Genomic DNA, 57,671 nt, shown 5'->3' with positions numbered 1-57,671 from the left:
GTACTTTAATCCAGGTCTTCATCATTATTGCTATTTGAACCTAACTCTGTTGCAGGCATTTGTGTTGTATTGCTTTGTACATCCCAGTACTCTCTATTCTCCCACAGCGGTCTTATTTCCAGCTTCTTAGGGAAAACCACTACCCGTTCTGCACGCTCCAGCGTGTTTATATTGGCTAAATCCCAGAATCCATTTTCATTTTCATCAATTAAAATTCTTAGACTGTAAATTCCTGGACTTATATTCTCAAAACTAAATGTAGTACCGGGTTCTTTAATATTTGTCACCACTGCTTGTTTTTCATCGAGCAACTGCATCCAAAACGGCTTATCAGGTAGGTTAGCCAGCTGCACTACAAGTGTTCCGTAGTTTTCTTTCCTATCTACAGTGAAATTAAATTCATAGGCCTTGTCATTGTTGGTATAATACGAAAATACACTTTGCCTTGGAACACTAAGTGTGTATTTTTTATTCTGCTCAAACGGAGCTTCAATTTCAAATTTAAAAGGATTGCCTTCTAGTATTCTTGCGTTAAATTCCAGATTAAGCGTACTGTCCTGCTGTAATTTCCAATTTTGAGTTTGTAAGGACGTGACTGGAAAATTGCTTTCAAAGAGCATTTTAGAGGAAGGTCTTACTACTGCGCCGCTTACGTTGGACAGCGTCATATTTTCATCTGCTATCTTCCGATAAAAGACCGAAGCGTCGCCCGATTTGTCTTCAGCCACATACTTGAATTTAATATTTTCACTCTGCGTTATACCTATTCCTAGGGCGTCGGCATCAAAATATACTCTCGCAGTATCCGAGTGCTTTCTGTGCAGGATTTTAAAATCATTTACTTTGGAATTATCGGTCGTAATCTCAATTTGTTCGGGATTACCTTCAAAAATTAATTCGACTCCACCTGCTATGGTTTTTGTCTCTACATACCGTACAGGTTTAGAACTAGGGAATAGTTCAATGGGCAAAGACGAAATACTGCTGTCCAAATCAATGATATATTCCGGAAATCCCACACTTTCTTTACCAGGGTCCACCACAGAATTCTGGTTTTCATCATTAAAAGCCACAAGTCTGTACTGGCCGGGAGAAAGATAGTTTAGTTCAAAATATCCTTGCTCATCTGCCTTCGCAATATAATAAGGTTTCTTCCTGAAATCTAGACTATCCTCTGCCTTATAAAGACCTACTACGAAATTATTTTTGGAACCCTCAAGCAACTCTCTTTCTGTGGGTTTGGGCTTCATGCCATCAAAAATATCTCCGGTTATATACAGTTCATCCAATTTAGGACCTGTAGAAAAAGCAAATGTAAAATACGGCAGCACATTACCCTCATTTAAGTCCGCTATTGCATTTCCAAAATTAAAGTTATAGGTGGTGTTTTCCTGTAGGTCCCCTTCCCACTGAACTAGTACAGTTTTGCTTCCCAGCATAGTTGGAAGCACTTTTTTAAGCTTTATAGGTGGCGAAATAGTGAGGTTTCTAGAAACATCCTTTAAAGTTACATACTCATCAAAATCAAGTCTTAACTCCCCAATCGAGCGGCCTATGTTGGTGCGGGTAGTATCAATATTACTACCTGTAAATACGGGTGGTATTGTATCCTTTGCACCCCCGACAGGAGAACCAACCCGTGCACAGGAAAACAGAACAAACAGACACAGTACTAACCCAAGATAACCCTTCATTTACCTATTTTGTTCAAATTTACAGAATTTATCATTCCCCCGAAGGAATTTGCGCTATGTCCTGTCCACTGGAATCAATTGTTTTGTACAGTTTATCCACTTCATAGGGAAAGTTCTCAAAAAGAGCACTTAGAGCTAGCGATGAATAAATGCGTTGGGAGTATTTGTTACCAATCGCTATTATTGTAACCTTGGAGGATCGCAGATGAGCAAAGACAGAATTGCTTCCGTGCCACCAACCATTATGATAAGTAAGCTTGCTTTGGGGATCGTACACTTTCATTCGAAAGCCCAACCCATAGTTATTGATGCCTGGCCTTTCATTACTATAAGGCATAAATACCTGCTTCATCAGTGATGATTCCAAAAAATCAGGGGAATACATCGCCCTGGAGAAATTCAAAAGATTACGAGGTGTTGTGAAAATGTTTTTATCACCGTAGATCAGATCCAAACGGTCGTAAGGATATATCGAGGGACCTCGTGCGAAAAATGATTTGGCTGCCTTGTCCATCAAATGTTCTTCCAGAACATACGTATTATTCATACCGAGTGGAATAAATACCATTTGCTTCATAGCTTCCGGATAACTCTCTCCGGTCACTCTTTCTAATACCAAAGCCAAAAGGGCATAATTGGTATTACAATACATAAAGCCTGTATCTGGCTTACGCGGCATCTCGGGCTTATACCGGATCATTAGGGAAAGTATATCCTCATTGGTCAAGTACTTTTTATTAAGTTCTGGGGAAGCAGGATCAATTTTTTCTAGAAAGTACTCATACTTCGGCAATCCACTTCTTTGGTTAAGCAACTGTTTTATTGTTACTTGAGGATAGGGAAAGCCTTTTAAAATGCTATCTACGGTCTGATCAAGCTGTAATTTACCCGATTCAACCAATTTAAGGACGGCCATAGCTGTTAATGTCTTACTTACTGAAGCTACGTGCAACGCTGTCTCTGGACCTATTGGCCCAATCTCTTTATCCTGACTAAATCCCCTATAACTCTCATATAGGATGGCATCTCCCTTCGCAACTAAAAATCCTCCCCATAAATTGCCTTTCTCCCATACTTGCTGGTAGTAATTATCGATTACCGACACCACCTGATTCTTGCCTTTTATCCGGTTATCTTTATCAGTAAAAACTTCCTCCAGTTGCACATTGCCAAAATTCGGAAGGGAGGTATGTGCGCTTTCTGTAAGTGTGGCAGAGCTTTTATTACATGACAAAACACATAACCCCAAAAGTACCGAGGCTATAATTTTAGATTCCCATTTCATTCACTTTACACTAAAAATCCTTGCAATTTACAAGTTTATTCGTGTTGAGAGAATCTAAGAAATCATAATTGTTGTTAAGAAAAGGTTTTAAGAATTTTATCAACGATAATTTGCGCCAATCGTTCTTTGCTCTGTACAGACCAGCCAGCGATGTGCGGGGTAAGCAGCACATTTTCTGCATTTAGCAAGAATTCCATTTCACTGGGCATTTGGTCAAGTTGTTCGAAGGATGCGGTTTCATACTCAAGAACATCCAGGGATGCGCCTAGTATTTTGTTTGTTTTGAGGGCCGCCACCAATGCACCAGTATCTACATTCTTTCCCCGGGCGGTATTAACTAAATAAAAAGGATGATACATACAGCTAATGAACTTCTCATCCACCAGGTACAATGTGTCGGTAGTTAATGGCACGTGTAAAGACACAATGTGCGCATTCTGTTGCAGGGTAGCAAGATCCACCTGCGTCGCATAACTGTCCCCCACACCCTCTTTAATATCGTAACATAGCACCCGCAAACCTAGTCCAGCAAACCTTTTGGCTGTAGCCTTCCCCATATTCCCGTACCCGATGATACCTAAGGTCTTTCCAAGTAGTTCATCGCCTCTGTTTTCCTCCCGAAGCCATAACCCCTTTTTAATCTGTTGCGCTGAGGAGGCGAGTTTCTTGGTAATAGTCAAAAGACTTCCCAATACATGTTCAGCAACCGCATCTCTGTTTCCTTCGGGACTGTTTATTAACACTATTCCCTTTTTCTCTGCGTACGCAACATCGATATTTTCCATTCCAGCTCCGACCCTTGCTATGAATCTCAAATTAATTGCCGCATCTAATAAGGTTCTGTCTATAGGCACCCTGCTTCTTAGAATGAGGCCTTGGTAGCTTGCAATTTTGGAAAGTAAAGCCGTATGATCCGAAATAAAATCTTCTTCTACGTGATGTCCATGCGCTTCAAGCTGCTGTTTTATAAGTGAATGGTTCGTATCAATTTGAAGTATCCGCATTTTACTGGCAAAATAGTTTTTTTAATTCCACGGATTCCTGTGGTTTCATCCTACCGGAAAGAATAAGAGATAATTCTCTACGGCGAAAAGCCGCTTTAAACCGCTCAATTTCTAGGTCGCTCTCAGGTTCCATTTGAGGAATGGGCACAGGCTTATTGAATTCATCTACTGCCACGAATGTATAGATGCCTTCATTGGTGTGGATTTTTTTTCCTGCTATGGGATCATCCAGCCATACATCTACGTAGATTTCCATAGAAGTAGAAAAAGCGCGTGAAACTTTCGACTCCAAAACCACAATTCCGCCCTCAGGTATAGGATGATTAAAAGAAACGTGATTGACCGAAGCAGTCACTACCCGTCGTTCACAATGGCGGGCTGCTGAAATAGAGGCACAACGATCCATTTTTGCAAGCAATTCTCCCCCAAAAAGATTACGCAATGAATTTGTCTCGTTAGGTAATACGATATTGGTCATTATTGTCAGAGAGTCTGAAGCCGTTTTTATTTTCGCCATGATATAGTTTATTAATTGGTACTAGAAAATAGTGAACTGTCTGACCTTCCAGCTCGGTAGTTATTTAGTCAGATTGTTATCGAACACTGTGGCACTTCCCAATACCAGTTCTCTAAGTTCCGGAATAAAGAAGACCGCTAAAGAAAACAATAGCAAGATTAAAAGTCCCCACCAAAGGTAGGTGGGATAATAGGGTTTTTGCGAAGTTTTACCTCGTTTCAGCTTTTGAAGACTAATCTCCTGGAGTCCATAAAGATCGGACCGCAATGAATCCACCCGCACGCCTTTAAATACATGCGAATTTTCTTCTAAATATAAAGCTCCCAAGGGCGTCATATCAATGCGGGTTTCTCCTTCTTGTATTTGGTTTTTCCAAAACTGTGCAAGTTTATCAACCTCTAGGGCAACTTGCTGACGATGCTGGTGGTTTCTTGTTGCAATGTACGATATCAATTCCTCCTCCCAAACTGTATAATCAATCTCCAAATCTACCTTATACGAAGGGGGTAACAAGCTCTCTTCCTTCTTAAGTAGAACCGCCTCAGCGCGGGACAAGCGAAATAAACCAAAACCCGGGAGTGCAACTTTCTCAGAATGTTTGAGCAGTTCTAATATAGAGTCAGTAATTTTCATGCACTGCAAATTTAGAACATTAGTGGGAATAGTCCCCCAAACTTTCTAGACTCAAAGGTGTTTTTCTTTCCTACTTTATTTAAAATTAACTGCAACACCTAATAGGAAATTCCGTCCTGCTTGAGCAAAATAGTAGGGTTCTCCATCGTACACGTATCCGTTGTTCACATATTTTTGATCAAAAATATTATTTAGCAAAACGTTTATTTCAAGTCCAATTTTATTGAGTTCCACTTCATAACCCGCCATAAAATCATTTAAAAGATAGGCATCAGTCGTAAGCGCATCGTTCCCTGTATTATCTAGGTATTGTTTTCCAACATACTGATTAGAAAGTGAGAATCGAAACTGATGGTTGGGCTTATAGGTTACCTTTAGGTTAGCCATTGATTCGGGTGAAAATGCTATTGGTGTTCTTCCCAAGTCGGCTATTTCGGATTGTTCTTCCGATTTGAAATCGACATTGATATTACGACTAAATGTGGCATTGGCTAAAAACTCCCATTTTTCAGTTAAACTAAACCTGGAAGAAATCTCAAGACCTTGCCGGAAGGAACGTCCGGAATTTGTTCTTATAAATTCTCCAATATCATTAATAGCTCCGGATAAGACCAGTTGATCCTTATAGAACATATGAAATACGTTCGCCGCAAAAATTAGTGAGCTGTTCATTCTGCCCTCAATCCCTAATTCGAAGTCATGCAGTTTTTCAGCCCTAGTCGTGGGATCAGAGAGCAGGTCATCTCGGTTGGGTTCACGCATAGCCTTTGCATAAGATAAATACAACCTGCCTATGCCCAATTGGTAACTTACCCCAAATTTAGGATTAAAAAAAGTCCAATAACTATTGATATTTCCTCCCTCACCGTCTCCTTCTAAATCAATTCTTGTGGAATAGTCAATCGTTCGGACTTGCAAGTCTCCAAACCACGAGAATTTATCAGAATGGAAAATGGATTTCATATATCCTGAAACTTCATTTTTCAACGAGTAATTTCGGTAATACTCATATTCAGAAATTTCAGGCACAAAAACGTCGTTAACCCTACCGTAGTGCCAACCACTGTACTGGTTTGCCACCAAACCAAGCTGTAGTTCTACATTGGAAAATGAGGCATTGGCATTGGAAACTATACCGTAAAAATTATTGTCTAGCCATTTTTTACGAATGAAGTCTGAAGACCCTGCATAATCCGTTAAATTATACTTGGAATAATCTGCGTCCTGTTTGTAGTTTTCATAATACCCCTTTCCTCGGGTATGGTGAAGAGTTGTCTCAATGTTCCACTGGTCCGATAACAACTGTTTCCATGTAAGATGGGTGTGATTTTGCCTGTAATTATCTGTTTCATTAGAGTAGAAGTCCACAATGTTCTCCCACGCATCATCGTAAATAGCACCGGCACTGTTAAAACGAGGATTGTCCTCCCATGTTTGTCTATCTACCCCATTCCACGCTTGATACGTTTTTTCCTTTCCACCAAATACCATGAGTCGCACCAAGGTTTTGTTGTGCTTATACATGCTTGTGAGGTTATAAGAATTTAAATTAGAGGACGCCCGTTCTATATAACCGTCGGATTGAATCTTGCTGAATCGTCCCATTACAGAAAACCGCTTTTTAAAAAATGTGCCCGAGCCAATTTCTAATGCATACTTTTGGGTATTGAATGATCCCAAAGAGTTCTCACCACGCACATAGGGCGCAGGGGAAGGGTCTTTGGTGAGAATATTAACACTCGCTCCAAACGCAGCTACTCCATTGGTTGAGGTGCCGACTCCACGCTGAATTACTATCTGTCCCGCCGAGCTAGTTAAATCGGGCACATTCACGAAAAACGTTCCTTGAGATTCAGAGTCATTATACGGTACACCATTTAGCATCACATTTATGGAACCTGGTGAAACTCCCCTAATTCTAAGCGACGTGTATCCTATCCCGTTACCTGCATCTGAAGTGGCAACTACTGAAGTTTGGTTTTTTAGTAAAACCGGTAGGTCCTGGCCCAGGTTTTTATCCTGCAAATCTGCGGAAACATTAAGAACTTCTTTGGTTACTGGTAACCGACGGGTAAATTCAATGGCCTCAATTCGGCCTTCCCCCATTGAGATCGAATCCCCTGAAACTTGTGAAAAAACTAGCGGCCCAGCAATGAGCCCAGAAATAAAAAATCCTTTCATTCTTATAAATTGTTTTTAATTTAACGGAATAAAAGGGGTCAAAAAGATATACGGAAACTTAATTCCTGATTCCCTAAACAGCATTACCTGTTCGAGGTTCATCGGGTATAATCTCAGCCGCTTTACGCAGCACCCCTTTAATTTGATTACAAAAATAGGAAATTAATTTAGTATTTACGATTATGCACGTCTACAAAAAAATATTCTTTTGCATCAAGACTCACTTCGAATAGACCTCCTAATTTCCAAGCGTAATTGCGTTTAATGTCGTCATAGAGGAAAGGGATGACAATCTTGCCCTCTATAGTAATAACCCCAAATTTGTTATCCTTTACGGCTATAAGCATAGGATTATCTAAATCATCTCCTTCTAAAACATGTAGATATTGGAACTGGGGATAAATTACGTACTGACGGTAGTCTGTTTCATCAAAAAAAGTTGCCTTTTCTACGAGTCCGTAAAAGCCATTTCTAACAAAAGAAAAAAACCTTTGTTCCTTAAACACTAAGGGACATAATCCTAAATCCTCTTTGTTATATAAATAAAGCAGTGTTCCATTTTGGTCTATTCTATAATCTTTACCTTCAAAACGAACCGTAGCATACTTAGAGGTTCCGTACTTTCTTACTTCTGGATTTATTGAATGTAACAAAGTACAGTCTTCAGCAAAGAAACTAACATGGGAAAAGCGAGCCTTTATTGTTTTAACGCCATCTCTATGAACATAGCCGAATTTATTACCAATACGTTTAGGTATCCAATCGGCAACAGACCTAATTTTGACAGTGTCTGCTATGAAGTGACCCGGTGTAGGCCCGAGCTCTGTTTGAAAAGACGCTTTCAGCCCCTGCGAAGTCAGTGACACTATAGAAAACAAAAATAAGAATAGTTTGAACGTGTTCCTCATTTGCTGCTTGGTGTAGCAAATATACAGCCAATTTTTTCCAAATGACTGCTAGTGTATAGAAACGAACCATTTTATTTATACGAAATCTAAATAATTGGGATTCCACAAGGCCCCATTTTTTTTCGTAATTTTGAAGATTAAAATTTTTACGATAATTCAAATACTTATAGATATGACTTTTGACATTGATATGATCAAAAAAGTGTACGAGAAGTATCCTGAGCGAGTGGCGGCGGCTAGATCGGCAGTAGGAAAACCTCTTACACTATCAGAGAAAATCCTTTACACGCACCTTTGGCAAGGAAATGCCACTGAAGCTTATGAGAGAGGTAACTCTTATGTGGATTTTGCCCCGGATAGAGTAGCCATGCAGGATGCAACTGCGCAAATGGCTTTATTGCAATTTATGCAAGCTGGCAAAGCCAAAGTTGCGGTTCCTTCAACGGCTCATGCCGACCATTTAATTCAGGCAAAAGTTGGCGCTGAAAGGGATTTACAAGAATCTATCAATAAAAACTCTGAAGTATTTAATTTCTTAAGCTCTGTATGTGATAAATACGGAATTGGCTTCTGGAAGCCAGGAGCAGGTATTATCCACCAGGTAGTTCTTGAGAATTATGCATTTCCCGGCGGAATGATGATTGGTACGGATTCGCATACTGTAAATGCGGGTGGACTTGGAATGGTTGCCATTGGTGTCGGAGGAGCGGACGCAGTAGATGTGATGGCCGGAATGGCATGGGAACTAAAAATGCCAAAGTTGATTGGTGTAAAGTTAACAGGAAAACTCAACGGATGGACAAGTGCCAAAGATGTTATCCTCAAGGTAGCCGGAATTTTAACGGTGAAAGGAGGAACAGGGTGTATTGTCGAATATTTCGGTGAAGGCGCTACATCAATGAGCGCGACAGGTAAAGGTACGATATGTAATATGGGTGCAGAGATTGGGGCTACAACCTCAACCTTTGGTTACGACGATTCTATGCGAAGATATTTGGCTGCGACAGGCAGACAAGATGTAGTGGCTGCTGCCGACCAGATCGCTGAGCACCTTACAGCGGATCCTGAAGTGTACGCCAATCCAGAACTATACTTCGATCAGGTAATAGAAATTAATCTCTCTGAGCTTACCCCACATCTTAATGGTCCTTTTACTCCAGATTTAGCTACACCTGTAGCGGAATTTAAAGAAAAGGCTGAGCTTAACGGATGGCCTTTAGATGTAGAATGGGCGTTGATAGGATCTTGTACTAATTCTTCTTACGAGGATCTTTCCCGTGCTGCTTCCATAGTAGAAGACGCAGTTTCGAAAGGTGTGAAACCAAAAGCTATCTTGGGAATCAATCCAGGTTCGGAGCAAGTCAAATATACTGCCGAACGTGACGGACTTTTGGATTCGTTTAGAAAATTTGAAAATGCACGTATATTCACCAATGCTTGTGGACCATGTATTGGTCAGTGGGATAGAGAAGGCGCGGAAAAAGGAGAAAAAAATTCTATAATACATTCTTTTAACCGAAATTTTGCAAAAAGGGCAGACGGGAACCCAAATACGCATGCTTTTGTGGCATCACCAGAAATGGTTGCAGCGGTAGCCATATCCGGGCGCTTGGACTTTAACCCTATAACCGACAGTCTAACAAATGCCCAAGGCGAACAGGTACACCTAAATGAACCCAATGGTTTTGAGTTGCCTCCACGCGGTTTTGACGTTGGAGACAATGGATACCAAGCTCCTTCACAAGACGGCTCTTCCGTTCAAGTACTGGTGGATCCTAATTCAGACAGACTACAGTTACTCGAACCATTTTCAGCTTGGAATGGAGAAAACATTTCCGGCGCAAGACTATTAATAAAGGCATTTGGCAAATGTACCACAGACCATATTTCTATGGCTGGACCATGGTTAAAATACCGAGGCCACTTAGATAACATTTCTAACAATATGCTTATCGGAGCGGTCAATGCCTTCAATATGGAGACCAATAAAGTTAAAAATCAACTTACCGGTCAGTTTGATGAGGTGCCTAATGTAGCAAGAGCATACAAAGCCGCTGGCATACCATCCATTGTAGTAGGTGATGAGAATTACGGTGAGGGATCTTCAAGGGAACATGCAGCAATGGAACCAAGACATTTAGGGGTCAAGGCTGTGTTGGTTAAGTCTTTTGCAAGAATTCACGAAACCAATCTTAAAAAGCAGGGTATGCTAGGTCTTACTTTTGCAGATAAAGCCGACTACGATAAGATTAGAGAAGACGATATTTTTAATTTCTTAGATCTTGATCAATTTGCGCCGGGCCGTCCTCTTACACTAGAAATAGTACATTCGGACGGAACCAAAGATATCATTATAGCCAACCACACCTATAACGATCAGCAAATCGGATGGTTTAGAGCTGGTTCAGCACTTAACCTGATTGCAATGGAAGCAAATAAATAAAAGCAACTAGTTTCAGATATAGCTCAGTCAATTTTTATTGACTGAGCTTTTTTTGTGCTTTTACTACATTCCATAACACTTCATTGGGCAGTGCACCAGTAACGCTAATTGTAGTTTTGTTAACTGGGTGAGTAAACTCTAGAGCGCGCGCGTGAAGCGAAATACCTCCGTCAGGATTGGAACGTGAAGCACCGTATTTTAGATCTCCCTTTATGGGCACACCGGTTTTAGAAAGCTGCGCACGAATCTGATGATGGCGCCCAGTGAATAATTCTATTTCTAGGAGGCTATAGTTATCAAGATCCATCAGCTTAGTATAGTGTAGTCGCGCCTCCTTGGCTCCCGAAGTAGGCCGGGGAAAAACTACGCTCTTATTGGTTTTTTCATTTTTCTGCAAGTAATGAACAAGTGTAGCACTTGGTGCCAGGTCGGCTTTTTCCACTAGCGCCCAATACACTTTCTTTATCTCTCGGTCTTTGACCATCACGGTCAGTCGCGAAAGGGCTTTGGAGGTTTTTGCATAGATAACCAGTCCACTGGTGGGCCGGTCAATGCGATGAACCAAACCTAGAAAAACATTGCCTGACTTTTGATTCCGCGTCTTAATATAGGATTTGATGTGGTCAAGTAAGGACAAATCCCCTGTCTTATCCCCCTGCACAAGCTGACCCACCTTTTTATTAATTATAATTATGTGGTTGTCTTCGTATGCAATCTGCTCTGGATCAAAATTTTGGTGATTATTCGGGGCCATACTGCCGGTAAATTATGCTACGAACGTCTTTGAACGCGTGGCCTGTTAAAAAGAGAAATGATTACACCGGCAAAGAGACCAATAGTTTTAAGGATTGCCAAAGGACTATCTTCAGGAAAAAAAACCCCGACGATGCTAAGAACTGCTGCAGCATACATAGGATAAATAAATTTTTTATTGGTAAGGATTGGTGCCATAAGGGCGAAGCTTAGTCCAATCATTACATAAAACAGCTTGTGGTAAAGGAAATTGTTTATTTCCGGACTAAAAAATTGGAACCAACCTGCCAATAAGCATACTAACGCGCCCACTGAGACAATGGCTTGCAGTGTTTGAATATTTTTCATTTAATAACTTTCATTTTCATTTGGAAAATCTCCCGATTTTACATCGGAAACGTATTTGGATACGGCTCCACTAATCTCGTTATATAGATCCAGATACCGTCTAAGAAACTTAGGAGAAAATCCTTGATTCATTCCTACCATGTCGTGGTACACTAGAACTTGTCCGTCACAGCCAGCACCAGCGCCTATTCCTATTGTCGGGATGGATAGAGACTTTGAAACCTGAGTGGCCAAGTCTGCGGGTATTTTCTCCAATACTAAGGCAAAACATCCTAGCTCTTCTACTAGTTTTGCATCTTTGAGAAGTCTATCTGCCTCCTGCTGCTCTTTGGCCCGTACCTTATAGGTGCCAAATTGGTAAATGGACTGCGGCGTTAAACCCAAATGCGCCATTACGGGAATTCCTGCATTCACAATCTTTCTTATGCTGTCTGCAATTTCCTCTCCTCCTTCAATCTTTATAGCATGTGCTCCTCCCTCCTTCATCATACGTACCGCGGAATCCAATGCTTTATCTGGATTACTCTGATAGGTTCCAAAAGGCAGATCCGCCACCACCAGTGCACGTTCCACTCCACGCACCACACATTGTGTGTGGTAGATCATTTGGTCTAATGTAATGGGCAGTGTTGTTTCGTGCCCTGCCATCACATTTGCAGCAGAATCACCCACCAGTATGGAATCCACGCCTCCGGCATCGACCATTTTAGCAGTGGTATAATCGTAGGCAGTAAGCATCGTAATACGTTCTTTATCGAACTTCAGCTTACGCAAGGTCTCCGTTGTAACCTTTTTAATTTCAGAATGAACAGACATAATAACAGGTTATCTATCAGCGTTACATCACCACGTGACCTAACTTTATTAGTTTCTCGTGGTTGAGGATTTTAATATTTCGTCCCTCGGTTTCAATTAATTCGTCGTGTTTAAATTCCGAAATCAACCTAATGGCGCTTTCCGTAGCGGTTCCAATTAGATTGGCAATTTCCTCTCTGGTCAAGGATATTCTTATAAATCCTTCGGGATCTGTACCTAATTTTTGCTCTAAAAGCAAAAGAACTTCGGCCAATCGCTCTCGAACTGTCTTTTGAGCAAGATAAGTGATTGTATTGGACGATTCTCCAAGCTCATAAGCAAACTTCTGAAGCATTGCAAAGGAAAGCTTGGGATCCACCTCTAGCATGTGTAAAAAAACGTCGCCTGGCACAAAAACCGCTTGAATATCGGACATTGCTTCCGCCTTTGCCTGGAAGTTTTCCCCTATCAGGAGGGAACGGTAACCCACTAAATCTCCATCTTTAATAAATCGAAGAATTTGGTCTTTTCCGTATACACCAGACTTAGAGAGTTTAACCGTACCTTTTTCGATGAAATAAACTCCATTAGGATTTTCATCTTCTGCGAATACTAATTCTCCTTTACGGATATGAACCGTTTTCTTCGCATCCATATACTTCTTAAAATCCTCTTCTGATAACATTTCCTTAAAAGAAACTTCATTGAAAACACTCAAAAAATTTTTTTCTATAAGTTCCTGTTTTTCTGCTGACATACCTATGATATTTATCAGCAAAAATAGACTATTTTGCCCTGAAGGGCAAAGTTTTTTGTTATATTTTTGCAGGTCAAGTCCTTATAAGAACGTGAGTGAAAACTGCTATCATTGTGGCCAAGAAATTCAAAAGGAGCGCATCACCTTCCAAGAAAAGTTATTTTGTTGTGTTGGGTGCAAATCCGTGTTTGAAATTCTAAATTCCAATGACTTAAGCAAATTTTACGAGCTAAATAAAAAATCGGGTATCCGCCCCGAAACTTCTGGAGAAGATTTTAGCTACTTAGATACTGCGGAGATATTCTCAAAAGTTACCGATTTTAGCGAAGGCACCACCACTTTGGTGACATTTAAGATCCCGGTCATTCACTGCTCTTCCTGTATCTGGCTTTTAGAAAGTCTTCATGACTTAAGTCCACACATACACTATTCCCAAGTTCATTTTACGAAGAAAACACTACAGGTTTCTTTTGATTCGCAAAAATTCAAATTAAGTGAATTAGCCACTTTACTTTCTTCCCTTGGGTATAAGCCGGTAATAAACCTGGAAACGGCAGATAAGAAAGAAGTGGTACTGGACAAGACTTTACTTATTAAATTGGCTGTGGCAGGTTTTGCATTTGGAAACGGAATGTTTTTTAGTTTTCCGGAATATGCAGAAATTATACTGGGCACTTCCGACTATTGGATGGAGCAGTACAAACATCTATTTCGGTTTATAATGTTCCTTCTTGCAACCCCGGTCGTATTCTATTCCGCTTCGGATTACTTTAAATCCGCGCTTTACGGACTTAAGAATAGGGTGGTAAATATTGATGTCCCAATTGTTTTGGGAATCTTGGTACTGTACTTGCGAAGTATCTACGAAGTCCTTACTGATTATGGTCCTGGGTATTTTGATACTTTATGTGGACTTTTATTTTTCATGCTGCTTGGCAAGGTGTTTCAGAAAAGGACCTACAGTGCGCTTTCCTACGACCGTGATTATAAATCATTCTACCCGATCGCTGTAACTAAGCTTTTGGACGGAGGAGTTCAGAAAAACATACTGTTATCTGAACTACAATTAGGCGATCGCATTATGGTGCGGAACCAGGAAATCATTCCGGTGGATACCATATTGATCAGTGGCCAGGGAAACATAGACAATAGCTTCATTACCGGTGAAAGCTCCACTATTACCAAGAGCCCAGGAGATAAAATTTTTGCTGGAGGCAAGCAAGTGGGGTCTGTCCTTGAATTGGAAGTGATAAAAAATGTCGACCAAAGCTATTTAACACAGCTCTGGAATAAGGAAGCGTTCAAAAAGCACGAACATGGACTGGACAATTTAACCAATAAAATCAGCAAGTACTTTACATTTGTAATTCTTTTAATCACTTTGACCGCTGGGGTGTACTGGTATCGGATCGACCAAGAACAAATGTTTCAGGTAATTTCCGCGGTTCTCATTGTGGCCTGTCCGTGCGCACTCGCACTCTCTGCACCGTTTACTTTTGGCCATATTATGCGTATTCTTGGAAGAAACGAGTTTTACGTGAAAGACACGCTAACTATCGAAAAAATGGCTGAAATTGACACCATTGTATTTGATAAGACCGGTACTTTAACCGAAAACAAAAGATCGAAGATCCGGTACGAAGGGGAACCATTAACCAGTCAGGACTTGATCAATCTAAAGTCTTTACTAAAGAACAGCAACCATCCATTATCAAAAATGCTCTACAGTGAGATAGAGGAAACAGACCTCTATTTTGAAGTAGAAAACTTTAGTGATTATCCCGGCCAAGGATACGAGGGAACCGTCCGGGGACAGCATTACAAGATAGGCTCCGCACGATACAGTAGTCAGGACAAAATAAACCTGGAAACCGCTGTTTATATTTCTAAAAACGACAAATTTGTAGGGAAATATATATTCAAAAACGAATACAGGAAAAATTTGAATAAACTTTCTCAAGAACTTTCCTCCTACCAACTACATGTTTTAAGTGGGGACAATGAATCCGAAAAAAAGCAACTTCAGGAACTCTTCCCTAGCTTGGTTAATATGGCTTTTAATCAGGATCCTGAGAGCAAGTTGAATTATATACGAAAATTACAAAAGGAAGGCAAGAAAGTCATGATGCTCGGAGACGGGCTTAATGATGCTGGAGCACTTAAGCAAAGTGATTTGGGGGTTGCTGTTGCGGACGACAGTAATGCATTTACTCCTGCTTCGGACATAATTATGAGCGGGAAGAAAGTAACACATTTACACAAATACCTCCATTTAGGTCATGATTCTATTTCGATCGTAAGAATAACCTTTGCAATCAGCTTACTTTACAACGTTATTGGAATTTCGGTGGCGGTTATGGGTTACATGTCCCCTTTAGTTGCCGCTATCTTAATGCCGATAAGCTCGATTACAGTAGTTGCTTTTACTACTTTGGCAACCTGGGTTCGAAGTACAAAATATTTCAAGCTGTATCGATAGTAAACGCATCCTATTTAGAAGGGTTTTAAATTAACGTTTTTTAACGTGAAGTGACTTATATCATTATTTTTCCATAAATTTGAGAACTCGAAAATTTTAAATTTGCCATCCTATGGATATACTCTATTTAATGATAATTTGCAGTGTATCTTTAGCGGTCATTTTTTTAATAGTTTTTATTATTAATGCTCGCAAAGGCCAATTTGAGGACGATGAATCGCCGGCAGTACGAATATTATTTGACGACGGTGTAAAAGACGAGAAAACCGTACAAGCCACAGAAGAAACTCAGGAAACGCGAAGCCGGGACAAAGAAAACGAAAGAACAGAATAAAGTATTAGTTTATATGGAAACACAAAAGTTTAGTTATGACAATAGCATCGTGCGTGCATTCTTATATGCTACCGTTATTTTCGGTATCATAGGTTTTACGTTCGGTCTTACTGCTGCATTAATGCTTTTTTACCCGGAACTTCCTGAGTTTTTCTTAGGAACAGACGACCCGACTATTAAGAGTTTGGCGGCCGGAAATATTGAAGGATTAATAAACTCACAGGGAGCCTTCGGATTCGGTAGAATTCGTATGTTGCATACATCTGCAGTGGTATTTGCTTTTGTGGGTAACTGTATATTTGCTGGAGCTTACTACTCACTACAACGTCTACTAAAAGCCAGAATGTATAGTGATGCTATCTCATGGGCGCACTTCTGGACGTGGCAAATCATGATTGTAGCTGTAGTGATTACCTTCTTTATGGGTATAAACACTTCCAAAGAATACGCAGAACATGAGTGGCCAATCGATATCCTAATTACTATTTCATGGGTTCTTTTTGGTATCAACATGTTTGGAACTATTGCTAAGAGAAGAGTACGCCATTTATACGTTGCCATTTGGTTCTATATAGGAACGTGGATTGCCGTAGCAATGCTACATATTTTCAATAACCTGGAAGTTCCATTAACCATGTGGAAATCATACAGTGCGTATGCGGGAGTAAAGGATGCTTTAGTTCAGTGGTGGTATGGGCACAATGCAGTAGCATTTTTCCTTACTACACCTGTTCTTGGACTTATGTACTACTTTCTTCCTAAGGCTGCTGACAGACCTGTATTTTCCTATAAATTATCGATCATTCACTTTTGGTCATTAATATTTGTATATATCTGGGCAGGTCCGCACCATTTACAATATACGGCACTACCAGCATGGGCTCAGGCTCTTGGAACTGGTTTCTCAATCATGCTAATCGCTCCATCTTGGGGAGGTATGCTTAATGGACTTCTAACGCTAAGAGGTGCATGGGATAAGGTTCGCGAAGATCCAATCCTTAAGTTTTTTGTTGTGGCTATTACCTGCTACGGTATGGCAACATTCGAAGGGCCGCTCTTAGCGACAAAAACGTTAAATAAAATCGGCCATTATACGGACTGGGTAATTGGTCACGTTCATCTAGGTGCTTTAGGTTGGAATGGCTTTATAGCGTTTGGTATGATCTACTACATGCTACCAATAATGTGGAGAACCAAACTTTGGTCTACTAAATTAGCAAACTGGCATTTCTGGTTGGGCACGCTAGGTATCATCTTCTATGCGGTACCACTTTACATCGCTGGATTTACTCAAGGCCTAATGTGGAAACAGTTTAATCCGGACGGCACATTGGTTTGGAAGAACTGGCTGGACACAGTTACGGCCATTATCCCTTACTATATCATGCGTTTTGTTGGAGGTTCACTCTATATTACAGGGGCTATCCTTATGGCAATAAACGTGGTTGCGACTGTGAGAAAAGGATCATTCCAAAAAGACCTGCCTGCAGAAGCTCCTGCTCTAGCTAATATTAGTAATTCCAGAAAGGAAGGAGAGGGAACGCACTTGTGGTTAGAAAGAATGCCGGTTCTACTATCTATATTGGCATTCATTGCGGTGGCAATTGGAGGTGCCGTGCAAATCATTCCTACCTTAACGGTTAAGGAGAATGTACCTACTATCTCTGCAGTTAAACCATATACACCGCTCGAACTAGAAGGTAGAGATCTATACATTAGAGAAGGATGTAATTCCTGCCACTCACAAATGATCAGACCATTTCGTGACGAAGTTGTTCGCTTCAATGGAAAGAATGGACAATATTCTAAAGCCGGTGAATTTGTATACGACAGGCCATTCCTTTGGGGCTCTAAAAGAACTGGACCGGACCTTCACAGACAGGGAGGAAAAAACCCTTCGTCATGGCACTATAAGCACATGTACAACCCCCGTTCTACATCTGCTGGTTCCATCATGCCGCGGTATCCTTGGCTGATAGCAAATGATCTGGACCGCTCCCAAATGGCAAACAAGTTAACTTTAATGAAGGATGTATTTGATGTTCCTTATACACAGGCACAAATTGATACTGCGGATGTATGGGCAGACAACCAAGCCAAGTTTATTGTTAACCAGATATTCTCAGAAGCGGCGGATTTAAAACAAGCATATGCTACCAGACCTGAAGGAGAACTGGAGAAAAAAGAGATTATCGCATTGATAGCTTATTTGCAAAGATTAGGTACAGATATCAAAACAACTGAAGTACAAACAGCAAGTAACGACTAATTAGCAACAATATAAGCTTATGATTCCTCAGAATGTAAAAGATATCGTTTCCAATGAGCAGTTCACCGGTCTATTTCAGACTCTAGCGTTACTGATCTTTATGGTATTTTTTATCGCTGTCATCGTGTATGTTTTCAGCAGACCTAAAAAACATTACGATGAAGCGGCTAATGCACCACTCGAGGATGATGACCAACCATTAAACCCATAACAACATCATGAAAACAAGAACTCCTGTAATTGTTAACATACTGATTATTCTGACCATACTGTTTATCATGTACTACATGTTTGTACAGAATAATTCATTCTTCACCTCTCCGTATTTTTGGGGCACGGTCGCAATTAGTATTATCCTAGCAATGATTCACAATGCTATTGGCGATTTAATTGAGAATCACAAATTCAAGGCATTAAACGAGGAAGAAAAAGCGGCTTACCTACTGGAAAAGAAAAAACCTTTTCTAAAAGCTCTGTGGGACAGCGCTTTCAAGAAGCAGACTGCCAAAGAAGAGAAGGATATGCTTATTGACCATGGTTTTGATGGAATAATGGAATTAGACAACCAATTACCTAAGTGGTGGTTAGGATTATTCTACTTCGGTGTCATCTACTGTATCATTTATGTAGTATCCTACTCATTCACCAATTTCGCTGACCCTATTAAAGAGTACGACGAGGAATACAAGACCCAGCTTGCTGCAATCGACGAATATATGAAAACAGCTCCGCAGGCGACCTTGGAAAATGCAGTGTATTCTAGCGATATGGTAACAGAAGGTGAGGAAATCTTTAAAACAAACTGCGTATCCTGTCATATGGATGGTGGTAAAGGAGGCATTGGACCGAACCTAACCGATAATGCGTGGATTAATCAGCCTGAGTCCACTTTATTCAAAAGCGTTTTTCATGTCGTGTACAACGGCTCTCCAAACAACCCAACCATGGTCGCTTTTGGACAAAATGGGCAATTAACTGGTAACGATATTCAGAAAGTAGCATCTTACATATATCATATTAACCAAGAACAACAACCAATTACACCTGCACAAGGAGGTGCAGCGCCTCAGGGAACCGAAGCAAACTGGGAAAAATAAGTGATATTTTGTAACTTAACTGAAACATAATTCGTTATCATTAACTGATAATAACGAATTATGTTTTTTTAAATTTATAGCAAAATGGCATATCAAGATAAAGACGTCAATTTCCGCGGTGGTCAAGGCCAGGTGGTGGACCCTGAAACATTCCGAGATACTGTAAACACAATGGATCAGAGCGGCAAGCGAAAGTGGGTGTTTCCAAGAAAACCGAAAGGCCGCTATACCAACTACCGTCTCCTTGTTAGCATATTCTTGCTTGCAGTATTTTTTGCTATTCCTTTCTTAAAAATCAACGGCAACCCCTTCCTTCTCCTCAATGTTTTGGATCGGGAGTTTTTCATTTTCGGACAACCGTTTTACCCCCAAGATTTTTTCATCCTGGCTCTGGGTGCCATAGCCTCAATAATATTTATTATTGTTTTCACAGTAGTCTTCGGCCGGATATTTTGCGGGTGGATTTGCCCTCAGACAATTTTTATGGAGATGATCTTTAGAAAAATTGAGTACGCCATCGAGGGAGACAGAAACAGACAAATGCGACTGGACCAGCAGCCCTGGAATGCAGAAAAGATTTGGAAAAGATCGCTCAAGTGGAGTATTTACATAGTTATTTCCCTGATCATTACCCATGTAATGTTTATGTATATCGTGGGTTACGAAAGGGTTTTGGAAATTATGCAAGAAGGACCGTTTGCCCATCCTTCAAACTTTCTTGTAATGATTCTATTTACAGCCGCTTTCTATTTTGTCTTTGCTTGGTTTCGTGAACAGGTATGTACACTTGTCTGCCCCTATGGCAGATTGCAGGGTGTTCTTATTGACAAGCAGACCATTAACGTTTATTACGATTTCAAAAGAGGGGAAAACAGAGCCAAATGGAGAAAGGGAGAAGACAGGCGTGCAGCTGGAAAAGGCGATTGTATAGACTGTAATCAGTGCGTAGTGGTATGCCCTACTGGAATAGACATCCGTAACGGCCAGCAGCTGGAATGTATAAATTGTACCGCTTGTATCGATGCTTGTGATGAGGTTATGATAAAAACCGGTCTACCTCCTGGCTTAATTCGCTATGCAACGGAAGACGAAATTGAACAGGAACGACCGTTTACCTTTACGGGAAAAATGAAAGCCTACACGGTAGTTCTTCTCGTATTAACTGGTTTTCTAGCGTTTCTATTATACAGTAGAGGCGAACTGGAAGCCAAATTTATTAAACCTGCAGGCTCTACATTCTTCGTCAGAGATGGTCAAATTACCAACATATACAATTATACGTTCTTAAATAAAACCAATAAAGACCGCGTGGTGACCATCAAAGTTATCAACCCCGAAAACGGCAAGGTCACGTTCAGTAATACCGACAGAATTAAATTAAAGAAAGACCAGATTTCAAAAGGAACTGTAAATGTCAGTTTCCCGCAAGATGAAATTAAACTCTCCAAGCAAAATGTTACTATTGGTGTATTTGATGAAGACGGAGAAATGTTAGACTCCTTCGAAACCTATTTTGAAGGCCCTTTTAAATTACAATTTTAGATAGTTATGTTTAAGAACTTTACATGGGGACATGGTGTTGCAACGGCACTGGGTCTTTTCATCCTATTTATATTATCACTTATCTTCTTCTTTACAAGATCCTGGCAAAACGCTGAGCTAGTGTCTACAAATTACTACCAGGACGAATTGATGTATCAGGAGGTAATCGATGCAAAAAACAACGCGGATGCACTTAAGGAACAACCTTCGTACAACCAGACAGCGGAGGGTATCACCGTTGAGTTTCCTTCTACCATAGCTTTAGACCGCAATACCGTGGAATTTACCCTATTTAGAACGGACGATGCTAAATTGGATATAAACAAACAAGTAGCTCTCAAAAACAACCTCCTGCAAATACCTGCTGCCGTTCTAATCCCAGGCTCTTATACGCTTAAAGTACAGTGGAGTCAACAAGGGAAACCGTACCAAATTGACTACGATATTTTATGGAAAGTGCGCTAATATTTTCTGCTTTGAGCTTAGGTTTTGCAACCGGTTTTCACTGCATTGGTATGTGCGGGCCCATAGCACTCAGTATGGGACTCAGTAAAAAACAAGCAATCAATTTCCATCTCCAAAATACCACCTATAACTTAGGTCGGATTGTTACCTACACACTACTGGGCGGTATCCTTGGAATCCTAGGAGAGGGATTCAAACTAGCTGGACTTCAGCAATATCTTACGATCTTCGTGGGGATATCACTGATAGTTATGGCGTTCTTCACGTTTACAAAAGGCGATTTCGCCACGAAGATACCCATTGTAAACCGTGGACTGCTTCAAGTAAAAATGCGTTTAGGAAAATTACTTGCTCAAAAGGATCTGAAGTCTAGATTTCTAACAGGTATTCTAAACGGCTTACTTCCTTGTGGCATGGTGTACGTCGCGCTCACCGCATCTCTTGCCGCGGGCGGTATAGTCCAGGGAGCACTTTTCATGACACTGTTCGGACTAGGCACCTTTCCTTTCCTATTTTTAGTAGTCCTATTTGGTGGAATGCTCAATAGTGCACTTAGAATCAAAGTATTAAAAATAATGCCCTTTATAATGCTTATTATGGGCTCATTAATTATCGTCCGGGCTCTGGAGCTTGGGATTCCTTTCCTCTCCCCAGAAAAGCAAGCACTCGAAGTACAACACAATAATTCAAGGGAACACATGCAGGGCGATCACAGTACCTGCCATTAAAAAAAGGACAGTTTTATTTAAACTGTACTTTTACTATAATTCCTTTGAAAATCTAGTTTATTATCTCCATTCCTGCATACCGGGCAATCTTGTTTGGCAATACTATTCCCTCCGGGCTCTGATTGTTTTCCAGCAGAGCGGCCATAATCCTAGGAAGTGCCATAGCTGAACCGTTTAGCGTATGAACAAGCTGTGCCTTCTTTTCAGAACCTTTGTAGCGGCACTTAAGTCTATTAGCCTGATATGTCTCGAAATTGGAAACGGAACTAACTTCTAACCACCTCTCTTGCGCGGCGCTCCATACTTCAAAATCATAAGTCAATGCAGAAGTGAAGCCCATATCTCCTCCACAAAGGCGAAGCACTCTATAAGGGAGCTCAAGTTCGTTAAGAATCTCTTTTACATGCTCAACCATCTCGTCTAAGGCTTCATATGAATCTTCAGGCTTTTCGATACGAACAATCTCTACTTTCTCAAATTGATGCAGTCTATTGAGTCCCCGTACGTGTGCACCGTAACTGCCTGCTTCCCGACGGTAGCATTGAGAAAACGCCGTATTTTTTATCGGCAGTTGGTTTTCCTCTACAATTACATTACGATAGATATTTGTGACAGGTACCTCAGCAGTGGGTATAAGGTACAGATCATCCATACCTACGTGGTACATCTGTCCCTCTTTGTCTGGTAGTTGGCCCGTGCCGTAGCCTGACGCTTCATTTACCACATGGGGAGGATTAACTTCTTGGTATCCCGCATCCACGTTCTTATCTAAAAAATACTGTACTAAAGCCCGCTGCAACCTGGCGCCCTTGCCAAGATAGACGGGAAAACCTGCACCAGCAATTTTTACGCCTAGTTCAAAGTCAATTAGATTATATTTTTTCGCTAATTCCCAGTGCGGAAGAAGTCCCGTAGAATTAAGAGCGATTTCGTGGCTTTGGAAAACGATTTCATTCTCCTCTGCTCCGCCGCCTTCTTTAACAATCGGTGCCGGAATATTAGGAATAAGATAGAGTACCTGAAGCAGATTCTCTTCAATTTCTTCCAATTGTGACTTTAAGCTCTGTGTTGCATTCTTTAGGTCTGCAGTGCGCGATTTAGCCTGCTCTGCTAATTCCTTTTGAGCATTCTTCAATAGTGCGCCAATTTCTTTCGAAACACTATTAAGTTCCGCCAGTTTTTCATCCAGCTCAAACTGTAATCTCTTTCGCTGATCATCCAGCTGCAAAGCACTATCTACCAATTCTACTTCCTTAAATTTTCTCTTTTTAAGGCCTTCTAGCACTTTGTCTTTGTTTTCTCTTATAAAACTTACTTGCAACATTTGTCTTGTATTAACCGTACGCCCTTACTCTATGGCATACAAATTTACGGATTATTTAACCACAGTAACACTATTGCCCGCTCCGATAGGATCTATTGCTAGCAACTGCTGGTTATACTGAACTTTTGATATAAAAAACCGAGTTGGACTTAGCCTATATATGACTTGTAATGTATCGCTATGAACCTCAGCGAGCGAGTCTGTGGTATAATTAACCTGGATCTCTGTAGTAAACAATCTATCCATAGTTGAGGCATCAGACGTCTCTAGCCGGGTTGCTCCTGCCTGATATTCAATGTAGTTTATTCCCAAAGAGTCTTTCTTGGTTAAGAAATTTACATTCTCTCCAGCTCGGGCAGCCAATAGATCTTCCCAGCGTATTGGATCTGCGCCCGCATTCTGCCATATAGAAAGCAAATCCCTACCCTGCGTGTCTTTATAATAAATTTTTAGAGTCTGGTCAATTTGAACTTCCTGGGGGCCTTCAGAACGGGCGCACCCTATCAAATTGGAAATCAGCACTAATATAGTTAGGTAGTATTTCATGTTTTTGTGTCCTTAGCTACGATACGCTCACTAAAAAATAAAAGCCTGCAAATGTCAGGCTATTCTTAAATTGGTATTGGAGTTATTCAGTTGCTCACATAAATCCCTGCCCAGCTGCGGCGTAAAGGCAGTAAGAAATCGGACAAATAATTCACATACGTTGATTTCGAAAAGTCAAAAACCTGTGCGTCCTCACTAATTTCACCGCTACGCACTTCTTTACGAAATTCCGCAAGAGGTTTGGTAATAATGTTTTCTCCAATCATATAACTCGCTTTCATACGGTCAAACAGTCCTAGCGAATAGGTTGTGTCCAATTCGCGAAGTACTGAATTTAAGGCATCAATCGAGCAGCCAGAAGCCATTTCCTTATCTTCATCCACCACAACGATAATAAATTGATTATGCTCAATCTTAAAGGACGAGGACAATGGTTTACCATGGGCTCGCCAAGTGGAAAGATATTCAAATAATTTCTCCGCAATATCTTTACTCTCTTTTGCCGTGAAAGGCCGCGAGGCAGGATATATAATTACCCTGTAGTCATTTGTTTCAATTATTTCTGATTGTTCAATTTTCATTTCACTCTCTTAAAGGTCGTCAACTTCTGCTAGTAGCTCAGCAATATCTTTCACTTCCACTGTGCTATTGAAATGTTTTACTCCGTCGGTAATCATCGTCATGCAAAATGGGCACCCGGTAGCAATTACCTGAGGATTTTCTTCTAAAGCTTCTTTAGTGCGCTCAATATTTATATCGGTATAACCCTTTTCTGGCTCTTTGAACATCTGTCCCCCGCCTGCTCCGCAGCAAAGACCATTTTGTTTGCACCTCTTCATTTCGACAAGTTCCGCATCGAGCTTTTTGAGTAAATCCCGAGGCGCCTCATACTCATCGTTTGCACGGCCCAGATAACAAGGATCATGGAAGGTAATCTTCTTACCTTCGAACTTTCCGCCTTCAACTTTAAGCCTACCCTGTTGCATAAGATCCTTTAGCAACTGCGTATGATGTACCACTTCATAATTCCCACCCAGGCTTGGATACTCATTCTTCAACGTATTGAAACAGTGGGGACATGCCGTTACAATCTTGCGCACTTCGTAGGCATTTAGTATCTCAATATTGGTTAGAGCCATCATCTGAAATACAAATTCGTTACCTGCTCTCTTGGCAGGATCTCCGGTACATCCTTCCTCCTGACCCAGAACTGCGAATTCGACACCAATCTTATTTAGAATCTTACAAAAAGCTTTGGTTATCTTTTTTGCGCGGTCGTCAAAGCTACCGGCACATCCTACCCAAAAAAGAATCTCAGGAGCTTTACCTTCGGCGGCGTATTCTGCCATTGTCTTTATCTTCAGTTCCATATCTAAACTTCAATTATAAGAAATTATTCACTTGCCCAATTCAATCTATCCGCTTGATTGTATTGCCAAGGTGCTGCATTATTCTCAATATTGGACATCATAACGTTCCATTCCTGAGGAGCAGAAGATTCTTCCATAATCATGTACCTACGCAAATCTATAATGATAGATAGGGGATCAATTAATACGGGACAAGCCTCCACACATGCGTTACAGGTGGTACAGGCTCTGAGTTCTTCACGCGTAATATGATCGTCTAAGAGCTGGCGGCCATCGGGTTGGAAAGTGCCGTTGGCTTTAATATTTCGACCCACTTCTTCCAGACGGTCTCTGGTGTCCATCATTATTTTCCTCGGGGAGAGTTTTTTGCCTGTAAGATTGGCGGGACATACTGCTGTACACCGACCGCATTCCGTACAGGTATATGCATTTAAAAGCTGGACCTGGTTAAGGTCAAAAATATCGCTGGCTCCAAATTTATCATTGCTGTTCTGCTCTGTGGCCGCATAAGGATCTGCACTTGGATCCATCATTAACTTTATTTCTCTTGTAACCGACGCAAGATTATTCATTTCCCCTTTGGGTTCCAATTTTGAATACCAGGTATTGGGAAAAGCCAGAATAATGTGTAAATGCTTCGAATAGTAAAGGTAATTCATGAAAAATAAAATACCTATAAAGTGAAACCACCAAGCAGACCTTTCAGTGAATACCAGGGCCGTATCTGCGAAACTAAACCAATCTATTATAGGGACAAACAGAAGTTCGCTTACCGGAAAATTTCCAAGTGTTTGGTAGGCGCCTGAGCGTTGTAGCAAGACATCTGATGAATTCATCACGAAGAAAGCGGTCATCAGAGCGAATTCAATCACCAAAATCCAATTCGCATCGTTCTTGGGCCAACCAAAAAGCTCTTTCATAGTTAATCGCTTTACACCATAAAAATTGCGTCGTGCAAAAAACAGAACTACAGCAATAAGTACTAATAAAGCAAGGATTTCCAGAGTAGAAGTAAATAGCCCGTACAGTGTAGTACCCATCAAACCCGAAAGAACGCGGTGTGTTCCGAAAATACCATCAATAATAATTTCAATCAGTTCAATGTTGATTATAACGAATCCGACATATACCAAGAGATGTAGAAAACCTGCAACCGGGCGGGCGCCCATTTTACTTTGCCCCAATGCTACATAGGTCATCCGCATCCAGCGCTCTGAGGGACGGTCGGAACGGTTTATTGACTTCCCAAGTTTAATATTTTGGAATATAGAATTCAGACTACGGGCAAACAGGAAAATACCTGCAACCAGTAATACAACAAAAAGCACATTGTCAATATACTCCATGGTCAAAATTTAATTAGTTTGAGCTCTTACCAAATACCGAGATATTTAAGTAGCGCTTTGGATTGGCTTTCATATCCTCTACCAAAACATTTAGATTCTCTGCTGTTTTATTTAGATTATTGTAAAGTTGCTCATCTTTCGCTAATTTTCCAAGCGATCCTTCACCATTTTGTATTCCCGAAATAACACTATTCAATTTATCGGCAGTTACGCTCAGCTTTTCAATAGTATTGTTAAGCTTTTCAGTGTCGATACTTTCCGCAACAGTCCCATATTTGTCGATTGCATTTTTAGCGCTTACGGTTGCTAGATTTGCATTATCCAACATTCTCTGAATTCTTGGATCGTTGTTTGCAAGCAATTGATTTGTTTGTCGGCTGGTAGTTTCAAAAGCGGAAACCGTACGGTTCAAACTGGCAAGTAGCGCCCTGATTTCAGCTTGATTACGTGCATCGGTAATAGCATTTGCATTAAGCATCAAAGAATCCACCCGTTTCAAAACCGACTGCACCTGATCCTTAACGGGACCTACTTGCGATCCTATACTGTTGAGCATTGAATCTTTATACCCACCCGCTAAGGTATCACCATCTTTAGCCATCTCTCCACCATACGCTAGATTGATACGAACCTGCTTGCCGCTCATGAAACCTGGCTCGAAAATTTCGATGGTAGACTTCTTAGAGAATTCAAATTCGTCGTCTACAATTACTTTCAAAACAAAATGTATCTTACCCTTGGCGTCTGTAATAGGGGTAATGGCATCCACCTGACCCACTTTCAATCCATTGATTGAAACAGGGCTGGAAGCTTCTAATCCTTCTACATTATCATACTTGGCATAGAAAATATTGTCGGTAGTAAAAAGATTTTTTCCTTTCATGAACTGAAACATAAAGACAAATCCTAATATAGCAACTACCGCAATTAATCCGGCCTTAACTTCTTTCGATAAATTCACTTTTGTATTTTTTAGCACACAAATATATGATAATTTAAAGAAAAACACTGTAAACTACGTGCTTAGGGCAAAACATAAAAAAAGCGACGGAACTAAGAAATTCCGTCGCTTATCTTTAATTTAATTATTCTATTGTACTGGCTTATTCCAAACTTCTATTCGGTAGTCCTCAATGTCCGCGTTATCCTGTAAGCTCTTCATCAGCAATTGTCCAAACATTTGTGCATTTTGGCCGGCAATCGCTTCAGCAACTTGCTTCGCATCACCTGGTTGTTTATTTACTTTTTCGGATTTCTTAAGCACTACGTAGACGCCTGTCATTCCTTCCACAGGCTTAGACAACTTTCCTTTTCCAATTCCAAAAGCAGCACCAGCAACTTTAGGCTCCATCGCCATACCCACTGCTGGAGTAAGCAGATTCACATCAGCACTTGCTTTGGAAGTTCCAAAAAGCTTAGCAATTTGTTCTAATGACGTAGCTTTTGCACCATTTATTCTTTCTACTATTTTCTTTGCAGCAAGCTGATTCTTCACTACTGGCTCAATCTGCTCTCGCACAGATTCTGGATCCACTAGACCGGCATCCTGTTTTCCATTGTAGAAAGCTACGATTCGATCACCTGTGCCTTCCACTACAAAATATTCCGTTTCTCCTTTTTTCCTTTTCTTGTCGAACGCCCAAGCAATTATTTCTTCGTCTTTATCCGTTCCCAATCCTTGAATCTGACCTTCAAATCTTTTTAAAGTTTTAGGATTTACAAACTGGTAATTTGATTTTTTTGCCAAATTTGAGAAATCATTGAAAGACTTGCCTTGAACTTGCTGTATAAACCTTCTGGCATTCTTATCCACTGCGTTTTCTGTCTCATCTGAAGGTTTAACCGCCTTGACCAAATTAGCAATCTTGTACCCCATCGCTCCGGCTTTTTTATCCTGGATATTGATGATGTGGTAACCAAACTGTGTTTCCACTACGCCCGTCGCTCCTTTAGGATTAGCGTTTAGGAAGGCTAAGAATTCAGGAACAAAAGGCGTCTCTGGTGTTGTCCAACCCAAGCTTCCTCCTTGTGCAGCGGAGCTCGGATCATTAGAGACAGCTACAAACTCGGGGAATCTATCAATAGAGCTCTTAAGAATAGTCCCGATTGAATCTGCTAATTTTTTTGCTTCTTCTTTAGTACGCGTAACTCCCTGCCCGGCCGGACTGTCTTTATGTGCTATTAGAATATGACGCGATAAGGTAGAATCCGAAGTCTTTTTGTCTAGTAACTTGGAAACTACATAAAAATTCTGCTCTTTATACGGTCCGAATACCTGGCCAATAGGTGCATTAACAACATCGTCCGCAATTGTGGCAGGCAACTGTTCCTTAGTGAAATATGTAGGATTAAAAGGAAGATCAGAATTTAACATCACAAACATGGAATCGTTTGTAGTATTCTTGAAATTTTCGGTTCCTCCACTAGCATCCGTACCTTGAGCGAATAACTTATCGATTTCCGCTTTAGCCTTTTGATCGTCCTTGAGGCTAGGTGTTGCAGGGAAATAAACAAGACCTACATTTCTGGACGCCTCTGCTTTGTAGGTAAGTGGACGTTTTTTTATAAAATCTGCCAGATCCGCGGTAGTTACTTTAATGGGGTTTTTCTGCAAGAATGAGGCGTAATCCACTTTTACATAATCGATCTGAGCAGTCAAATCTCTTTGGCGAATCATCTCTTCGGCCTCCTTTTTACTTACTGTTATACCATTGCTGATGTTGGCGAAAAGTTGTCTGGCCATCATGCGGTATTCAATACTCTTTTTAAATTTCAACCATTGATTGTATTCTTGAATATTCCCACTTTCTTCCAGCCCTTCGTAGTATTTTTTTACTTCCTGAAGTTTAAAATTTCCTTTTTCATCGAAATAACTTGGATTTTGAGAAAACAATGGATCGTACTGCACTTGACTCCAAAAGAAATCGTCGTTCAAATTTAATCCGAGCTTTTCGAATTGCTGTTTAATGAGTTTAGACTGCACTAACATTTGCCAGGCCTGCTCTTCTAGACCTACTGCGGGAGCTCCCTGCTGTTGCGCCTGTTGCTGCAGAATAAATAATTGATCACTAAACTCATCTCTGGTGATTTCCTCGCCATTAACTTTACCTAAAATGTTAGGGTTTTTACCGAAAACCTGATCAAATGTATCGGGATTAACTAAAAATGCCAATAGCGCTACCGCTATCACACCTACCATTAACCATGATCTTTTTCTTATTTCACCTAAAACTGCCATTCGTTATTCATTTTTATCAGTGTGCGAAAATACACATTTTAAAGATATTAGAAAAAAAAGAACACATTTAATTTGACCGCACTAGTTTGAATAAATACCATAATTCGGCAAATCTGTCACAGCATATAAAAGTTGCCTGAGTGGCATAGGAATTGAGCCTTATTCATTTTGCACACATAATCCGAGTATTTAGCATATCTGTGCATTTTATTTTTACTGATCTCATACAAAAAATGACATTCTGTCAAGACAATTAACTTATGAACGAATTTGAAAACTTGGAATTTGACAATCTAATGGAAGGAGATTTTAATATTGTTGCGGATGAAGTAGAGTTTTCGGATGCAGACGATAAGAGAAATTCTAAGAATAAAGAAGAATTTGCCATTCTTCCGGTACGCAATATGGTTATGTTCCCAAAAGTGGTTATTCCCATCACGGCTGGCCGCGAGCAAAGCAAAAGATTACTTGAAGAAGCCCATCGTAACGGTGATATAATTGGAATTGTCACGCAAAAAAACGGCATGCTGGAAAGTCCTTCTGAGGGCGACCTCCACAGCATTGGAACACTGGCGCGCATTATAAAAATAATCACCTTACCCGAGGGTAATATAACTGCGATAACAAGGGGGGTACAACGTTTTAAAATTAAAGATTTTGTCTCTACCTCACCCTATTTTAAAGCGAAACTACAACTATTGAAAGACTCCTCCACACGCAATAAGGAGGAATTTGATGCATTATTGGAGAATATCAAAGAACTAGCACTTAAGATTATTCAGCTAGATCCAAACATACCAAACGCTGCGAATTTTGCGATTAACAATTTGAATGACCATGAAGATCTACTTAATTTCATTTGCACGAACGGTAATTTTGAAATAGAAGAGAAGCAACGGCTACTAGAAGAAAAAAGTTTAATGAAGCGGGCTCAGAACTGCTACGAACTAATGCACGAAGACTTCAGAAAGCTGGATCTTAGAAATCAGATTCACCAGAAAACTTCACGCGATCTGGATAAACAGCAACGTGAGTACTTTTTGAACCAACAGATAAAGACTATTCAGGAAGAACTAGGCGGAGGTGCAGAATCGGATGCGGAAGAGCTTCGCAATAAAGCCGCTCAGATCGTGTGGCCGTCTGATGTAGAGGAGCATTTTACTAAAGAACTAAGTAGACTTCAACGCCAACATCCCAACTCGCCGGACTACAATGTCCAGAGAAATTACCTGGATTTTTTCACCGAATTACCTTGGAATAAATATTCTCAGGACAGTTTTGATTTAAATAAGGCACAAAGAATGCTGGATCGGGAGCATTTCGGACTCGAGGATATTAAAAAACGTATTTTGGAGCACATGGCGGTGCTTAAATTGAAAAACGATATGAAGTCCCCGATACTTTGCTTAGTGGGGCCTCCAGGGGTAGGAAAAACATCCTTAGGAAAATCCGTGGCTGACGCTCTTGGCAGAAAATATGTACGCGTATCGCTTGGTGGGCTGCATGACGAAAGCGAAATCCGAGGGCACAGAAAGACCTATATAGGTGCTATGGCGGGGAGAATATTACAATCCATTAAAAAAGCCGGAACCTCCAATCCTGTTATTGTTTTGGACGAAATCGACAAGGTGGGACAAGGAATTCATGGCGATCCAAGCTCCGCGCTTCTGGAGGTATTAGATCCGGAACAGAACCATAGTTTTTATGACAATTACCTCGAATACGGGTACGACCTCTCAAAAGTCATGTTCATTGCCACCGCAAATTCGTTAAACACCATTCAAACGCCGCTTCTTGACCGGATGGAGATAGTTCAGCTGACCGGTTATACTTTAGAAGAAAAGGTTCAGATAGCGAAACGACATCTAATCAAAAAGTTACAGCAAGACAACGGACTTAGTAACAAATCTTTCAAGCTGGGCGATAAGGAACTTCAACATATTATTAATGCGCACACCTCTGAAAGTGGGGTGCGTACTTTGGAGAAACGTATTGCTGCAATAGCACGCTGGGTTGCATTGCAAATAGCCATGGAAAAAGAATATGATTCCAAGATTACAGTGGCCGTAATAGATCAAATCTTAGGGGTACCACGACCAAAAAGTCTTTCGGAGATCACTTCAGTACCTGGAGTGGTCACAGGTCTAGCCTGGACGAGCGTGGGCGGGGACATTCTGTTCATTGAAAGTATATTGAGTGAGGGGAAAGGAACTCTGAGCATGACAGGTAACTTAGGCAACGTGATGAAGGAATCGGCAACGATTGCCCTAGAATTCATAAAGGCAAAACACAGCGATTTAGGCATTTCCCACGAGCACATTAAGAACAAAAATATACATGTGCACGTGCCGGAAGGAGCAACTCCCAAGGATGGTCCTTCTGCAGGAATAGCGATGCTCACATCCATGGTGTCCAGCTTTAAGAATAAAAAAGTAAAGAGCCATCTGGCAATGACAGGGGAAATTACCTTGAGAGGAAAAGTCTTGGCAGTAGGAGGTATTAAAGAGAAACTTCTAGCCGCTGCCAGGGCAGGAGTTAAGGAAGTAATCTTAAGTAAGGACAACAAGAAAGACGTTGAGGAAATAAACAAAGACTACCTGAATAAATTACAAATACATTACGTTTCACGGATGAGTGAAGTGATAGACCTAGCACTTGTCGATTAAGCTAAGTAAAATCATAGTAATACCATTTCAATTATACCTCCATTTCCGTATGGAGGTATAATTTTTCCTAAATTTGCGTCGTTAAAATTCCTTATTCTAAAACATCAAAAAACAGCTCCATGCTTCCACGAATAAATCCACAAAAAACTACTGCTTGGTCAAAGTTAACCGCCCATTACCATCAAAACCAATGGGAGCTACGCAGTCTCTTTGCACAAGACCCACAACGCTTTTCTAAAATGTCTGTTCAGACGGATAATTTTTTGTTTGATTACTCAAAAAACCTCATTACCGATGAGACTTTAACTTTGCTTTTGGACCTGGCAAAGGAGTGCCATTTGGAAGATGCGATCGAACGCATGTTTAACGGGGATAAGATAAATGAAACGGAAAACAGGGCTGTACTGCATACCGCACTTCGCGATTTCTCTCAAGAACCGATCTTTGTCGATGGAAAGGATATAAAACCTCAAATCAAACGGGTTTTAGATCAGATGGATGCATTCAGCACGAAAGTTATTTCTGGTGAGCATCAAGGATATACAGGAAAGGCAATTACTGATGTTGTTAATATTGGCATCGGTGGATCCGATTTAGGTCCTGTTATGGTAAGCTCTGCGCTCAAACATTATCGTTCGCGTTTGAATGTCCATTTTGTATCAAACGTTGATGGCAATCATATCGCAGAAACAATCCGCACATTGGATCCTGAGAGCACTCTATTTATTATCGCTTCAAAAACTTTTACCACACAGGAAACCATGACCAATGCAGAATCTGCACGCCGCTGGTTTCTGCAGTCTGGAGCCAGTGAAAAAGATATTGCAAAACACTTTGTTGCACTTTCCACTAATACGCAAGCGGTAAGTTCCTTTGGGATTGCTCCTGAAAACATCTTTGAGTTTTGGGACTGGGTAGGCGGTCGTTATTCTTTATGGAGTGCGATTGGCCTTAGTATTTCGCTTTCCATTGGACATGCCAACTTTTTGAAACTACTTGAGGGGGCTAATGCAATCGATAAACATTTCAAAGAGACGCCCCTTGAAGCTAATATACCCGTCTTAATGGGACTGCTTGGCATCTGGTACCGCAATTTTTTTGATGCTTCTTCCTACGCAATTTTACCGTATTCGCAATATCTGGATCGCTTTGCTGCATATTTACAGCAGGCGGATATGGAGAGTAACGGCAAATGTGTAGACCGCTCCTCGGCATTTGTGGATTATCAGACGGGACCTGTGATTTGGGGCGAACCGGGAACAAATGGGCAGCATGCGTTTTACCAGCTCCTGCATCAGGGAACGGAATTAATTCCAGCCGATTTTATCGCTTATGTTAATTCATGCAATCCCCTTTCCGACCACCAACCTAAACTCCTGGCCAATTACATTGCACAAACTCAGGCCCTGGCCTTTGGAAAAACAGAAGAGGAGGCGCAGGACGAACTGTTGCAACAAGGTTTATCGCACCAGGATGCATCGCGAATGACTAACTTCAAGGTTTTCCCGGGCAATACCCCTACAAACTCATTATTCTTTGATGAACTAACGCCCTATTCTCTGGGACAGTTAATCGCGCTTTACGAGCATAAAATCTTTGTACAGGGTATCATCTGGAATATTTACAGTTTTGACCAGTACGGCGTGGAACTTGGAAAGGTGCTTGCTGGAAATATCCTTAGAAATTTAACTACCGACGAGGAATCCCACGAGAACGACAGCTCTACGCAGGGCCTTATCAATTACTTTAAAAACAAGAAAAACAATTAGGATATGGCAGTAATATTAGATGGCCTTAAGGTTTCCCAGGACATTAAAGAAGAAATAAAAAGAGAGGTTGATAAAATCGTTGAAAAAGGTTTGCGACCGCCCCATCTTGCTGCAATCCTTGTCGGCGAAAACGGAGCAAGTAAAGCATACGTCAGCAGTAAAGTTAAAGATTGCCAGGAGGTTGGATTTACCTCTACCTTAACCAAACTGCCCGATACGGTCAATGAGAAAGAACTTTTGGAACAAATTGAACTACTGAACCAGGACGATTCTATCGACGGCTTTATCGTACAACTACCCCTGCCCAAATCCATAGACCAAGAAACCGTAATTAATGCGATAGATCCCAAAAAAGACGTGGATGGGTTTCATCCGGAAAATTTTGGAAGAATGGCATTGGAAATGGATGCTTATTTACCGGCCACCCCTTATGGCATCATGACGCTCTTAGAGCGGTACAATATCGAAACAAAAGGCAAGCATTGCGTCGTTATTGGCCGCAGCAGAATTGTTGGCAGACCCATGAGTATCCTATTGAGCAGTAAAGGAAATCCAGGAGACTCCACAGTTACAGTGGTGCACAGCCATACACAAAATATTGAGCAGTTCACGCGCCAGGCAGACATCATTATTGTCGCGTTAGGTGCACCAAAATACTTAAAAGCAGACATGATCAAATCCGGTGCAGTAATCATTGATGTTGGAATTACGCGCGTAGAAGATGATGGAACCAAAGGCTACCACCTTGAAGGCGATGTGGACTTTGAATCGTGTAAAGAGGTAGCAGGATGGATCACACCAGTTCCAGGGGGAGTAGGACCAATGACACGTGCTATGCTCATGAAGAACACCCTTCTTGCATACAAGAAGCATGGCAAGTAACCAAGCTCTATTATTGGATGAATAAAGAAAATGAATTATTAGATCAAGGTGTAATGCTCCCGGTAATGGAGCATTTTTATACTATTCAAGGCGAGGGTGCTCATACAGGAAAAGCAGCTTATTTCATCCGTCTGGGTGGCTGTGACGTGGGATGCCATTGGTGCGACGTAAAGGAGAGTTGGAATCCACTGCTCCACCCTTTGCATAATGCGCGAGAAATTGCAGAGAAAGCTGCAAGTTTCTGCAAGACTGTGGTACTTACCGGCGGGGAGCCACTTATGTACAATTTGAATCCCTTAACGCAGCGCCTTAAAGAACTCGGATGTACCATTCATATTGAAACCTCGGGCGCGTACCCCTTGAGTGGTATTTTAGACTGGATAACCCTTTCCCCTAAAAAAACCATGCTGCCTTTGCCCCAAATTTATACGGTTGCCAGCGAATTGAAAGTAATCGTTTATAACAATCACGACTTCCAATTTGCATTGCAGGAGGCCGAGAAAGTTACTAGAAATTGTATGCTTTATCTGCAAAGTGAGTGGAGTAAAAGAGATACCATGTATCCCGCTATAACCGACTTCATCATGCAAAACCCCCAATGGAGAGCCTCCGTTCAAACGCATAAGTATCTGAATATTCCTTAACTCTTCCCGTATACATTAGGGAAAGGACCTTTTGCTCAAAAAATTAAAATAATAATATTACTTTCGTAGAATGATAAAAAAGTTCCTTTCGGCACTAGGTGAGTACTTTATCTTAATGGGTAAAGCCATCCGAACGCCGCAGAAAGCATCGGTGTTCTGGAAGCTTTTTATGCGTGAAATCAATGACCTTGGAGTAAATTCATGTGGGTTAGTGGTCTTTACCTCCGTCTTTGTAGGGGCGGTTGTTGCAATTCAGATGTTTAATAATTTCAGTGCTTCGTCGTTTCCTATTCCGGCTACCTTTGTGGGCTACGCTACCAAAGCGGTATTGGTTTTGGAATTTTCTCCAACAATCATTTCCTTAGTACTAGCCGGTAAAGTAGGGTCGTATATTGCCTCTAGTATAGGCACCATGCGTGTTTCTGAACAGATTGATGCTTTGGATATCATGGGAGTAAATTCTTCCAATTTTTTAATCCTGCCAAAAATATTAGCCTGTGTTATTTTTAACCCTCTTCTTATAGCACTTTCTATTGTGGTAGGAGTATACGGCGGTTATTTGGCAGGACAGATTACCGGAAACTGGACTTCAGCGGATTATATCAGCGGAATTCAAATGTATATGCCCAACTTATTTTACACCTACGCCTTTGTAAAAACAGTGGTGTTTGCGTTTATAATTGCTACGGTTCCGGCCTATTTTGGATATAATGTCAAAGGTGGATCCCTTGAAGTGGGAAGAGCCAGCACCCAAGCTGTCGTTTGGACGATGGTATTTATCATTCTTTCCGAATTAATTCTAACCCAAATGATTCTTAGCTAATGATTGAGGTAAAAAGTCTTAAAAAAGAATTTGACGGCACGGAAGTACTTAAAGGTATTACGACTACGTTTGAAACTGGTAAGGTTAATCTTATCATTGGGCAAAGTGGCTCAGGGAAGACTGTTTTTCTAAAATCCTTACTTAACGTTCATGAGCCCACCAGTGGAACCATTCTTTTTGACGGAAGAGATATCATGAAGATGGGGCGTGACGAGAAGCAGACACTACGCTCGGAGATCGGCACCGTATTTCAAGGCAGCGCATTATTCGACTCGCTCACTGTAGAAGAAAATATCACGTTCCCCTTGGATATGTTTACCAATTTAACGTTCAGGGAAAAAAAACGCAGGGCCTTTGAAGTAATGGGCAGGGTACATTTAGACAATGCACACCGAAAATTTCCGTCGGAAATCTCTGGAGGAATGCAGAAAAGGGTGGCGATAGCTAGGGCTATTGTCAATAATCCTAAGTATCTCTTTTGCGATGAACCGAACAGTGGTCTGGACCCGTATACCTCAAATGTAATTGACGATCTGATCCTGGAAATCACCAAAGAATACAATACCACTACTATTATCAACACCCACGATATGAATTCCGTGATGACAATTGGCGAGAAAATTGTATATCTCAAAAATGGAATATTGGAATGGGAAGGTGATAAAAATAAAGTGATAACTGCTGGGAACCGCAATTTGATAGATTTTGTGTATTCTTCAGAGCTATTTAAAGAACTTAGAGACTACTTTCTGCAAACCGATAAAACTTCAATTACAAACGTAACTACAAAAGTTAGAGAAAATGAAAAAAACAATTAGTCTAGCGTTAATAGCATTCTCAGCAACTGCTTTCGCTCAGGTTTCAGTATCGGGAAAAGCCAACATGCTCTTCCCAACCAGTAACCCGACTTGGGAAAATATATCGAATTCCGCAGTAGAAGCATACGAGTCTGAAGGTAAAAACAGTGTAGGATACAATTTCGGTCTATCAGTAAAAGTGGATTTACCAACTTCTCTGTTTATTCAACCCGAGTTGTATTATTCTACTTTTAAGAATGAGCTAACGGATCCTGTAACCAATACAACTATTGAAGCGAAAAGCAACCGAGTGGACCTTCCGGTTTTAGTAGGAACCAATGTATTGGGTCAAACGCTTGGCGTATTTGTTGGTCCTGTAGCAAGTTATAACCTTAGCACCGACAATCAGTATAATGACTTTCGTGAAAACGCCAAGGATAACTTTACAGTAGGCTATCAATTCGGTGCCCAAGCAAAAATCAGCAATTTTGTTCTCAACGCAAGATACGAAGGAGCATTCACCAACGACCAAAGAGAATTTATTAACAACAACGTATCGGGAGAAACCTATACCGTTAGATACGACAACCGTCCTAGTTTGCTAATTCTGGGGGTGGGTTACACCTTCTAATAAGAAATAGCACATAAATGGAATAGTGCCTGATAATCAGTAAAAATTATCAGGCATTTTTTTTGTGGCACTTTCCGTGTCCAATTCCGAAATCTTATTTTCCCTTGCTAACTCGGCGTTTCTTTTCTCCAGTAGCACTTTTTCCTTTTGCAGCTCACGGAGTTCCTTCATTTTCTGTTGGTGCTTAAGCGCTGTACCTTTCGATACATAGCCTACCATTCCGCCAATGATCAGGCCTATACCTACTCCACCCATTATACCCATCATGTGGGATAACTTAATCTGCTCAACCGAAAAATCAGTGGTCAGATAGAACAACAATGCAGAGAGGAGCAGTAAGACAATTCCAATTAAACTAATACTTTTCATAGGGCTAATAATTAACAAACCTTCCCAAATTTAGTGTAAATATTGGAAAGGTTTGAAATATATTACGTCTTTAGGTAGCTCTTAAATTTTACCACCCGCTGCTTTATAGTACTCAAGAGCTTTTGGTAGATTTCTCTCAATTTGGGTTCTTCGGTTATCAGGACTTGGGTGGCTTGATAGGAACTCAGGCGGACGGTTGGTAGAAGTACTCATTGTTTCCATCCGGTGCCAAAACGGTTGTGCTCCCCGCGGATCATAACCAGCCATTCCCATTAAATAAAGTCCCATTTCGTCTGCTTCAAGTTCTTGCTTACGACCGTATTTCAATAAAGCAACTTGAGCTCCGAGCGGGTATACTTGAGAAAAGACCTGAGCCCACTGGCCGCTGGAGATAGTGCTTCCCAATATTGCACCACCATACTGGGCAATCATCGCTTGAGAAATTCTCTCATTTCCATGACCTGCAAGCGCATGCGATATTTCGTGTCCAAGAACTACTGCTAGGCCATTTTCGTTCTGTGTTATAGGTAAAATACCTGTATACACCGCCACTTTACCGCCTGGCATACACCATGCATTGGCTGCTTTATCTTCCAGAAGATTGTATTCCCAGGCAAATTCTGAAAGATCTTCAGACCTTCCTATGGTTTTGTAATAATTAATGGCGGCATTCTGTAACCGAACACCTACTGTACGCACCTGATTTGCAGCAGTGGTACCTTTTACAACCTTGGATTGTGCTAATGCTTGATCATACTGCTGGTCCGCCATTGCTGCGATCTGTTGATCGTTTGCAATCTGTACAGAACGTCTACCTGTAATTGGATTCGTGGAACACGCCACCATTGTGGCAGCACCTATCCATATACCCAAAATTTTAATTATTTTCATAAGAATTATTTATTTAATGTTATGCAGCCATAAACAATTTTTATTCCATTTGTACTGCAGTAAATATTCTTGTAGATTTTAGCATAAATTTTGTAACTATATCGATAAATACTACAAGAATGAAAAACATCTATATTTTATCCGTCCTAGTGAGCTTTTTGCTTTTTGGTTGCACCACTCAAAATACGCTGGACAAAGCCACGGTAGAGCGATTAATTTCGGAGCAAGCATTCACGTTCCATGCGCGAAAAGCGCTACCTATGAATTACGATGTGGTAAATGCTGCAAATTCTCTTCCAGGAGGCTACGCACGACTTCTGGATTTAGATCCGGGTTATACGCTGCAAATCAGTAGAAAGAACCTGTCCGCACAACTACCCTATTTTGGCAGAAGTTATTCCGGGACTTTTAACCGGGACCAGCAAGGACATTATTTTGATTCGAAATCCTACTCCTACAATGTGAAAAACAGCAGTAAGAGCACTACAATTACGATGCAACCGAATGACATTTCCAATATTCAACGCATATTCCTCGATGTGTACCCTAACGGCAGAGCTTACTTATCTATTGATGCAGTGGACCGACAACCTATCTCCTATGAAGGCTATATAACAGCAGTAGAAAAATCACAGGTCCCTAAATAATTCCTCTACAAATCTCCGTGCCTGCGAACTTGGGTTAGTAAGCATAGAGGATGCCTTTGCACGCTGTTTATCGAAGTTTTCAGAAAGAGCATTGCTTTGTTTTGCTTTATCAATAATTAAATTATTGACCCAAAACTCAAAACGATCCTCTGCCTGTCTTTTTCTATGCTCATAAAAGAATCCCTCATCTTTTTTATGGGAAGAAAACTCTTCCACAGATTTCCAAACGTTTAAAACATCTTTCTCATTTAAGGCGGATCCAAGTAAAACAGGTACCTTCCAGGTGTTCTCTCTTCTTAAAAACTGCAGTGCATGAATGAGTTCTGCTCTTGCCTTTCTTGCAGCCTGCAGATTTGATTCTTGCACTTTATTAATAAAGATAATATCCACCATTTCCATTATCCCTTTTTTAATTCCCTGCAGCTCATCGCCCGCTCCTATCAAACTTATTAACAAAAACACGTCGCACATCTGTGATACCATCACTTCGCTTTGCCCAACGCCAACGGTTTCAATAAGTACTATGTCGTATCCTGCCGCTTCACAGAGAAGCATAGTTTCAAAAGTGGCATTGGCTACACCGCCCAGAAACCCAGAAGTAGGTGATGGCCTTATAAAGGCCTTTTCTTCTCTGCTTAGCAATTCCATCCTGGTCTTATCTCCAAGAAGGGAACCTTTGTTGATATTGGAACTGGGATCAACAGCCAGTACTGCAACCTTATGGCCCTTTTGGATTGCACTCATCCCAAACTGTTCAATAAAGGTACTTTTACCGGCGCCCGGTACCCCTGTTATCCCTATGCGCAAAGAATTACCAGCGCGGGGCGCTATTTTATCTAGTAGTTGATCTGCCAGAACGCGGTGCGTAGGGTGTACACTTTCTATTAGAGTTATGCCCCGTGCAAGCGAACGCCTATCCCCCTTTAAAATACCATGATATAACTGCTCAATTGAAAATTCCATACTATTCAAATTATAATAGTCCAATACCAAGCCCAGGCTTAGTGCTTATACTGATAAGCCCTTCCTGCACTGTGCTTCCATAGGCATAATCATTCGCAATAAGGTTTGCGCCATCCAGATCTGCATAATCACAAAGGGGCGCCAGGACTGCGGCCGCAGAGATTCCCACAGTGGATTCTGTCATACAGCCAATCATAACTTTAAGACCCAATTGCTTTGCTTGCTGAATTTTTAAAAGTGCAGGTGTGAGTCCGCCTACTTTCAGTAATTTAATATTAATGCCGTCGTACGATTCAGCGATCTGCTTTAAGTCACTGGCTTCTTGAAATGCTTCATCCGCTATAACGGGCAGGGTAGTTCTCTGCCTTCTTTTGGGGCGCTCGGTAGCAGGTACCGGCTGCTCTATATACTGCAATGCAGCGCACCAAGTACTATCCAGCAGTTCTGCATATTGTTTTCTATTAAGACTTCCATTAAAATCAATGGCAAACTTTTTTTGAATAAGCCCGCAGTCCCTTAAGAGATTTTCATACTCCCTGTCGCACTTGAATTTGATAAAATTCCATGCACTTTGGTTTGCCTGCTGTAGTTGGGTTTTAGAGTCTGTCACACCAATGGTAAAGCTCGATTGAAGCGGTGTGGACCGGGGTATATTATTTAATTCAGAAAACAATTTACCCATGCTTTTACCGTAATAGTCCCAACAGGCGCAGTCCACAGCGGAGCGGACAAAACTATGAATAGGTAAAGAGCACAAATACGCATAGATTTCCATGGGATGGACCGAAACTAGATCTTTTAGATACCCCGCTACAAGTTCCAACTCTAGGCATAGATCTTGTAATTGGAGACCGTAGTAATCAATAACTACTAATTCTCCGTACCCATGATGCCTCTGGTCTGTCACAGTGACCGTGATGGCTGAACGCTCTGTGTAGGATCCGTGCGCAAGTACAAATGCGCTTCGCATATAAAGGGTATTGATCTTGTATTTAAGTGCTAGCAAAACGTAGTACGCAAAGGTTTTTAATTATTAAAAATAAGCTAAATTTAAAGCAACTATACAATTACTATGAAAAAACTATTTATTATTCCTGCAGTTCTACTACTGGTAGGATCCTGCACGCAAAAAGGAACACCCGGAACCAAGATGTCTGAGTCCCAAAGATTAGCGGAAGGAAAGACTATTTTTGAAAATTCTTGTGGAAAATGCCATGATTTACCCGATCCAAAAGCACACAATGATACCGAGTGGATAGGTATCGTCAATGCTATGGCGCCTAAAGCAAAACTATCTTCTGAGCAGGGCGCTCTGGTTTACGATTACATCACCTCAGTAAACTAATTATTTTGCCTCGTATTCTATAGCCTCCTCTGTATAGGGGAGGCTTTTTTTATTCAGTTTTGCAGCAGTTTCTTTAAAATTGAGCACGCGGAAGCAGCCAGATTGGTGCCGGGTCCAAATATAAAATGCGCTCCCTGCTGGTATAATTTTCCGTAGTCCTGTTTGGGTATCACCCCGCCTACCACAATTAGTATATCATCGGCTCCCAGAGAGCGTAATGCCTCTACCACTTGGGGTACGAGCGTGTTATGACCGGCAGCCAGCGATGAAATCCCTAACACATGAACGTCGTTTTCAATCGCTTGCTTTGCAACCTCCTCCGGGGTTTGAAAAAGGGGTGCAACATCTACATCAAAGCCCATATCCGCAAACGAAGTGGCAACCACTTTTGCCCCGCGGTCGTGTCCGTCCTGACCCATCTTGGCTACCATGATTCTTGGTCTTCGGCCATTTTGTTCAAAGAACTTATTGGATAATTTCAGCGCTTCATTGAATTTCTGATTCTCTTTTGCATTCATAGCATATACCCCTTCTATTGTACGTACGTTCGCTTTAAATCTCCCAAATACTTCTTCCAATGCATCGCTAATCTCCCCCAAGGTAGCGCGCTTGCGGGCAGCTTCAATGGTAAGCTCCAACAAATTACCCTCTCCATCTCTAGCACACCTACTCAGCGCTCGAAGGGCATTCGTTACCTGCGCTTGGTTACGGTTTTCTTTTATCTGCTTTAGGCGCTCCAGCTGCTTGTGACGCACTGTTGTATTGTCTATTGCGAGTATTTCCATTTCCTGCTGCGCAAGTCTGGTTTTGAAAGCATTTACCCCTACAATAAATTCCTCCCCGTTGTCGATCTTGGCCTGTTTTATTGCCGCCGCCTCTTCGATGCGCATTTTTGGAATGCCGGCTTCAATGGCCTTGGTCATTCCTCCTTCCCGTTCCACTTCTTCTATATATTCTCTGGCTTTTAGAATCATTTCCTCCGTTAGGGATTCCACCAGGTAGCTACCTGCTGTAGGGTCCACAACCTGACACACCCCTGTCTCCTTTTGAAGTATGAGCTGTGTATTGCGGGCGATCTTTGCGGAGTGGTCCGTGGGAAGTGCTATGGCCTCATCTAAGGCATTGGTATGAAGCGACTGGGCGCCTCCCAGGACTGCTGCCATAGCTTCAATAGCTGTCCTGGTAACATTATTTAGCGGCTCCTGTTCTGTCAAGCTCCAGCCGGAGGTCTGACAATGCGTACGAAGGGCAAGCGATTTTGGATTGGACGGTTTAAACTGGGCCATTAATTCAGCCCATAAAACTCTTGCTGCACGTAATTTGGCTATTTCCATCATATGGTTCATACCAATGGCCCAAAAAAACGACAAACGTGGTGCGAAACTGTCGATATCCATACCTGCTTTAATTCCCGTGCGTACATACTCCAGCCCATCTGCAAGGGTATAAGCCATTTCCAGTACCGGGGTAGCTCCTGCTTCCTGCATGTGGTACCCTGAAATAGAAATAGAATTGAACTTGGGAATATTCCTTGAGGTGTAGGAAAAGATGTCTGCTATGATCTTCATGGAGGGCTCAGGGGGATAGATATAGGTATTGCGCACCATGAACTCTTTGAGAATATCATTTTGAATCGTTCCGGACAGTTTTGACTGGTCAACACCCTGTTCCTCGGCGGCAACTATATAGAATGCCAGTATTGGAAGAACAGCGCCGTTCATTGTCATAGAAACAGAGATTTGATCTAAAGGAATCTGATCGAAGAGAATCTTCATATCTTCAACCGAATCAATGGCCACTCCCGCTTTTCCCACATCCCCCACAACTCTGGGATGATCGGAGTCGTACCCTCTATGCGTTGCTAAGTCAAATGCGACAGACAACCCCTTCTGCCCAGCCGCTAGATTTCTGCGGTAAAAGGCATTGGATTCTTCTGCCGTGGAAAACCCTGCGTATTGGCGTATCGTCCAAGGTTTTTGAACGTACATAGTGGGATACGGACCGCGTAAAAAGGGTGCGCTTCCCGGAACGGCTCCTTCCAGGTGCGCAAATTTCTCTTTCCGTACATACCGGGATTGTAACTGCAAGCCATCTTTCTCAAACATATAAGGCTGAGGCATTGAAAATGAATGCGAAAAATTCGGCCGGCGGTTTACAATTTCTTTTCGTTTCATAATTAAGAATTCTTCTCTACATATCCCTGTGAACATAGTGTTATAATACGTGAGCGCTCTGCAGTGTACCAACGTATTGCATTAATAGTAGGGATTCACATTGCGGCTTTCTTCTGGCCAGTAGGATTTGTATGCGATTCAAATTTAAGGAAAAATGGCGTTGGAGTACTAACAAAAAAACCCATAGAACTATCTATGGGCTCGTTATAAATAATATTACCTACTTGTTTATGTTTCCGTCACCGTCGGTGGCTTCCTGTGCATTTTCTTCCAGATTCTCCGCACCCTTTTTTAGTTTTTGCCCTGCGGTTTCCAGTGCCTCACCGGCCTGACCGGCTGCATCCTTGACCCCTTCTTCTATGTTTTCCGCCGTAGAATCAATTTTTTCTTTATCAAAGCCAACGGTCTCGATTTTGGTTGTACCTCCCTCATCGTTCTTAACCGTAGTGGTTTTTTTCTCGCAAGCGGTTAGCAGAAATAGTGCGCTTGCACTGACTAGTACTAGAGAATTTTTCATATTTTATTTACATTTTTTGTAAAAAATCAGCAAAATTCACACCATCTTAATAGTTTTCTTCCTCCCCCTTCATTTTTTCTGCATTCTCCGCCATTATAACGGCATCAATCATTTCTTGGATATCGCCATTCATATACGCATCCAAATTATACACGGATTTGTTTATACGGTGGTCTGTGACTCTTCCTTGCGGATAGTTGTACGTCTTAATTTTAGCCGACCGGTCCCCGGTGGAAACCATGGATTTTCTTTGGGCGGCCACATCACCCTGTACTTTTTGAAGTTCAATATCGTACAGTTTGGCCCGAAGCATCTCCATGGCGAGCTCTCTGTTTGCAAGCTGAGAACGCGCCTGCTGGCATACTACGACCAGCCCAGAAGGTTTGTGGGTAAGCTGCACTTTGGTTTCTACTTTGTTCACATTCTGACCGCCTGCACCCCCGGACCGTGAGGTCTGCATCTCGATATCGGCAGGGTTGATTTCCACATCCACTTCTTCGGCTTCCGGAAGTACCGCCACTGTAATAGCAGAAGTATGCACCCTACCCTGGCTTTCGGTTTCCGGCACCCTCTGCACCCGATGCACACCCGACTCAAACTTCATAATACCGTAAACACCTTCGCCTTCCACCTTCATAATCAATTCCTTATACCCTTTTGCCGCTTCATTGGAATCCGTTATCTCGTGACGCCATCCTTTATTCTTAAAGTACATAGCGTACATCCGGTAAATATCTTCCACAAAGATCGCTGCCTCATCGCCCCCCGTTCCTGCCCGAAGTTCTACAATAACATTTTTATCGTCTGCTGGATCCTTTGGAATAAGCAAAACCTTTAATTCTTCTTCCAAACCAGGAAGTTTCTCCTGTGCCTCAGTTTTTTCCATTTTTGCCAAATCCACCAAATCCCGGTCCGAGCCGTCTGCGATAATTTCTTCGGATTCTGCGATGGTGTCCAATGCGGATTTATAGGAATCGTACACTCGTACGATTTTTCCCAGGTCGCTGTATTCTTTATTCAGCTGAGAATACCTTTTCTGATCGTTGATTACATCCGGTTGTATAATAAGGTCTGCAACCTCATTATACCGTTGTTTTATGGCTTCAAGTTTTGGAACTAAAGACTTTGACATATGATTTTTTTTCTGCCTGCAAAGATAGGTAATCTTAGCAGAATAGTTTGTTTGGCAAAACACTTGGTATTTTACTCAATTAAAAAAAAAAGCCACTCCTGAATGAAGTGGCCCGGTACATTACCTTATAACTTACTCTCCTTGAAGTGCCGAGGGATTCATTCTGGTTTCGTACAGTTTAACGAACATTTTGGAAATACGCATAAGTACCGCTTGGATATCGCGACTCTGTAGGAATACATTGGTTTGTAAAATACCCTCCTTGGTGCTTGGTTTGGCTCTGTTGATATTACTGATCTGGAAGTCCAGCTTTTCATTAATGAAACTTCGCACCTGGTCCCTTTCCGTTCTAATGGATTCGATGTCTTCGTCTGCCGTTTGCTCGAGTGATACTAAAACCAAATTAAAAAAATGATTCATTTTGCGGTCCAACATTTTTAAATCACTTAAAAATTCCTGATCACTGATCACATGAAGATTCTTAATATAAAAGAGGGCCTCATCACTAAGGAATTTCGTAGACTGCGCCAAATCCTGGATGAAGTCACTACTTAATATGATGGCCTGTGCGGTCTGTTTATCATTCGTAGAAAGTGTTTTAATGTATTTGATACTTTGACTGCGCACATTATAACCGTGTTGCTCCAAATCGATTAAAGCCCGGTTTGCAGACTCGAGCTTTACGATATCCCCACCGATTAGACCTTCAAGGATAAGGTTGTAATTCGTAGCAATTTCAGAAACTGTGGAACTTACCAGAGACTGGTATTTCTGCACGGTATTCATATCTCCGTTGGCCAAAATTTTAAGCCGGTCTTTGGTTTTCTTACTTTCCTTTTCCTTTTTATTGAAGCGCAAGTGTGAGACAATTAGAAAAGCAAACACAATTGCAATTAATATGTAGGTTGCAGTCTCCCCTCCTTTGTAAAGAATTAGCGCGAAGAGTGCTGAAACAGTAAAGGCAATAAATGCAGTTACAAACCAACCGCCAATAACAGAAAGAACTCCAGCTACTCGGTACACGGCACTGTCTCTTCCCCAAGCCTTATCGGCTAAAGAACTTCCCATGGCCACCATAAAAGTGACATAGGTAGTAGAGAGCGGCAGTTTTTCCGAAGTTGCCCATGCTATGATTGAGGAGGCTATAACCAGGTTTGTGGTAGCGCGAACCAAATCGAAAGAAGGCGTGTCGTGCGTTTCGGTAGCTTCCTTTATTTTTTTCTTCTCGAAGCTGTTCTCGTAGCGTTTTATAACCGATCGCGGAATCAATATGCCAAAAGCCTTACTGAACATCAGCGAGGAGTTTACTATGCTTCGGGAGATGGCATTGGCTTTGAACCGTTCATCCCCTTCGTCCTGGCGTCCTAGGTTAACTTCCGTCTCGGTTACTTTCTTTGCTTTGGCACTGAGCCAAATCGTAAGGCCCATTATAATCCCAGAGATAAGAAGCATGTAGTTGGGAACTATAACATCGTTTCCAGCAAGATAATCCATGTAGTATTCGCCGGCCGGAACTCCAGAGGCCGCCCAGTTCTGGTACGCAAGGAGGCCGGTAATCGGAACCCCTACAAAGTTGACCAAATCGTTTCCTGCAAATGCCATTGCCAAGGAGAAGGTACCTGCAAGAACCACTATCTTTAAAGGATTCACTTTAAGTACTTTCTGCACAATAAATAGAATTAATGTACAGACAACTGCTAAGGATGCAAGTATTAGCCAGGTATTCTCCCCAATCCATGCGTTGGTGTCTTTATCAATCAAGGTGGTGCCTTTTAATCCTTTAATTAAAAGAAAATAGACAATGGATGTAATACCTACACCTGAAAAGACGGCACCGTAGCGCGCTAGTTTATCTTCAAACTGAAAAGTAAAAAGCAGGCGGCACAGGTACTGAATAACCGCTCCCGCTGTAAAGGCAATAAGGACCGAGAGAAAGATTCCCGATACGATATTATTGGTGCTTTCAAAATTAATATACTTCCAAATTTCATTTATCCCTTCATTCTTAGATATTGTAAAGAGGATACCTGCCATAAAGGATGCACCTAACAATTCGAAGATAATAGAAACGGTAGTTGAGGTAGGCAGACCCAAACTATTAAATACATCAAGAAGGATGATGTCTGTCAGCATCACTGCCAGAAACACAATAAGTATGACTTCAAAGCTGAAATGCTGCGGATAAAAAATACCCTTTCGGGCGATTTCCATTATTCCACTGGAGAAAACGGATCCAATTACAACCCCTGCAATGGCAATTATAATAATAGTACGGTAGGAGGCCACCCGGGAACCTATGGCCGAATTAAGAAAGTTAACTGCGTCGTTACTTACGCCGACAATTAAATCCAGGGCTGCAAACAGCAGCAATGCTCCCACAATAAAAATGTAAAAATCCATCAAAGGCAATTTGCTGCAAAATTACAAACCTTGAAGTAGAGTACCCCTCAATGTTAACAAAAATTAATGAAAAAAAATCGGCGCAAATTGCGCCGATTCCTATATATAATTTTGCTGGGAGAAGACTGCAGTAAATGCGCAGTACTTCTACATCATTTAGTGATGTCCGTGATGGATGAAAGGACCTTCTCCTTTCGGATTGCTGTAAATAACCTCTGCTCCTTGTTCGGGCAGCGTTTTTCTACGAATCTCTTCCGGATCAAAAGGTTTGGTTTTTCCAAAATATTCTGCAAGTCCCTGGGTTAGCCACATAGGGATAACCACTCCGAAGAACATGAAGATACACCAGAATCCTACAAGAAACATGATTAGGAAAAACATAAACCACAGAAACTGGTAGAAAGGCCACAATTCTAATATCGTCAGCATATTATGAGATTTTGAGCAAAAATAAGGTATTTTTTGTTTTCCACGAAATTTTGTAGTTGAATTTTAAGAGTTCTAGTGTCCCTTAGAAATGGATTCAAAGAAATCATTCCCCTTGTCGTCCGTAATAATAAAGGCTGGAAAATCCTTCACCTCAATTTTACGTACGGCTTCCATTCCCAGCTCAGGAAAATCTACCACTTCCACGGAGAGAATATTTTCTTTTGCCAGAATAGCAGCCGGCCCACCAACCGAGCCCAAGTAGAATCCACCGTAGGTGCCACATGCCGTGGTAACGGCTTTACTGCGGTTACCTTTTGCCAGCATTATCATACTGCCTCCGGCCTTTTGAAATTCATCTACGTATACATCCATGCGGCCTGCAGTAGTAGGTCCAAAGCTTCCCGATGGCATACCTTGCGGCGTTTTGGCCGGCCCTGCGTAGTAAATGGGATGGTTCTTAAAATATTCAGGCATAGCCTCTCCCCGGTCAAGCAGCTCTTTGATTTTGGCATGCGCAATGTCCCGTGCAACGATAAGGGTACCGCTGAGTTTGAGGCGTGTCTTGATGGGATACTTTGAAAGTTCCGCCCTAACTTCGTCCATAGGACGATTCAGATCGATTTCAACTGCCTTTTCAAGATGCGGAGGTGTTGCAGGCAAAAAGCGCTCCGGATTACTTTCCAGTGCTTCCAGGAAGACTCCCTCTTTTGTAATCATTCCTTTTATGTTTCGGTCCGCAGAGCACGACACCCCCATGCCTACAGGGCAGCTAGCCGCATGACGCGGCAGACGGATAACACGTACATCATGCGTCAAGTACTTTCCACCAAACTGCGCTCCTATGGCACTCCTTTGGCAGATTTCCTGTATTTTCTTCTCCCACTCCAGATCTCTGAACGCCTGCCCTCCCTCATTTCCCTGGGTAGGTAGATGATCGTAGTACCCTGCGCTTGCCTTTTTCACGGCAGCAAGATTAGCTTCTGCCGACGTTCCTCCTATAACAATAGCCAAATGGTACGGTGGACACGCTGCCGTTCCCAGGTCCATAATCGCAGAGCTCACAAATTCACTAAGCGATTTCTCGTTTAAAAGCGACTTGGTTTTCTGATAAAGAAAGGTCTTGTTGGCCGAACCCCCTCCTTTTGCGAGGAATAAAAATTTGTAGGCTGCGCCTTGTGTTGCATAAATATCTATTTGGGCAGGTAGATTACTCCCTGAATTTTTCTCTTCAAACATGGTAAGGGGAACAATCTGTGAATAGCGCAGATTCTTTTCCTGATAGGTATTGTAAATTCCCTTTGAGATCCACTCTGCATCATTCACGCCTGTATATACATTCTCTCCTTTTTGGGCCACACAAATTGCTGTTCCTGTATCCTGACAGGAAGGTAGAGCTCCTTTTACCGCAACTGCGGCATTTTGGAGAAGGTTGTATGCTACAAAACGATCGTTATCAGTAGCTTCCGGATCGTCAATTATTTTCCGAAGTTTTTCCAAGTGCGAGGAGCGAAGTAAAAACGAGACATCAGAGAGCGCATGCTGAGCAAGGAGCTCCAGGGCTTGGGGTTCCACGCGCAGAATCTCTCTATCGCCCTGCTTTTCTACATGTACATATTCACTGCTTAATAGTTTATAAACCGTCTCGTCTTTAGTAATAGGATAAGGATCTTGGTACAAAAATTCCATTGGTATATTTTATGCTGTAAATTTACTGATTAAAACCCAAAATAGGGACGATTGGCTTGCTCATGAGCAATATCATAGTAAGTAAAAGGCCTAAAGAATTAACAGCAGCAAAACATACGACCATGGACTACAGAATTGAGAGGGATACAATGGGTGAAGTTAAGGTGCCCAAAAATGCGTATTGGGGGGCACAAACAGAGCGCTCACGTTCCAACTTTAAGATCGGCGAGCCCTCGTCAATGCCCCGTGAGCTTATTTCCGCCTTCGCTGTTATCAAAAAAGCCGCCGCATTTACAAACTGTGCGCTGGGCGTCCTTTCGCCTGCTAAGCGGGATTGGATTGCGCAGGTATGCGATGAGATAACCGCGGGAGAACACTGGAGTGAATTTCCCCTAGTACTATGGCAAACAGGCAGTGGAACCCAAACCAATATGAATGTCAATGAGGTGATTTCCAACCGTGCTGCGGTTTTAAGCGGAGGAACCTTAGGAGAAAGTTCACCGATCCATCCCAATGACGATGTGAACAAATCCCAAAGTTCTAATGATACGTTCCCTACGGCCATGCATATTGCGGCAGTAGAACTTCTTGAGAACGCTTTGCTGCCCCATCTGAATCTATTAATTGCATCCTTTAAAGACAAAGAAGAAGAGTTTAAAACAGTAGTGAAGATCGGAAGGACCCATATGATGGATGCCACTCCGCTTACTTTCGGACAGGAATTCTCGGGTTATACCGCGCAGCTCAGCAATGCAAGGCAGTCCATTGAGCGAAGCCTTCCGCATTTGAAACAGTTGGCGCTTGGGGGCACTGCGGTGGGCACCGGCCTAAACACACCGGAGGGGTACGCACCATTGGTAGCTAAATACATATCCGAATTTACCAATACCGAATTCTCAACCGCGGAAAATAAATTTGAGGCGTTGGCATCCCACGATGCGCTGGTAGCCTCCCATGGTGCATTAAAGCAACTCGCTGTTGCACTTTATAAGATAGGACAGGACTTGCGCCTGCTTGCCTCCGGGCCGCGCTCGGGAATTGGAGAGATATTGCTTCCTGAAAACGAACCCGGTTCATCCATCATGCCCGGCAAAGTTAATCCCACCCAAATCGAGGCCTTAACTATGGTATGCGCGCAAGTGCTGGGGAATGATACTACCATTTCCTTTGCCGGCACCCAGGGTAATTTTGAGCTGAATGTGTTTAAGCCTGTGGTAGCTTATAATTTTTTACAGTCTGCACGTCTGCTTTCCGATGTATGTACTTCGTTTAGAATACATTGCATAGAGGGTTTGAGACTCAATGAGCCGCGTATTTCGGAGCTATTGGAGAGATCCCTTATGCTCGTTACCGCTTTAAACCCGCATATTGGGTATGAAAATGCAGCTAAAATTGCAAAAGCGGCGCACGCCAACGGAACCACATTAAAAGAAGAAGCCGTCCGACTTAATCTTGTACGGCCAGAGGACTTTGACCGCTGGGTGGATCCTGAGCAAATGGTTTAGCTTCGTTTTCTTGATCCGCCATATCACCGGCAAAAAACTGCTCCAACTCTTTTAGCGTTTCCGGACTGGTTGCAATATCTTTAAGGATGGATCCTTTATGCAAGAGTACAATTCGGTTACTTACCTCGGTCGTATGCGCTAAATCATGACTGGATATCAAAAAGGTCACCTGATGGTCCGATGTCCACTTTTTTATCAGCGCTTTTAGTTTTATCTGTGTGGTAGGGTCTAAATTTGCAAAAGGCTCATCTAAGATAATTACTTCGGGCTTCCCAATCAGAGCGCCTACAATACCGACCTTTTTCTGGTTCCCTTTCGATAAGTCCCTAATATATTTTTTTGACTGAAGAATCTCCCCGTTAAAAAAATCATTGAATTGCTGCAGAAACTGATCTACCCACTGCCGGTTAAAGCCGCGCAGTTCCCCGATAAAATAAAAGTATTCCTCCGGGGTTAAGTATCCTATCAAAAAACTGTCGTCAATGAAGGAGGACACTTTCTCTTTCCATTTCTCGTTGGACTGCACTGCACTGCCTTCAATGGTTACACTTCCCGTGCTGGGCTCAATCAAATCCAGAAGTAAGGAGAATAGCGTGGTTTTTCCTGCTCCGTTGTTACCCACCAGACCAAAGCTTTCCCCTTTGGTAACTGTCAGTTGGGGAATATTCAGTACTGTTTTATCTCCGTAGCTCTTTGACAAATTTGCGATTTCTATCATCCTGACACTTTTTTAAATGATTCCAGCGTTGAATATTTTTCTACGCGATACACTTTCACAATAAAATTAAATATATACTCTCTTAGGGAAAATCCAATAAGTCCCAGCACCCCTAAAGAGGCAACGGCCGCCATTTGACCGAAGAAATGCTTAATGAGTGCGTACACCACCATAGGAAGGACCAGTTGCGGAATGGTTAAAAGCATGGTCTTAAGATTGAAGCTGTTCTTGCCCCCAAAGGATTTTGCGCTTGAATTAAGGTCTACGGGACTCTTGTTATAGGCGCCGGCAAGGAGGGTCACATAGGAATTAACTCCCAGATTATACAGGCCCGCAGCAAGTATAGTCAGCCAAACTTCCCAGCCAAAATAAAGATAGACCGTAGAGAGAACGAGCGAAAGTGCAATTCCTATAACAATGAGGGTCCACTTGGCAATAAGGTATTTTTTATACGGCACATTCTGGGTCATCATAAGTGAGTAGTAGGAACTGTCCCAGGAAGGCACCCTTTGACCGAACATCATCATAAAACCTCCGCTTACAAAAATACCTGCAAAGAGCTTCATAAAATCGGTTTCGTATGCACTGTTAAAGAACAGCAGACCATAGAATAGAAAAAAGAAACTGGCTACTAGAGCAGAACGTGCTGCTTTGCTGCGCATCAGAAGTCGGATATCGTTATTTAAAAACGTACCCATTACTCCAAAGCGGTTTAAAAAGGTTATATTCTGCGAGCGGGCTTCTACTTTTTTCAGCTCCAGACCCCGATCCAGGTAAAAGTTCTGCCGTATCGCCTGGAAAGCAAAATAGGCCGTAACTCCGGTTAGAAAAACAGGAATAAACACACTTACAGGGACCTGATAGAACCACATAAAAGCGGCCTCCGAAAACGTGCTCAGGGAAAGCATTCCGTAGTACTCCAGGGCACCTAGGACTATAAACACTGCCGCAAGAGAATACAGCACGGCGTTTTTGCCGTTTAACAAGATATTTGTGAAGTTGCTAATATAGAACGTAAAAAGAATGGCAATAGTCCAGAGAACCACTTTGTAAGCGGAATAATTTCCGTCGATAACAAGTAATACTGCAAATGGAATCAAAAAGAGTAAATACCCCCAATTAAAGAAGTGCGCAAACGTCTTTACAATAGTATATTTAACCAGCGTGGACTTCCTTATGTTAAGCGTCAGAAACGGCTTAATATTCTGGGTGGGCATGGGTTGCAAGAAGTACCGTATCAGAAGGTCCGCAACCCAATAGTATAGGAAGAAGCTGCAAAAGAATACGAGGGGATCACCATCCAATTTATCCTTCACAAAATAATATAATAGGAACGGCAGGGATAAAAATACTAGAGAAAAATACAGCATCCCAAAGGCTGCAAGAATTTTCATTGCCAGATTCGCTCCAAATTGTGGATTTCTAAAGAAGCTTTTAACCTCAAGCCTAAGTAGTTTAAGATACATGGTTTGGATTTACTTCATTAGTAGTCTTTGCGCCAGGAAAGTTACATGGGCGTACTTATTAACGCTTTGGCCTGCTCCATCGCTGCCGCTGTCACTGTGGCACCCGACAGGAGCTGGGCAATTTCCTGCAACTTCTCCTCTGCATTGAGGGGAATTATAGTGGTTGTGGTCCGCTCGGCACCTTGAAGTTTCACCACCTTATAATTGTGGTCTCCTTTTGCCGCAACCTGGGCCAGGTGTGTAATAACAACAAGTTGCATTTGCTGGGCCATTTCGCGCATCAGCACTCCCATTTCCTCTGCAATCTTTCCCGACACACCCGTATCGATCTCATCCAGAATAAGGGTCGGGAGAAAGGCGCTTTCGGCAAGAATATATTTAATAGCCAGCATGACCCGGGAGCGCTCTCCGCCGGAGACCGCCTCCTGGATTGGCCGAAGATCAAAACCGGCATTGGCTTGGAACAGGATTTCTATTTTATCCTGGCCGTAGATACCAAGCTGCGGAAGTGGAGTCAGCTGCATTTGGATTTTTGCCTTTTCGAGGCCTAAACGGCTTAAAATTTTTTCCAGACGGGCCGAGACCTTTTCTGCCGCCTTGCTTCGGAAAGCAGACAGCTGCGCTGCGCTTTTTTCAAGCGCAGGCTGCATCTTATTACTTTCGAGCTCAAGCGCTGCTATCTCTTCCTGAAGCTGCAATATTTGCTCCTGTCCTCTGCCCAAGGAATCTCTCAGTGCAATGAGCTCCGAGATTTCCGATGCTTTGTGCTTTTGCAGAAGAAAATGAATTCGGTCTATACGCTCCTCCAAAGCCTGTTTTGCACTGGGATCTACATGTATTTCTTCGGATTTGTTCTGGAGTTCAAAAACGATGTCTTTGAATTCCAGAAAATTCTGCTCAAACCGCTCGTAGAGTTCTGTGAACTCGTGGGAAAGCTCAGCCACTTTACTTAGTTTCACTCTCAGCTCGCCCATACCGTCCAGGATTCCTGCTCCTTCCATGTCGATTCGTTGGAAGGCTTCCGATAACAGTTCTACGATTTGTGTGGCGTGTTGCTGCGTGGCGTATTTCTGTTTAAGGTCTTCCCAATCGGTTGTTTCAAGTTCCGCCTGACTTAGCTCATTAAATAAATGCAGCTGAAAATCTTCCTGCAGTTGTAGACTTTGTAGCTCCTGTAGCTTTTCCTGTTTTCTTTTTCGGGCTGATTCCATTTCCCGGAACAGAATTTGGTAGTTGTCCCGCAAGTCCCTACTACCGGCAACCGAATCCAAAATTGCAAACTGAAACTCCTGGGTAAACAAATCAGAAGTCTGGAACTGCGAATGTATGTCGATAAGCTGGGAGGATACCGCTTTTAGTAGATCGAGAGTAACGGGAGAATCATTAATAAAGGCGCGTGATTTTCCATTAGTACCTATTTCTCTTCTTAAATACGCAGTGGAATCAAAATCCAATTGATGCTTTTCGAATAAGTCTCTGTAAAAATCCGTAAGATGGAACTCGGCCTCGACAATGCATTTTTTCTCCGGATCGGCCATCATCTTAAGATCCGCACGTTCTCCCCGTAAAAGACGCAGTGCGCCCAGAATAATTGACTTTCCTGCGCCGGTCTCACCGGTTATTACCTGCAGTCCTTCCTGCAGGTCGATATTCAGATGGTCAATCAGTGCAAAATTCTGTATGAAGATTTTTTTAAGCATGCTGCAAAAATAACAATGAATGCAATTGCATTTCTATTTAATATGGGATACTAAGTCAGGTGGCGTTACGGGATATAGTGCGACTCAATAAAATCAAATATATCGGCGGCCACTTCGCTTTTGCTTTTTAAAGAAAACTCGGCTACTGCGGTCCTTGTAATAAGGGTGACTTTATTGGTGTCGTGCTGAAATCCTGCGCCCGAGTCCTTTAGGGAATTAAGGACTATCAGATCCAGATTCTTCTTTTCGAGTTTTACCTTCGCATTGTGCATCTCCTCGGTGGTTTCGAGCGCAAATCCCACCAGAAACTGCTTCTTTTTTCGCTCGCCCCACGTTTTGAGAATGTCGGGATTTTTAACCAGGGAAATCGTTAAATTCTCTTCACTCTTCTTTATTTTTTCTTCGGAGACGGTTTCAGGCCGGTAGTCCGCGACGGCAGCACTTGCAATGGCGATATCCATTTCGTCGTAATAAAGAAGTGTTTCCTGAAGCATTTGCTGGGCCGTAGTAACTTTCTTTACTACAATATTGGGATGGGTAAGCTCTAGATTTGTGGGTCCACTTACCAGAGTGACCTGCGCCCCTAATGCCGCTGCCCTCCGTGCTAAAGCATAGCCCATCTTACCGGACGAGTGGTTCCCGATAAAGCGCACGGGATCGAGCGGTTCAAAAGTAGGTCCGGCGGTAATGAGTATCTTTTTGCCTTTAAAAAAATGAGAACCTACACCAAGGAGGTAGTCCTCAATATAGTCTAAGATCACTTGCGGTGAAGCTAACCGGCCTTCCCCTACCAAACCGCTGGCGAGTTCTCCGTATTCAGCAGGTATGATGACATTACCGTACTCCTGCGCCATCTCCAGGTTCCATTTTGTGGAAGGGTGCCCATACATGTCCAGATCCATAGCCGGAGCAATGAGCACGGGACATTTCGCGGATAAATAAACTGCTAATGCAAGATTGTCGCATTGGCCGTGGACCATTTTTGAAAGGGTATTCGCGGTACAGGGGGCCACAACAATAAGATCGGCCCAAAGAGCAAGATCCACATGATTATTCCAAACTTCCTCTTTAGTGAAAAATTCACTAAGCACCGGTCGGCCGGAGAGGGTAGAGAGCGTTAAAACGCTCACAAAATCGCGCGCCCCTGGAGTAAGTACTATCTGAACCTGGGCGCCACTTCGTACCAGATCCCTAACCACCTGGTACATTTTATAGGCTGCAATGCCTCCCGTGATGATCAGTAAAATCTTTTTCTCTTGCATTGGATATAATGTATGCGATTATACTCAGGCAATTTACACAATTCTATTTTTCTATTAAGCGGCCAGGCAAATAAAAAAGAGGCTGTCCCCATAACTAAAATGAGGACAGTCTTTTGTTTTTAGCCAATTGGGGTTAAAAAAGTAGATTTTGGGTTTTTAGCCCAAGCAGAAGGACGGTTTATGCCGTCCTTTTCTTGAT

The 57,671-nt window shown here is 42.0% G+C and carries 52 protein-coding genes (1 of these 52 running past the window's edge); 19 read left to right on the top strand and 33 right to left on the bottom strand.

Annotated features, from left to right (window positions below):
• From IC612_RS08725 to IC612_RS08690, 8 genes are all read right to left on the bottom strand, one after another.
• Positions 1–25: the start of a heme-binding domain-containing protein gene (locus IC612_RS08725; RefSeq protein ID WP_228512946.1), read on the bottom strand. 437 nt of this gene lie to the left of the window's left edge; 25 of the gene's 462 nt are visible here — the first part of the coding sequence; its start codon is at positions 23–25; the stop codon falls past the left edge of the window.
• Positions 6–1,694 (bottom strand): Ig-like domain-containing protein, encoded by a 1,689-nt coding sequence (locus tag IC612_RS08720; protein WP_194739802.1) that lies wholly within the window; start codon positions 1,692–1,694, stop codon positions 6–8. Before IC612_RS08720 ends, IC612_RS08725 begins: the two co-directional genes overlap by 20 nt.
• A gap of 31 nt (positions 1,695–1,725) precedes the next feature.
• Entirely contained in the window at positions 1,726–2,979 is a 1,254-nt protein-coding gene (locus IC612_RS08715; protein ID WP_194739801.1) for a serine hydrolase domain-containing protein, read from the bottom strand.
• 74 nt (positions 2,980–3,053) lie between these two features.
• Positions 3,054–3,983 carry an NAD(P)-dependent oxidoreductase gene (locus IC612_RS08710; protein WP_194739800.1) on the bottom strand — a complete coding sequence of 310 codons (930 nt, stop codon included), beginning with the start codon at positions 3,981–3,983 and terminating at the stop codon, positions 3,054–3,056.
• 1 nt (position 3,984) lies between these two features.
• Positions 3,985–4,500 carry an acyl-CoA thioesterase gene (locus tag IC612_RS08705; RefSeq protein ID WP_194739799.1) on the bottom strand — a complete coding sequence of 172 codons (516 nt, stop codon included), beginning with the start codon at positions 4,498–4,500 and terminating at the stop codon, positions 3,985–3,987.
• 60 nt (positions 4,501–4,560) lie between these two features.
• Positions 4,561–5,133: a hypothetical protein gene (locus tag IC612_RS08700; RefSeq protein WP_194739798.1), complete on the bottom strand. Its 573-nt coding sequence runs from the start codon at positions 5,131–5,133 to the stop codon at positions 4,561–4,563.
• Between the two features lie 75 nt (positions 5,134–5,208).
• Entirely contained in the window at positions 5,209–7,314 is a 2,106-nt protein-coding gene (locus IC612_RS08695) for a TonB-dependent receptor (RefSeq protein ID WP_194739797.1), read from the bottom strand.
• Positions 7,315–7,481: 167 nt separating this feature from the next.
• Positions 7,482–8,180 carry a WG repeat-containing protein gene (locus IC612_RS08690; protein ID WP_194739796.1) on the bottom strand — a complete coding sequence of 233 codons (699 nt, stop codon included), beginning with the start codon at positions 8,178–8,180 and terminating at the stop codon, positions 7,482–7,484.
• Between the two features lie 214 nt (positions 8,181–8,394).
• On the opposite strand from IC612_RS08690, the gene IC612_RS08685 reads away from it, so the two are divergent.
• Entirely contained in the window at positions 8,395–10,665 is a 2,271-nt protein-coding gene (locus IC612_RS08685; protein WP_194739795.1) for an aconitate hydratase, read from the top strand.
• Between the two features lie 34 nt (positions 10,666–10,699).
• On the opposite strand, the gene IC612_RS08680 is transcribed toward IC612_RS08685, so the two are convergent.
• Genes IC612_RS08680 through IC612_RS08665 form a run of 4 tightly spaced genes read right to left on the bottom strand, consistent with a single transcriptional unit; the run spans position 10,700 to position 13,318 of the window.
• Positions 10,700–11,419 (bottom strand): RluA family pseudouridine synthase, encoded by a 720-nt coding sequence (locus tag IC612_RS08680; protein ID WP_194739794.1) that lies wholly within the window; start codon positions 11,417–11,419, stop codon positions 10,700–10,702.
• A gap of 17 nt (positions 11,420–11,436) precedes the next feature.
• On the bottom strand, positions 11,437–11,766 hold the full coding sequence (locus IC612_RS08675; protein ID WP_194739793.1) for a hypothetical protein: 330 nt from the start codon (positions 11,764–11,766) through the stop codon (positions 11,437–11,439).
• Positions 11,767–12,582, bottom strand: a complete 816-nt coding sequence (gene panB / locus IC612_RS08670) for a 3-methyl-2-oxobutanoate hydroxymethyltransferase (protein WP_194739792.1) — start codon at positions 12,580–12,582, stop codon at positions 11,767–11,769. It abuts the gene before it with no gap.
• A 22-nt stretch (positions 12,583–12,604) separates the two neighbouring features.
• Complete coding sequence (locus IC612_RS08665; RefSeq protein WP_194739791.1) at positions 12,605–13,318, bottom strand: Crp/Fnr family transcriptional regulator; 714 nt, start codon at positions 13,316–13,318, stop codon at positions 12,605–12,607.
• A 91-nt stretch (positions 13,319–13,409) separates the two neighbouring features.
• Between IC612_RS08665 and IC612_RS08660 the strand changes: the two genes are divergently transcribed.
• From IC612_RS08660 to IC612_RS08625, 8 genes are all read left to right on the top strand, one after another.
• On the top strand, positions 13,410–15,797 hold the full coding sequence (locus IC612_RS08660; RefSeq protein ID WP_194739790.1) for a heavy metal translocating P-type ATPase: 2,388 nt from the start codon (positions 13,410–13,412) through the stop codon (positions 15,795–15,797).
• A 112-nt stretch (positions 15,798–15,909) separates the two neighbouring features.
• The gene (ccoS, locus tag IC612_RS08655; protein ID WP_194739789.1) at positions 15,910–16,131 is read left to right on the top strand and encodes a cbb3-type cytochrome oxidase assembly protein CcoS; all 222 of its coding nucleotides are present in this window, start codon (positions 15,910–15,912) and stop codon (positions 16,129–16,131) included.
• Positions 16,132–16,144: 13 nt separating this feature from the next.
• The gene (gene ccoN / locus IC612_RS08650; protein ID WP_194739788.1) at positions 16,145–18,400 is read left to right on the top strand and encodes a cytochrome-c oxidase, cbb3-type subunit I; all 2,256 of its coding nucleotides are present in this window, start codon (positions 16,145–16,147) and stop codon (positions 18,398–18,400) included.
• Positions 18,401–18,419: 19 nt separating this feature from the next.
• A complete protein-coding gene (locus IC612_RS08645; protein WP_194739787.1) occupies positions 18,420–18,611 on the top strand; it encodes a cbb3-type cytochrome oxidase subunit 3 in 192 nt (63 codons plus the stop codon).
• A gap of 7 nt (positions 18,612–18,618) precedes the next feature.
• Positions 18,619–19,497, top strand: a complete 879-nt coding sequence (locus tag IC612_RS08640) for a cbb3-type cytochrome c oxidase N-terminal domain-containing protein (RefSeq protein ID WP_194739786.1) — start codon at positions 18,619–18,621, stop codon at positions 19,495–19,497.
• A gap of 84 nt (positions 19,498–19,581) precedes the next feature.
• The gene (gene ccoG / locus IC612_RS08635; protein WP_194739785.1) at positions 19,582–21,039 is read left to right on the top strand and encodes a cytochrome c oxidase accessory protein CcoG; all 1,458 of its coding nucleotides are present in this window, start codon (positions 19,582–19,584) and stop codon (positions 21,037–21,039) included.
• 6 nt (positions 21,040–21,045) lie between these two features.
• Complete coding sequence (locus IC612_RS08630; RefSeq protein ID WP_194739784.1) at positions 21,046–21,504, top strand: FixH family protein; 459 nt, start codon at positions 21,046–21,048, stop codon at positions 21,502–21,504.
• Complete coding sequence (locus IC612_RS08625; RefSeq protein ID WP_194739783.1) at positions 21,489–22,232, top strand: sulfite exporter TauE/SafE family protein; 744 nt, start codon at positions 21,489–21,491, stop codon at positions 22,230–22,232. The genes IC612_RS08630 and IC612_RS08625 overlap by 16 nt, the downstream gene beginning before the upstream one ends.
• Positions 22,233–22,284: 52 nt before the next feature.
• On the opposite strand, the gene serS is transcribed toward IC612_RS08625, so the two are convergent.
• The 7 genes from serS to IC612_RS08590 form a co-directional block, all read right to left on the bottom strand.
• Positions 22,285–23,556 carry a serine--tRNA ligase gene (serS, locus tag IC612_RS08620; protein WP_194739782.1) on the bottom strand — a complete coding sequence of 424 codons (1,272 nt, stop codon included), beginning with the start codon at positions 23,554–23,556 and terminating at the stop codon, positions 22,285–22,287.
• 51 nt (positions 23,557–23,607) lie between these two features.
• Positions 23,608–24,102 (bottom strand): hypothetical protein, encoded by a 495-nt coding sequence (locus IC612_RS08615; RefSeq protein WP_194739781.1) that lies wholly within the window; start codon positions 24,100–24,102, stop codon positions 23,608–23,610.
• 86 nt (positions 24,103–24,188) lie between these two features.
• A complete protein-coding gene (locus tag IC612_RS08610) occupies positions 24,189–24,683 on the bottom strand; it encodes a hypothetical protein (RefSeq protein WP_194739780.1) in 495 nt (164 codons plus the stop codon).
• A gap of 9 nt (positions 24,684–24,692) precedes the next feature.
• The gene (locus IC612_RS08605; RefSeq protein WP_194739779.1) at positions 24,693–25,472 is read right to left on the bottom strand and encodes a (Fe-S)-binding protein; all 780 of its coding nucleotides are present in this window, start codon (positions 25,470–25,472) and stop codon (positions 24,693–24,695) included.
• 23 nt (positions 25,473–25,495) lie between these two features.
• A complete protein-coding gene (locus IC612_RS08600) occupies positions 25,496–26,818 on the bottom strand; it encodes a (Fe-S)-binding protein (protein ID WP_194739778.1) in 1,323 nt (440 codons plus the stop codon).
• Between the two features lie 13 nt (positions 26,819–26,831).
• Complete coding sequence (locus IC612_RS08595; protein ID WP_194739777.1) at positions 26,832–27,779, bottom strand: MlaD family protein; 948 nt, start codon at positions 27,777–27,779, stop codon at positions 26,832–26,834.
• A 129-nt stretch (positions 27,780–27,908) separates the two neighbouring features.
• Positions 27,909–30,056 carry a peptidylprolyl isomerase gene (locus tag IC612_RS08590; RefSeq protein ID WP_194739776.1) on the bottom strand — a complete coding sequence of 716 codons (2,148 nt, stop codon included), beginning with the start codon at positions 30,054–30,056 and terminating at the stop codon, positions 27,909–27,911.
• A 260-nt stretch (positions 30,057–30,316) separates the two neighbouring features.
• Between IC612_RS08590 and lon the strand changes: the two genes are divergently transcribed.
• From lon to IC612_RS08555, 7 genes are all read left to right on the top strand, one after another.
• The gene (gene lon, locus IC612_RS08585) at positions 30,317–32,722 is read left to right on the top strand and encodes an endopeptidase La (RefSeq protein ID WP_194739775.1); all 2,406 of its coding nucleotides are present in this window, start codon (positions 30,317–30,319) and stop codon (positions 32,720–32,722) included.
• A gap of 119 nt (positions 32,723–32,841) precedes the next feature.
• Positions 32,842–34,491 (top strand): glucose-6-phosphate isomerase, encoded by a 1,650-nt coding sequence (pgi, locus tag IC612_RS08580; RefSeq protein WP_194739774.1) that lies wholly within the window; start codon positions 32,842–32,844, stop codon positions 34,489–34,491.
• Between the two features lie 3 nt (positions 34,492–34,494).
• The gene (folD, locus tag IC612_RS08575) at positions 34,495–35,373 is read left to right on the top strand and encodes a bifunctional methylenetetrahydrofolate dehydrogenase/methenyltetrahydrofolate cyclohydrolase FolD (protein WP_194739773.1); all 879 of its coding nucleotides are present in this window, start codon (positions 34,495–34,497) and stop codon (positions 35,371–35,373) included.
• A 17-nt stretch (positions 35,374–35,390) separates the two neighbouring features.
• Positions 35,391–36,017 carry a 7-carboxy-7-deazaguanine synthase QueE gene (locus tag IC612_RS08570; protein WP_194739772.1) on the top strand — a complete coding sequence of 209 codons (627 nt, stop codon included), beginning with the start codon at positions 35,391–35,393 and terminating at the stop codon, positions 36,015–36,017.
• Between the two features lie 70 nt (positions 36,018–36,087).
• Positions 36,088–36,840: an MlaE family ABC transporter permease gene (locus tag IC612_RS08565; RefSeq protein ID WP_194739771.1), complete on the top strand. Its 753-nt coding sequence runs from the start codon at positions 36,088–36,090 to the stop codon at positions 36,838–36,840.
• Positions 36,840–37,658 (top strand): ABC transporter ATP-binding protein, encoded by an 819-nt coding sequence (locus IC612_RS08560; protein ID WP_194739770.1) that lies wholly within the window; start codon positions 36,840–36,842, stop codon positions 37,656–37,658. The genes IC612_RS08565 and IC612_RS08560 overlap by 1 nt, the downstream gene beginning before the upstream one ends.
• Complete coding sequence (locus IC612_RS08555) at positions 37,642–38,268, top strand: outer membrane beta-barrel protein (RefSeq protein WP_194739769.1); 627 nt, start codon at positions 37,642–37,644, stop codon at positions 38,266–38,268. Before IC612_RS08560 ends, IC612_RS08555 begins: the two co-directional genes overlap by 17 nt.
• A gap of 36 nt (positions 38,269–38,304) precedes the next feature.
• Here the strand turns inward: IC612_RS08555 and IC612_RS08550 are convergent, their stop codons facing one another.
• Both IC612_RS08550 and IC612_RS08545 read right to left on the bottom strand, forming a co-directional pair.
• Positions 38,305–38,637, bottom strand: coding sequence for a hypothetical protein (locus IC612_RS08550; protein WP_194739768.1), 333 nt, complete (start codon positions 38,635–38,637; stop codon positions 38,305–38,307).
• Between the two features lie 81 nt (positions 38,638–38,718).
• On the bottom strand, positions 38,719–39,528 hold the full coding sequence (locus IC612_RS08545) for a M48 family metallopeptidase (protein WP_194739767.1): 810 nt from the start codon (positions 39,526–39,528) through the stop codon (positions 38,719–38,721).
• Positions 39,529–39,647: 119 nt separating this feature from the next.
• On the opposite strand from IC612_RS08545, the gene IC612_RS08540 reads away from it, so the two are divergent.
• Complete coding sequence (locus IC612_RS08540) at positions 39,648–40,175, top strand: DUF4251 domain-containing protein (protein WP_194739766.1); 528 nt, start codon at positions 39,648–39,650, stop codon at positions 40,173–40,175.
• On the opposite strand, the gene meaB is transcribed toward IC612_RS08540, so the two are convergent.
• On the bottom strand, positions 40,158–41,138 hold the full coding sequence (gene meaB / locus IC612_RS08535) for a methylmalonyl Co-A mutase-associated GTPase MeaB (protein WP_194739765.1): 981 nt from the start codon (positions 41,136–41,138) through the stop codon (positions 40,158–40,160). The genes IC612_RS08540 and meaB overlap by 18 nt on opposite strands.
• A 10-nt stretch (positions 41,139–41,148) precedes the next feature.
• Positions 41,149–42,108, bottom strand: a complete 960-nt coding sequence (locus IC612_RS08530; protein ID WP_194739764.1) for an enolase C-terminal domain-like protein — start codon at positions 42,106–42,108, stop codon at positions 41,149–41,151.
• A gap of 102 nt (positions 42,109–42,210) precedes the next feature.
• Between IC612_RS08530 and IC612_RS08525 the strand changes: the two genes are divergently transcribed.
• Positions 42,211–42,483 carry a c-type cytochrome gene (locus tag IC612_RS08525; RefSeq protein ID WP_194739763.1) on the top strand — a complete coding sequence of 91 codons (273 nt, stop codon included), beginning with the start codon at positions 42,211–42,213 and terminating at the stop codon, positions 42,481–42,483.
• Positions 42,484–42,536: 53 nt separating this feature from the next.
• Here the strand turns inward: IC612_RS08525 and scpA are convergent, their stop codons facing one another.
• From scpA to IC612_RS08495, 6 genes are all read right to left on the bottom strand, one after another.
• Positions 42,537–44,657, bottom strand: coding sequence for a methylmalonyl-CoA mutase (gene scpA, locus IC612_RS08520; RefSeq protein ID WP_194739762.1), 2,121 nt, complete (start codon positions 44,655–44,657; stop codon positions 42,537–42,539).
• Between the two features lie 220 nt (positions 44,658–44,877).
• Entirely contained in the window at positions 44,878–45,174 is a 297-nt protein-coding gene (locus tag IC612_RS08515; RefSeq protein WP_194739761.1) for a hypothetical protein, read from the bottom strand.
• Between the two features lie 46 nt (positions 45,175–45,220).
• Complete coding sequence (prfA, locus tag IC612_RS08510; RefSeq protein ID WP_194739760.1) at positions 45,221–46,306, bottom strand: peptide chain release factor 1; 1,086 nt, start codon at positions 46,304–46,306, stop codon at positions 45,221–45,223.
• 132 nt (positions 46,307–46,438) lie between these two features.
• Positions 46,439–48,706: an inorganic phosphate transporter gene (locus IC612_RS08505; protein ID WP_194739759.1), complete on the bottom strand. Its 2,268-nt coding sequence runs from the start codon at positions 48,704–48,706 to the stop codon at positions 46,439–46,441.
• Positions 48,707–48,862: 156 nt separating this feature from the next.
• On the bottom strand, positions 48,863–49,135 hold the full coding sequence (locus IC612_RS08500; RefSeq protein ID WP_194739758.1) for a hypothetical protein: 273 nt from the start codon (positions 49,133–49,135) through the stop codon (positions 48,863–48,865).
• 72 nt (positions 49,136–49,207) lie between these two features.
• Positions 49,208–50,821, bottom strand: a complete 1,614-nt coding sequence (locus tag IC612_RS08495; protein WP_194739757.1) for a fumarate hydratase — start codon at positions 50,819–50,821, stop codon at positions 49,208–49,210.
• 122 nt (positions 50,822–50,943) lie between these two features.
• On the opposite strand from IC612_RS08495, the gene fumC reads away from it, so the two are divergent.
• Complete coding sequence (gene fumC, locus IC612_RS08490) at positions 50,944–52,326, top strand: class II fumarate hydratase (protein ID WP_194739756.1); 1,383 nt, start codon at positions 50,944–50,946, stop codon at positions 52,324–52,326.
• Here fumC and IC612_RS08485 read toward each other — a convergent pair.
• The 4 genes from IC612_RS08485 to coaBC all read right to left on the bottom strand — a co-directional run bounded on the left by IC612_RS08485 (position 52,268) and on the right by coaBC (position 57,472).
• Entirely contained in the window at positions 52,268–53,044 is a 777-nt protein-coding gene (locus IC612_RS08485) for an ABC transporter ATP-binding protein (RefSeq protein ID WP_194739755.1), read from the bottom strand. The two genes, fumC and IC612_RS08485, sit on opposite strands and share 59 nt — an antisense overlap.
• Positions 53,041–54,510, bottom strand: a complete 1,470-nt coding sequence (locus IC612_RS08480) for a DUF5687 family protein (RefSeq protein ID WP_194739754.1) — start codon at positions 54,508–54,510, stop codon at positions 53,041–53,043. The genes IC612_RS08485 and IC612_RS08480 overlap by 4 nt, the downstream gene beginning before the upstream one ends.
• Before the next feature lie 41 nt (positions 54,511–54,551).
• Entirely contained in the window at positions 54,552–56,210 is a 1,659-nt protein-coding gene (locus IC612_RS08475; protein WP_194739753.1) for a DNA repair protein RecN, read from the bottom strand.
• Positions 56,211–56,275: 65 nt separating this feature from the next.
• Entirely contained in the window at positions 56,276–57,472 is a 1,197-nt protein-coding gene (gene coaBC / locus IC612_RS08470) for a bifunctional phosphopantothenoylcysteine decarboxylase/phosphopantothenate--cysteine ligase CoaBC (protein ID WP_194739752.1), read from the bottom strand.
• Between the last annotated feature and the right edge of the window lie 199 nt (positions 57,473–57,671).

Origin of the sequence: Planobacterium oryzisoli (genome assembly GCF_015354315.1) — a bacterium.
GTDB classification, from domain to species: Bacteria; Bacteroidota; Bacteroidia; order Flavobacteriales; family Weeksellaceae; genus Planobacterium_A; species Planobacterium_A oryzisoli.
This window is presented reverse-complemented; position numbering and strand designations above follow the sequence as displayed.

Bases quoted from the DNA above. Each gene is read 5' to 3' on its own strand.
- prfA (WP_194739760.1), bottom strand. From the start codon at position 46,306: ATGTCAAAGTCTTTAGTTCCAAAACTTGAAGCCATAAAACAACGGTAT.
- coaBC (WP_194739752.1), bottom strand. From the start codon at position 57,472: ATGCAAGAGAAAAAGATTTTACTGATCATCACGGGAGGCATTGCAGCC.
- IC612_RS08625 (WP_194739783.1), top strand. From the start codon at position 21,489: ATGGAAAGTGCGCTAATATTTTCTGCTTTGAGCTTAGGTTTTGCAACC.
- ccoS (WP_194739789.1), top strand. From the start codon at position 15,910: ATGGATATACTCTATTTAATGATAATTTGCAGTGTATCTTTAGCGGTC.
- IC612_RS08550 (WP_194739768.1), bottom strand. From the start codon at position 38,637: ATGAAAAGTATTAGTTTAATTGGAATTGTCTTACTGCTCCTCTCTGCA.
- IC612_RS08530 (WP_194739764.1), bottom strand. From the start codon at position 42,108: ATGCGAAGCGCATTTGTACTTGCGCACGGATCCTACACAGAGCGTTCA.
- IC612_RS08640 (WP_194739786.1), top strand. From the start codon at position 18,619: ATGAAAACAAGAACTCCTGTAATTGTTAACATACTGATTATTCTGACC.
- ccoG (WP_194739785.1), top strand. From the start codon at position 19,582: ATGGCATATCAAGATAAAGACGTCAATTTCCGCGGTGGTCAAGGCCAG.
- IC612_RS08565 (WP_194739771.1), top strand. From the start codon at position 36,088: ATGATAAAAAAGTTCCTTTCGGCACTAGGTGAGTACTTTATCTTAATG.
- serS (WP_194739782.1), bottom strand. From the start codon at position 23,556: ATGTTGCAAGTAAGTTTTATAAGAGAAAACAAAGACAAAGTGCTAGAA.
- pgi (WP_194739774.1), top strand. From the start codon at position 32,842: ATGCTTCCACGAATAAATCCACAAAAAACTACTGCTTGGTCAAAGTTA.
- IC612_RS08560 (WP_194739770.1), top strand. From the start codon at position 36,840: ATGATTGAGGTAAAAAGTCTTAAAAAAGAATTTGACGGCACGGAAGTA.
- folD (WP_194739773.1), top strand. From the start codon at position 34,495: ATGGCAGTAATATTAGATGGCCTTAAGGTTTCCCAGGACATTAAAGAA.
- IC612_RS08525 (WP_194739763.1), top strand. From the start codon at position 42,211: ATGAAAAAACTATTTATTATTCCTGCAGTTCTACTACTGGTAGGATCC.
- IC612_RS08665 (WP_194739791.1), bottom strand. From the start codon at position 13,318: ATGTCAGCAGAAAAACAGGAACTTATAGAAAAAAATTTTTTGAGTGTT.
- IC612_RS08540 (WP_194739766.1), top strand. From the start codon at position 39,648: ATGAAAAACATCTATATTTTATCCGTCCTAGTGAGCTTTTTGCTTTTT.
- IC612_RS08645 (WP_194739787.1), top strand. From the start codon at position 18,420: ATGATTCCTCAGAATGTAAAAGATATCGTTTCCAATGAGCAGTTCACC.
- IC612_RS08475 (WP_194739753.1), bottom strand. From the start codon at position 56,210: ATGCTTAAAAAAATCTTCATACAGAATTTTGCACTGATTGACCATCTG.
- IC612_RS08545 (WP_194739767.1), bottom strand. From the start codon at position 39,528: ATGAAAATAATTAAAATTTTGGGTATATGGATAGGTGCTGCCACAATG.
- panB (WP_194739792.1), bottom strand. From the start codon at position 12,582: ATGTCTGTTCATTCTGAAATTAAAAAGGTTACAACGGAGACCTTGCGT.
- meaB (WP_194739765.1), bottom strand. From the start codon at position 41,138: ATGGAATTTTCAATTGAGCAGTTATATCATGGTATTTTAAAGGGGGAT.
- IC612_RS08710 (WP_194739800.1), bottom strand. From the start codon at position 3,983: ATGCGGATACTTCAAATTGATACGAACCATTCACTTATAAAACAGCAG.
- IC612_RS08680 (WP_194739794.1), bottom strand. From the start codon at position 11,419: ATGGCCCCGAATAATCACCAAAATTTTGATCCAGAGCAGATTGCATAC.
- IC612_RS08705 (WP_194739799.1), bottom strand. From the start codon at position 4,500: ATGGCGAAAATAAAAACGGCTTCAGACTCTCTGACAATAATGACCAAT.
- IC612_RS08570 (WP_194739772.1), top strand. From the start codon at position 35,391: ATGAATAAAGAAAATGAATTATTAGATCAAGGTGTAATGCTCCCGGTA.
- IC612_RS08675 (WP_194739793.1), bottom strand. From the start codon at position 11,766: ATGAAAAATATTCAAACACTGCAAGCCATTGTCTCAGTGGGCGCGTTA.
- IC612_RS08480 (WP_194739754.1), bottom strand. From the start codon at position 54,510: ATGTATCTTAAACTACTTAGGCTTGAGGTTAAAAGCTTCTTTAGAAAT.
- lon (WP_194739775.1), top strand. From the start codon at position 30,317: ATGAACGAATTTGAAAACTTGGAATTTGACAATCTAATGGAAGGAGAT.
- IC612_RS08720 (WP_194739802.1), bottom strand. From the start codon at position 1,694: ATGAAGGGTTATCTTGGGTTAGTACTGTGTCTGTTTGTTCTGTTTTCC.
- IC612_RS08600 (WP_194739778.1), bottom strand. From the start codon at position 26,818: ATGGAGTATATTGACAATGTGCTTTTTGTTGTATTACTGGTTGCAGGT.
- ccoN (WP_194739788.1), top strand. From the start codon at position 16,145: ATGGAAACACAAAAGTTTAGTTATGACAATAGCATCGTGCGTGCATTC.
- IC612_RS08715 (WP_194739801.1), bottom strand. From the start codon at position 2,979: ATGAAATGGGAATCTAAAATTATAGCCTCGGTACTTTTGGGGTTATGT.
- IC612_RS08685 (WP_194739795.1), top strand. From the start codon at position 8,395: ATGACTTTTGACATTGATATGATCAAAAAAGTGTACGAGAAGTATCCT.
- IC612_RS08590 (WP_194739776.1), bottom strand. From the start codon at position 30,056: ATGGCAGTTTTAGGTGAAATAAGAAAAAGATCATGGTTAATGGTAGGT.
- IC612_RS08495 (WP_194739757.1), bottom strand. From the start codon at position 50,821: ATGGAATTTTTGTACCAAGATCCTTATCCTATTACTAAAGACGAGACG.
- IC612_RS08700 (WP_194739798.1), bottom strand. From the start codon at position 5,133: ATGAAAATTACTGACTCTATATTAGAACTGCTCAAACATTCTGAGAAA.
- IC612_RS08515 (WP_194739761.1), bottom strand. From the start codon at position 45,174: ATGAAAAATTCTCTAGTACTAGTCAGTGCAAGCGCACTATTTCTGCTA.
- IC612_RS08615 (WP_194739781.1), bottom strand. From the start codon at position 24,102: ATGAAATACTACCTAACTATATTAGTGCTGATTTCCAATTTGATAGGG.
- IC612_RS08605 (WP_194739779.1), bottom strand. From the start codon at position 25,472: ATGGAACTGAAGATAAAGACAATGGCAGAATACGCCGCCGAAGGTAAA.
- IC612_RS08500 (WP_194739758.1), bottom strand. From the start codon at position 49,135: ATGCTGACGATATTAGAATTGTGGCCTTTCTACCAGTTTCTGTGGTTT.
- IC612_RS08505 (WP_194739759.1), bottom strand. From the start codon at position 48,706: ATGGATTTTTACATTTTTATTGTGGGAGCATTGCTGCTGTTTGCAGCC.
- scpA (WP_194739762.1), bottom strand. From the start codon at position 44,657: ATGAAACGAAAAGAAATTGTAAACCGCCGGCCGAATTTTTCGCATTCA.
- IC612_RS08555 (WP_194739769.1), top strand. From the start codon at position 37,642: ATGAAAAAAACAATTAGTCTAGCGTTAATAGCATTCTCAGCAACTGCT.
- fumC (WP_194739756.1), top strand. From the start codon at position 50,944: ATGGACTACAGAATTGAGAGGGATACAATGGGTGAAGTTAAGGTGCCC.
- IC612_RS08630 (WP_194739784.1), top strand. From the start codon at position 21,046: ATGTTTAAGAACTTTACATGGGGACATGGTGTTGCAACGGCACTGGGT.
- IC612_RS08695 (WP_194739797.1), bottom strand. From the start codon at position 7,314: ATGAAAGGATTTTTTATTTCTGGGCTCATTGCTGGGCCGCTAGTTTTT.
- IC612_RS08610 (WP_194739780.1), bottom strand. From the start codon at position 24,683: ATGAAAATTGAACAATCAGAAATAATTGAAACAAATGACTACAGGGTA.
- IC612_RS08485 (WP_194739755.1), bottom strand. From the start codon at position 53,044: ATGATAGAAATCGCAAATTTGTCAAAGAGCTACGGAGATAAAACAGTA.